The following is a 55,078-nucleotide window of genomic DNA, read 5'->3' as shown; positions in this document are numbered from 1 at the left end:
TCGACGGCAGCCACGTGTCACGGGGGAGCGGGGAGCCGGCCGCGGGGTCCGCCGCCGACCACGCCCGGTCGGTCAGGGAGCGCAATAGCCGGCCCAGGCCCTCCCGCTCGGTCGCGACCGGCCCGCCGGGCACGCGGTGCGCCGCGGCGTGCCGGCGCGCGTCCTGGTCGCCCGCCTCCTGGGCGGCGCGGTGCAGCGCGTGCCAGGGCTGGTCCGACGGCGGCCGGGCCTGCCCGTCGGCCAGGTTGAGGTACCAGTCCGCGCCCAGGTGCATCCGGTGCGGGAACGCGACGGTCGCGCGCAGGGCCGGGACACGGGACGCGATCCGGTGCCCGCTCGCGTGGCCCAGCACGTCGAGCGCCTCCAGTGCGCGGCACGCACCGTTCCACCAGTACGCGTACCCCTCGTCGACCGCGCCGTCGTCGGGCAGCACCGCGACGTAGCGGTCGAGGCCCTCGACCACGAGTCGGACGACGTCCGCACGCTCGGAGTCGTCCGCCAGCAGCCCGAGGGCGGCGACCAGGACGTTGCCGTGGATCCACGGGTTCCAGTTGTGGACGTCGCCGTCGAGCCCGAGCCAGTGCCAGTCGCGACGGCGGACGAACGGCTCGAGCACCCGGACCCTGGCCTCGTGGCGCACGCGCCGGCGCAGGCCGGGGTAGCGGTCGTCGAGCCGGGCCCCGAGCAGGTGGTCCACCCACGCGAGCTGGGCGACGACCTCCCCGGCGCCGAGGTCGACGAACGGGTCGGTCACGGTCGGCACCACGGACCCGTGCCGGCGGCGGGTGTCGTCGTGGGCGGCCCAGCACCAGGTGCTCTGCTCGCACAGGAGCGTCACGCCGTCGGCGACGTCGTCGAGCCACGCCGGGTCGAGGGTGGAGGCCGCCGCCACCGCGGCCCGGGTGAGCCGCTGCTGCCGCGCGGCGACCGTGCCCTCGTACTCGAGGCGGTCGCCGTCACGGAAGAACCGCGCGAAGGCGTGGGCGGTGGGCTGCGGCCACGGCGTCCCGCGCTCGGCCCCGGCCCGCGCCAGCAGCTCGTGCCGGGTGGGGATGTCAGCGGTCCCGGCTGCGAGGTCCCAGACCGAGCGGTCCTCGGCGGTCGGCACGGGCAGCCCACCCGTGAGCGGCGCCGACGCCGGGTCGTGCCCGGCCGCCGTCACGGCCGCGTGCCAGGCGCGGGTGAGCGGACCGTCGAACGCAGGGGAAGTCGTCATGTCTCCTCGTCGAGCCGGATCCGCCTGTCGTGATCGATATTGATCGTAACAGTTCGGTTAGCCTCTTGACATCGGTCGGTGGCGCGAGTTGACTCCACGACAGCCACGAACGATCACGGCAATCGCAATGCTGCGGACGGATTCGATCACTGTCGCTCAGTCCGCGAGTGGGTCGTTCGGCACGACGTCGACGGGGAAGGCAGGAGCGGCCCCCGACGGGCTCACCGAGGTGCCCGCGACGGACACAGCACAGCTCAGACACCGATCCGGTCCGCCGGACCGACCCGGGCCCGACGGCGGGCCCCAGTCCTACAAGGAGCAGAACATGAAGCGCTCGATCGTCGGTGGCCTGAGCGTCGCCGCACTCGTCTCGCTGACCCTGACGGCCTGCGGCGGCGACGACACCGGGACGGACCCGGCCGCCGGTGGCGGCGGGGGCTCGGACGAGCCGGTCACGATCTCGTTGGCGGGGTGGAGCCTGTCCACGACGCCGGAGTTCCAGGTGCTCGCCGACGCGTTCCACGAGCAGAACCCGGACGTCACGGTGGAGGTCAACGAGTACGACGCCACCAACTACGACACGCAGATGATCGCGGACCTCGCCGCGGGGTCGGCGCCGGACATGTACGTGCTCAAGAACCTGCTGAACTTCTTCACCTACCAGGACGGCGGCCAGCTCATGGACGTCTCCGACGTCGCCGGCTCGCTGGACGAGAACACCAACGGCCTGGACGCCTACGAGGTGGACGGCACGACCTACGCCGTCCCGTACCGGCAGGACTCCTGGTACGTCTACTACAACAAGGACCTGTTCACGGCGGCCGGCGTCGAGGAGCCCGGCGAGTGCTGGACCTGGGACGAGTACGCGCAGAAGGCCAAGGACCTGACGACAGCGCTCGCGGCCACGGGGTCGGACGCCAAGGGCACCTACCAGCACACCTGGCAGTCGACCGTGCAGGGCTTCGCCAACGCCCAGAGCCCGGACGCCGACATCCTGGGCGGCGAGTACGACTACCTCGCGCCGTACTACGAGCGCTCGCTGGACCTGCAGGACAGCGGCGCCCAGATCGACTACGGCACCGTGAGCACGAACAGCCTCACCTACCAGTCGCAGTTCGGGACCCAGAAGGCCGCCATGATGCCGATGGGCAGCTGGTACGTGGCCACCCTGCTCGCCCAGCAGGAGAGCGGCGACGCGGACACCTTCGCCTGGGGGATCGCCCCGGCGCCGCAGCTCGAGTGCACCGGGGACGACCCGGTCACCTTCGGCGACCCGACCGGCATCGGCATCAACCCGGCGATCGACGAGGACGAGCAGGCCGCGGCCAAGGAGTTCCTGTCGTTCATCGGCAGCGAGGAGGCGGCGCAGGCGCTGGCCTCGATCGGCATCACCCCGGCCTACTCCAGCGACGCCGTCACCGAGGCGTACTTCGGCATCGAGGGCGTGCCCACCGACGAGCTGTCGAAGTACGCGTTCGGGACGCACGACACCCGTCCGGAGAACCCGGTCTCGGAGCACACCGCCGCCGTCCAGGGAGCCCTGGGCGATGCGCACTCGGCGATCATGTCCGGCAGCTCGAGCGTCGAGGACGGGCTGGCCGCCGCGGAGTCCGAGGCGACGAGCGAGCTCGGCTGACCATCCACGGTCACCGACCGGCGCGGGGTCCGGCGTGCGACGCATCGCCCGCCGGACCCCACCCACGACTGGAGACACGCATGGCCACCACGCTCGAGGCCAGACGCCCGGGTAGCCGCCTCAAGCGGCGCAACACCCTCCTGGGGCTGTCCTTCATCCTGCCCAACTTCCTGGGGTTCGCGACGCTGACGCTGGTCCCGGTGATCGTGCTGTTCTACCTGTCGTTCACCGACTGGAACGCGTTCGGGTCGGCGGGCTGGGTCGGCGTCGAGAACTTCCGCGAGATGCTCGGCGACGCCCGGTTCTGGACGTCGCTGCGCAACACGCTGTACTACTCGGCGCTGCACATCCCGCTGACGTTCGCGGTGTCGCTCGGCCTCGCGCTGCTGCTCAACCGCAAGCTGCGCGGCGTCGCGTTCTTCCGGACGGCGGCGTTCTTCCCCTACGTGACGTCGATCGTCGCGATCGCGTTCGTGTGGAACGCGCTCTACAGCCCCGACGTCGGCCCGATCAACCACCTGCTGAGGACCATCGGGATCGACGACCCGCCCGGCTGGACGACGTCGGCGGACTGGTCGATGCCGGCCGTCGTCCTGGTCAGCGTGTGGCGCGACATGGGCTACTACATGCTGCTGTTCCTGGCCGGTCTGCAGACCATCCCGACGGAGCTGTACGAGGCCGCCCGGATGGACGCCGCCAACGCCTGGCAGCGGTTCTGGAACGTCACCCTGCCGTGCCTGCGTCCCACGACGTTCTTCGTCACCGTGATGCTCACGATCGGCAGCTTCAAGGTCTTCGACATCATCCTCGTGATGACCAACGGTGGCCCGGGGACCTCGACGCTCGTGCTGTCCCAGTACATCTACGACCAGGGCTTCGTCGAGAACGACTTCGGGTACGCCTCGAGCGTGTCCGTGGTGCTGTTCCTGATCTGCATCTCGGTCACCGTCGTGCAGTTCGTCGTGAACAAGAGAAGGGCTCTGTAGTGACCACCACGTCCGCCAACGCCCAGGCCGTCACGCGGGGCAAGGCGCTGGGCGGTGCGAGCGGCGGGCCGGTGCGCGAGCGACGCGCACCCCGGCGGCCGGTGAGCACCGTCGGGCGGGTCCTCGGGTACCTCGTGCTCGTGGTCGCCGCCGCCGCCGTGCTGCTGCCCTTCTTCTGGATGGTGACGTCGTCGCTGAAGACGAACAACGCCGTCTTCACGATCCCGATCCAGTGGCTGCCCGAGGACGCCCGGTGGCAGAACTACCTCGAGATCTGGCGCAAGTCCGACATGGGCACGTGGATCAAGAACACGATGCTGCTGTCCGCGGTGATCACCGCGCTGCAGCTGTTCACCGGGAGCTTCGCGGCGTACGGATTCTCCAAGGTGCGCTTCCCGGGCCGCGACGTGCTGTTCCTGGTCTACGTCGGGACCATCGCCGTGCCGTGGCAGGCGTACATGATCCCGCAGTTCATCCTCATGTCGAAGCTGGGGCTGTCCAACACGCTGTGGGCGATCGTCGCCCTGCAGGCGTTCAGCGCGTTCGGCGTGTTCCTCATGAAGCAGTTCTACGAGACCATCCCCGGCGAGCTCAGCGAGGCCGCCCGGGTCGACGGGCTCACCGAGTACGGCATCTACCGGCGGATCATGCTGCCGCTGTCGGTCCCGGCGCTCGCCAGCCTGGCCCTGCTCACCTTCGTGTTCGTCTGGAACGACTACCTCGGCCCGCTCATCTACCTGCGCAGCCCCGAGCTGTGGACGATCCAGATCGGCCTGAAGAGCTTCATCGGCCAGTACAACGCCGAGTACGCGCTGATCATGACGGGGTCGGTGCTGTCCGTGCTGCCGATCGCGATCATCTTCCTGCTCGGGCAGCGGTACTTCATCCAGGGCATCGCCACGAGCGGGATGAAGGGGTGAGCGTTGTGCGCGTCAGCCACGAGACGTACGACGGGGTGTTCGGCACCGCCTACGTGATCCTCATGACGAACCTGCTGCTCGCCGTCGCGTGCCTGCCGGTCGTGGTCCTGGTGGTCACGACGGACCCGGCGACCACCTGGCCGCTGCTCGCGCTGCTGGCTCCGGGGTGCGCGCCGGCGCTCGTCGGTGCCTTCACGGTGTTCGCGGCCTTCTCCTCGGACGGCACGACGAGCGTCGTGCGCACCTTCGCCCGGGCGTGGCGCGGCCGGTTGCGGGCGTCCCTGGCGGTCGGGGCACTGGCGACGGCTGCCGTCGTCGTCCTCGGGGTGGACGTGCGCGCGGTGTGGGGCAGCCGCCTCGGGGCCGTGGCCATCCCCGTCTTCGTCGTGCTCGCGGCGCTCGCCGCGGCCACCGCCACGCTCGCCCTGGTCGGCCTGGTCGAGCGCACCGACCTGCGGCTGCGCGACCTGCTGCGGGCGGCGCTGTACCTGGCCGTGCGCCGGTGGTACCTGTCCGGGGCGTCGCTGGTCGTGCTCGGGCTGCTGGTCACGATGGTCGGCAGCCGTCCGGCGCTCGGTCTCGGGCTCGCCGCGGCACCGCTGCTCTACGTGGTCTGGGCCAACAGCCGGTTCGCCCTGCGGCCGGTGCTGGCCGTCGGGACCGGCGAGCCCGTCGCCGCCTGACCCCGCGACCTCTGTCTCCGCCCGTCCGACACCGACCCACGCCCGGCGGCCCGACCGCCGGCCGCCCGGCGCGTGCCCACCCGACCCGGTGTGCACACGCTCCCACCCTGAGAGGAACGGCTGCCGTGACCCACGACGTCGTCGCGCCCGCGGGCGACGGGATCGCCCTGCGCGAGGACTTCGCGCCGTGGTCCTTCGCCCAGCTCGCCACACCGGCGGCCCGCCAGGACATGGCCGCGCACCTCGACGAGCTGCGCGCCCGCGGCCACGCCGTCGGGGACGGGTGCGTCGTCTCCCGGCTGGCCGCCGTCCACCCCGACACGCTGACGCTCGGCGACCGGAGCACCGTCGCGGCCCACGCGCACCTGACCGGGGACCTGCGGATCGGTGCCGACTGCTCGGTCAACGTCGGGACGGCGGTGCGGGGGCGCGTCACGATCGGCGATGGCGTCCGCATCGGCAGCCACAGCAGCCTGCTGGGCTTCGACCACGGGTTCGCCGACACCGCGACGCCCATCCGTGAGCAGCCGCTCACCTCCGTCGGGGTCACCGTGGGCGACGACGTCTGGATCGGCAGCCACGTCGTCGTGCTCGACGGCGTCCACGTGGGGGACCACGCCGTCGTCGGTGCGGGCGCGGTCGTGACCCGCGACGTGCCCGCGTGGGCGGTCGCGGTCGGCAACCCGGCCCGGGTCATGCGGGACCGGCGCAGGACCGCTGCCGCGCCCAGCGAGGACCAGGCGATCGCCGGCCGGCTGCGCGACCTCGGCGCCCGGGCCCGCGCCGACGTCGTCGGGCTGCTCGCCCGCGGCCTGGACGAGCGCACCGGACGGTGGGTCGACCGGCCCGGGGAGCCGGCGACCGTCCGGGCGCACTGCGACGCCGTCGAGATCGCCGACCTGCTCACCGGGCAGCCGCCCGCCCCGTGGTCACGGGCGGAGCATGTCGCCGCACTCGGTGCGCTGCAGTCCCGCACCGACGGGATGGTCCCCGAGCTGGCGGGCCGCACCGAGGCAGCTCCCACGGTCGAGCCCACGGTCGAGCCCGGCCCGTTCGCGGACGACGCGTCGTCGTACCACGTGCTCGCGGTCGGCTACGCCCTGGACCTGCTCGGCGCGCCGTGGCCGGTCCCGTTGGCCCCGGTCGCCGACCTCACCCCCGACGCCGTCGTGCGGACCCTGGCGTCGCTCGACCTGGACCGCGACGCGTGGGGTGCCGGGCACCGGGTCGACGCGATCGGCACCGCGCTGACCTGGGAGCTGCGGGCCGGCCGCCCCGTGCCGCGCGGCGCCGTCGAGGCCCTGCTCGGCTGGCTGCTCGTGCACCGCGACCCGGCCACCGGGCTGTGGGGCCGGCCCGGCGCGGACGGCCTGCGGCTGCCGGTGAACGGGTTCTACCGGACGGTCCGCGGCACGTTCGCGCAGTGGGGAGTGGCGCTGCCCGACCACCGGGTCGTGGTGGACGCGCTGCTGCGGCACTCAGCCGACCCGCGCGTCTACGGACCGGGCCGGGCGTCGGCGTGCGACGTGCTGGACCTGGTGCACCCCCTGTGGTGGCTCACGCAGCACGACCGCGGGTACCGGTGGCCCGAGATCCAGGCGGTCGCCCGCGACCACGCCGTCCGCATCGTCGACCGCTGGGCGGACGGCGGCGGCTTCGCCTTCACGACGTCCGCGCTGCCCGGCCCCGACCACCCGGACGGCGTCGGCCTGCAGGGCACCGAGATGTGGCTCGCGACCCTCTGGTACGCGGCCGACCTGCTCGACCTGTCCGGCGAGCTCGGCTTCCGGCCACGCGGGGTGCACCGTCCCGGGCCGGCGATCGACCCCGTCGCCGCAGCAGCGACCGACCCGACCCTGGGAGGCGCTCGTGGACGCCGCTGACCCGCACGGTGCGACCCGCACCGCCGACCGCACCACCGACCGCACCGCCGACCGCACCACCGACCGCACTACCGACCGCGCTGCCCCCCGCGCCGAGGCGCTGCTGGTGATGGACGCCGCCACCTACGCGCTGCAGTTCGGCGCCGAGCAGCTGCAGCGGCTCGGCGGCCTGGTCCGGCTCGGCGACCCGGTGTGGGTCGACGAGCTCGACTCACCGGCCGCCCGCGACCGCCTCGCCCGCACGGACGTGCTGATCACCTCCTGGGGGGCGCCCGGGCTCACGGTGGAGCGGCTGGACGCGGCTCCGCGCCTGCGGGCCGTGCTGCACTGCGCCGGCAGCGTGCGTGGCCTGGTGGGGGACGAGGTGTGGCGGCGCGGGATCGCCGTCAGCAGCGCCGCCGAGGAGAACGCGGTGCCGGTCGCCGAGTACACGCTGGCCGCGATCATCATGGCCGGCAAGAAGGCGCCGTTCCTGGCCGCCCGAGCCCGCCACGAGCGGGACGGGTGGGCGGCCGGCCTCGTCCGCCGCGACCTGTCGAACCGCGGCCGCACGATCGGCGTCGTCGGGTTCAGCCGGATCGGACGACGCGTGGTGGAGCTGCTGCGGATCCTGGACACCGCCGCGGTGCTGGTCAGCGACCCGTACGCCGACCCGGCCGAGGTCGCGGCGGCCGGTGGGGTGCTGGTGCCGCTGGACGACGTCCTGCGCCGCAGCGACATCCTGTCCCTGCACGCGCCGGCGCTCGCCGAGACCCGGCACATGATCGGCGGCCGCGAGCTCGCGCTGCTGCCGGACGGCGCGACCGTCGTCAACACCGCGCGAGGGTCCCTGGTCGACCACGACGCGCTGCTGCGCGAGTGCGGGTCGGGACGGCTGCACGCGATCCTCGACGTCACCGAGCCCGAGCCGCTGCCGGCCACCTCGCCCCTGCTGGACCTGCCCAACGTCATGATCACCCCCCACATCGCCGGCTCGCTCGGCGCGGAGACCCGGCGCATGAGCGACCACGCGATCGACGAGCTCGAGAACGTCCTGCAGGGGCGGGCGCTGTCCACCCCGGTCACCCCCGACGCGTTCACGGTCAGCGCATGAGCCGGCCCCTGACCGGCGCGCGCACCGGCACCCGCCTGTCCCCGCTGACCGGCTGGGAGCGGGGCGACTGGGCGGCGCTCGCCGACCGGATGCTGGCCGCCGTGCGCCCGTTCGCCTCGCCGGGGCACGCGCTGCTCACGCTGCCCGGGCCGACCGGCGGCTACGGGGCCGCGGTCGACGGCCTGGAGGGCTTCGCCCGGACGTTCCTGCTGGCCGGCTTCCGGCTGGCGGGCGAGGGCGGCGCCGACCCCGGCCACCTCGCGGAGTGGTACGCCGCCGGGCTGAGCGCCGGGACCGACCCCGCGGCGCCGGACCGGTGGGTGCGGCTCGAGGAGCACGCGCAGGCCAAGGTGGAGGCGGCGTCGATCGCGCTGATCCTCGACCTGACCCGGCCGTGGCTGTGGGACGGGCTGGACCCGGTGGTGCAGGAGCGGGTGGTGGACTACCTCGCGGCCGCGGTCGGCGACGACACCTACCCGCGCATCAACTGGGTGTGGTTCCGGCTGGTCGTGCAGACGTTCCTGCGCTCGGTGGGCGGCCCGCACCAGCTCGACGAGATGCGGGCGGACCTGACCACGCACGACTCCTTCGTCCGCGCGGACGGCTGGCTGGCCGACGGCGACGAGCGCTCCTACGACCACTACGCCGGCTGGGCCCTGCACCTGTACCCGGTGCTGTGGTCCCGGATGGCGGGCGCCGCCGACCTCGCCCCCGAGCGTCGCGACGTCGACGTCGCGCGGCTGGACCGGTACCTGCAGGACGCCGTCGAGCTGGTCGGCGCCGACGGGTCGCCGCTGCTGCAGGGGCGCAGCCTCGTCTACCGGTTCGCCGCCGCGGCGCCGTTCTGGGCCGGGGCCATGGCCGGCGTGCCGTCGGTACCGCCCGGCCAGCTGCGCCGCGCGGCGTCCGGCGTCGTGCGGCACTTCGCCGACCGCGGCGCGCCCGACGAGCGCGGGCTGCTCACCCTCGGCTGGCACCACGAGTGGCCCCGGCTGGCGCAGTCCTACTCGGGGACGGGGTCCCCGTACTGGGCGAGCAAGGGGATGCTCGGCCTCGCGCTGCCCGCCGACCACCCGGTGTGGACGGCCGTCGAGGAGCCGCTGCCGCTGGAGACCGGTGACCGGCTCCGGGTGGTCCGGGCCGCCGGTTGGGTCGTCGCCGGGACGCGGGACGACGGCGTCGTGCGCGTCGTCAACCACGGCACCGACCACGCCGTCCCGGGGGCGGCGGGCGGCGACTCGCCGCTGTACGCCCGGCTCGGCTACTCCACCGCGACCTCGCCCCTGCTCGACGACGCCGCCTGGACCGACCCGCTGGACCAGTCGGTGGTCCTCCTGGACGACGCCGGCCGCGCGAGCCACCGCACCGGCATGCAGGTGCTCGACGTCGCCCCGGTCGGCGACCGTACGGACGGCGTCGGTCCCCGCGCCGTCGGCGTCGCCGCGTCGCGGGCGCGCGCGCACTGGCTGGCCGCGGACGAGTCCGGGCGTCGTCACGGCTCCGGTCTGCCCGGGGTGCCCACCGACGCCGGCGTCCTCACCACGGTGTCGGTGGTCCGCGGGGCATGGGAGGTCCGCCTCGTCCACGCCGGGACGGCGGCCGCCGCCGCGCGGTCGCTGCGGATCGGCGGCTGGCCGCTGGCCGGCACCACCGCGCCCGACGAGGACGTGGCCGGGTCCACCGCCGTGGTCCGCACGCCCGACCTGATCTCGGTCGTGACCGGCCGGGCCGGGCTCGACCGCGCGGGCGTCACCCGGTCGACCGACGCCTCACCGCTGGGCGCGGTCGCGGGCACCCCGTGGGTGGCCGGACCGGTGCCGACCGACGCCTGGGCGGTCGCCGTGGTCGGCCTGTCCGGACCGGGCGCCGAGCGGCCGGTGGGGGACCGCGGCGCCGAGCCGCGGGTCGACGTCGCGACGGCCGGCGCGCCCCGGGCGACGGTCGTGTGGGCCGACGGCGCCCACACCGAGGTGCTGCTCCCGGTCGGCGGTGACCGTGCCTGACGCCGCCCTGGTGCTGGTCGGCCGCGGCCGGTACCAGGACCCGTGGCACGACGACGCCGCGACCGCGCACGCGGTGATCGGCGCGCTGGCGGGCACGCTGGACCAGCGCGGCGTGCCGGTGCGGGTGCGGGGCACGTCCCGCGACGCGCTCGGGGGCGCCGGACCGACCGACCTCGCCCTCGTCGTGGTCTGCGCCGGGCGCGGTCGCGCGGACCCGGACTGGGACGGCGACGACACCTCGTGGCGGCCGTTCCACGACACCCTGGCCGGGCTCGTCGCCGCCGGCGTGCCGCTGCTGGCGCTGCACCAGGCGGCCAACACGTTCGCCGACTCCCCGCACTGGGCGCAGCTGCTCGGGGGACGCTGGGTGGTCGGGACGTCGAGGCACCCGCCGATCGGACCGGCGACGTTCCGGGTCGTCGACTCCGGACACCCGGCGACGTCGGGGCTGACCGACGTCGAGGCGTACGACGAGCGCTACTGCGACCTGGAGGTGGCGCCGAGCAGTCGGGTCCTGGCCGCGACCGAGCACGAGGGTCGGCAGCACCCGGTCGCCTGGGTCTCGGCCGGCGGACCGCGGGTCGTCTACGACGGACTGGGGCACGACGTCCGCTCCTACGCGAGCCCGTCGCGGCGAGAGCTGCTGCGCCGCGAGGTGGACTGGCTGCTGGGCGGGTCGGCGGCGTCGTCGACCGTGGGCTGACCCGCGCCGCAGCGTCGGTGCGTCGGCGTCACTGCATCGCGGCGTCACCGGCCCGCCGGAGCAGCCCGTGCGGGTCGTGCAGCACGCGGTGCCCGTCGCGCAGCACCCGACGCGTCCCGGCGTCGAGCGGCACGTCGGCCCACGTCGAGGGTGCCAGCCCCAGCTCGACCACCAGGCCCGACGGCAGCCGGAACCTCCGCTCGAGGAGCGGGCCCCAGGCCTGCGCGCGGACGAGCTCGCTGCCGGGGCGCAGCAGGCCGAACCACGTGAGGTCGTCCGCGAGCCCGGCCGTGCCCGGACCGAGCACCACGACGTCCACGTCGCTGGTGGTCCGCGCGGCGTCGCGGGCGTACGAGCCCACCAGCGCGACGGCGTCCACGTCGGGGCGCGACCGTGCCCACCCGGTCACGTCGGTCAGCAGCCGGTGCACCTCGGCGTGGCGGTCAGCAGAAGGCTCCGGCACGCCCACCATCGTCGCAGTGCGGCCGCGCCCACCGCGCCCCACGGCGACGTGGACCGTGCGGTCAGATCCGGCCACGCACCGGGGTTCGGTCGGCCGGGTCGGCGTCGTCGGGCATGGCCATCTCCACGCGCACGCCCAGCAGGCGGACCTCGCGGTCCTCGAGCCGCTCCGCGAGCGCCGCCGCGGCGGACACGACGTCGCCGCCGTCGCTGCTCGGTGCCGGCAGCGTGCGGCTGCTCACCTTGGTGACGAAGGGCGCGTACCTGACCTTGACGGCGACCCGGACCACCGGACGACCGTCCGCCGCGGCGTCCGCGGCCACCTCACGGGCGAGCTCGGCGACGGCCGCCCGTACCTGCTCGGGCGTCGTGAGGTTCTGCTGGTAGGTCGTCTCCCGGCTGTGGCCGCGGGGGACCCACGGCGTGTCGTCGACCGTGGTCGGCCCCAGGCCGTGGCCGAGGTCGCGGTACCAGACGCCCATCCGCGGGCCGAACTCCGCGACCAGCGCCTCGAGGGACGCGGCGGCCAGCTCGTCGACCGTCCGGATCCCCAGCGCGGCCAGCCGGCGCGAGACCTTCGTGCCCACGCCCCACAGCTCGATGGTCGGACGGTCACCCATCACCTCGAACCACGTCTGCGCGGTGAGCCGGAAGACGCCGGCCGGCTTGCCGAAGCCGGTCGCGATCTTCGCGCGGACCTTGTTGTCGCCGATGCCGACCGAGCAGTGCAGCGCGGTGGCGTCCAGCACCGCGCGCTGCGCGCGGCGCGCCAGCGACTCCGGGTCGGGGGTGCGGGCACCGAGGAAGGCCTCGTCCCACCCGAGCACCTCCACCACGGCCCCCAGGGTCCGCAGCGTGGCCATCACCTCGGCCGACGCGGCCTCGTACGCCGGCGCGTCCACGGGCAGGAACACCGCGTCGGGCGCCTTGCGGGCGGCGATCCGCAGCGGCATGCCGGACCCCACGCCGAGGGCGCGCGCCTCGTACGACGCGGTGGACACCACCCCGCGTTCGGTCGGGTCCCCGCGGCCGCCCACGACGACCGGCCGACCGGCCAGCTCCGGCCGTCGCAGCAGCTCCACCGCGGCGACGAACTGGTCGAGGTCGACGTGGAGCACCCAGTCCGTGCGCGTGCCGTCCATCCGGTGAGTGTGGCCCGGGCGCGCCGGTGGACCAAGGGCTCCGGGTGGTCGCCACCTCGCGTCCGCACGCCGCCATCGGACCCAGCGGCCGGACGACGTCGTGCCGGCAAGCCGTCGTGGCCGGTCGGTGGCAGAGTGGCGGCCGGTCGGTCATGACCCGACGCCCACATCGCAGCACCTCGCATGGAACGGGACCACAGATGGCAGCCGGACTGGCGGCACTCCTGGACGACATCGCGGCGCTGGCCAAGCTCGCCGCCGCCTCGGTCGACGACGTCAGCGCGGCGGCGGGCCGGGCCAGCGCCAAGGCGGCCGGCGTCGTCATCGACGACACGGCCGTGACACCGCGCTACGTCTCGGGCTTCACCGCCGACCGCGAGCTGCCGATCATCCGGCGGATCGCCGTCGGGTCCCTGCGCAACAAGCTGCTGTTCATCCTCCCGGCGCTGCTGCTGCTGAGCCAGCTCCTGCCGTGGCTGCTGACGCCGATCCTCATGGTCGGCGGCACCTACCTCGCGTTCGAGGGCGCCGAGAAGCTGTACGAGGCCGTCACCGGGCACGGCACGCACGGGGCCGAGGACCAGCGGACGGCCGCCCCGGTCGCCGCGCAGGGCGAGGACGTCGAGAAGACGATGGTCAGCGGCGCGATCCGCACCGACTTCATCCTCTCCGCCGAGATCATGGTGATCGCGCTCAACGAGGTCGCGGGCGAGGGGCTGGTGTCGCGCGCGATCATCCTCGCCGTGGTCGCGGTGGGCATCACGGTGCTGGTGTACGGGATCGTCGCGCTGATCGTGAAGATGGACGACATCGGGCTGGGCCTGGCCCGCACGCGCAACGGTGCGGTCGCGTCCACCGGTCGGTTCCTCGTGCAGGCGATGCCCAAGGTGCTCGCCGTGCTGTCGACCGTGGGGATCGTCGCGATGCTCTGGGTGGGCGGCCACATCCTGCTGGTCGGCGCCGACGAGCTCGGCTGGCACGCCCCCTACGAGCTCGTGCACCACGCCGAGGAGGCCGTCCACGACGTGGCCGGGATCGGCGGGTTCCTCGGGTGGCTGGCCAACACGCTGGCCTCCGCGCTCGTCGGCGTCGTGGTGGGCGCCGTCGTCGTCCTGGTCATGCACCTGGTGCCGCGGCGCGCGGGCGCCGGGGCCGGGCACTGATGTCAGACCTCGTCACGGTCGAAGGAGAAGCACGCATGAGTGGTCAGCGGGTCCTGTTCATCGGCGGCAGCGGCATCATCAGCTCCGCGTGCACGCGGCTGGCCGTGGAGCGGGGGCTCGACGTCACGCTGCTGAACCGCGGCACCGGCCGCCGCCCGGTGCCCGAGGGTGCCCGGCAGGTGGTCGCCGACGTCCGGGACCCCGCCTCGGTGCGCGACGCGCTCGGGGACCGCGAGTGGGACGCTGTCGTGGACTGGGTGGCGTTCACCCCCGACCACGTCCGTACCGACCTCGAGCTGTTCGAGGGACGCACCGGGCAGTACGTGTTCATCAGCTCCGCGTCCGCCTACCAGACGCCGGCGGCGCGGCTGCCCATGGTGGAGTCGACACCGCTGCGCAACCCGTACTGGCAGTACAGCCGGGACAAGATCGCCTGCGAGGACGTGCTGGTCGCGGCCTACCGGGACCGCGGCACGCCGGTGACGATCGTGCGTCCCTCGCACACCTACGACCGCACGGTGGTGCCGTTCGACGGCGGCTGGACGGTCGTGGAGCGGATGCGTCGGGGTCAGGAGATCGTCGTGCACGGCGACGGGTCGTCGCTGTGGACGCTGACCCACCACGCCGACTTCGCCCGCGGGTTCGTGCCGCTGCTGGGCAACCCGCTCACGTTCGGCGAGGCGTTCCACATCACCTCGCACGAGGCGCCCACCTGGGACGCCATCGCGCACTCGCTGGCCCGTGCGGCCGGGACCGAGGCGCGCATCGTGCACGTGCCCTCGGACGTCATCGCCGACCTCGACCCGCAGTGGGGCGCCGGCCTGCTCGGCGACAAGGCGAACTCCTCGACGTTCGACACCTCGAAGCTGCGCAGCGTCGTGCCGGACTTCGTCGCGACCATCCCGTTCGAGCAGGGGGCCCGGGAGATCGTCGCCTGGCACGACGAGGACCCCGCGCGCCGCACGGTCGACGCCGGGATCGACCGGCTCATGGACGACCTGGTCGAGCGGTTCCGGGTGGCCGGGCGCTGAGCCGACCGGCCGGCCCCGACCACCGGTCACCGGCCCCTGCCGGGGGCCGGCTGGGCGCTCAGCGCTCGGCGTCCACCACGACGGGGCGTCGCTGCGCCGCGCCGGCGCGACGGCGGGCGTAGACCAGGGTGCCGAGCAGCGCCACCCCGCTGACGACGAGCAACGACGCGGTGAACACGTTGACGAACGGCAGGTCCACGCCGGCCATCCCCAGGATGCCGACCGCCAGCAGGGCCATCGCGGCCAGGATGGCGACCGCGGCCCGGGGCCAGCTGTGCGCCACCTCGTCCATCCCGGTCGACGCCTTGCCCTTGGCGTAGGCGAGCGGGCGCGCGGCCCAGGCGAACTGGGTGGCCAGGATCGCCAGCCCCGCGGCGACGAGCACGAAGCCCGGGCCGGGCAGGACGAGCAGCGCGATGCCCGCCAGAGCGAGGGCGCCGCCCACGATCGCCACCATCACGCGCTTCACGACACAGGCCTCCGGGCTCGGGTAGGGGTCGGCACCGCGGTGCCGACCCCGCCGAGGATACGTCGGGTCCCCGCGCGAGGTCAGTCGGCGGTGGGGAGGGCCAGTGCGCGCACGGTCTCGAGGGTGTCCGCCTCGGCCGCGGTCTTGTCGTCCCGGTAGCGCAGGACCCGGGCGAACCGCAGCGCCAGGCCGCCCGGGTACCGGGTGGACCGCTGCAGCCCGTCGAACGCGATCTCGACCACCTGCTCGGGTCGCAGCCGGACGGTCCAGCCGTCGTCGTCGACCGCGAGCTCGCTGAACCGTTGCGTCTGCCATGCCAGCATCTCGTCGGTCATGCCCTTGAACGTTTTGCCCAGCATCACGAACCCGCCGGCCGGGTCACGGGCGCCGAGGTGGATGTTCGACAGCAGCCCGGTGCGCCGCCCGGAACCGCGCTCCACCGCGAGGACCACGAGGTCCAGCGTGTGCCGCGGCTTGACCTTGACCCAGGCGCCGCCGCGCCGGCCCGCCTCGTACGGGGCGGCGGCGTCCTTGACGATCACGCCCTCCTGGCCGGCGGCGACCCACCCGGCGAACGCGGCCTGCGCCGCGGCGACGTCGTCGGTCACCACGCGCTCCACGGTGTGCCCGGCCGCGACCCGGTCGAGCACCGCGAGCCGCTCGGTCAGCGGCTCGCCCATGAGGTCCCGGCCGTCCACGTGCAGCACGTCGAAGAAGAACGGGCTGAGCTCGGTCGCCTCGGCGAGCTCGGCGTCCCGGGTGGCGCTGCGCGAGGCCGTCTCCTGGAACGGTCGCGGCCGCCCGGCCGGGTCCAGGGCCAGCGCCTCGCCGTCCAGCACGACGCTGCGCACGGGCAGGGAGCGGACGACGGCGACCAGCTCGGGGACCCGTGCGGTGATGTCGTCCAGGCTGCGGGTGAACACCCGCACCCCGTCGCCGTCGCGGTGCACCTGCACCCGGATGCCGTCGAGCTTGGCGTCGACGACGACGGCGCGGCCGGTGAACCCGTCCAGCGCGGCCGGCACGTCCGGCGCCGAGGCCGCGAGCATCGGCCGCACGGGGCGGCCGACGGTCAGCGTGAACGCCGCGAGCGCGGCCAGCGCGTCCTCGGGGTCGGCGGCGGCGAGCGCGGCCGCCGCGACCGGCTCCGAGGCGCCGGCGAGCATCGCGGCCCGGCGGACCGCGTCCGGGGGCACGCCGGCCGCCTCGGCGACGGCGTCGAGCAGCAGCGCGTCCAGGGCGCCCTGGCGCAGCTCGCCGGTGACCAGCCCCCGCAGCAGGTGCTGCTCGGGTGCGGTCGCCGCGGCGAACAGCCGGCCGGCCAGCCCCGACCGTGCGGTGGCCGACCCCGGGCCGGCGAGCGACGCCATCTGCTCGAACAGGGCGTCGACCTCCAGCACGTCGAGCGACGGCTCGGTGGCCGGCTGCGGCAGCGAGCCGAGCGACCGCCAGCCCAGGCCGGTGCGGCGCTGACGCAGCTCGCCGGCGAGGTACCGGGCGACGACGGGGACCTCGTCGGGTCCGGTGCGGCGGAGCAGGTCGACCAGCAGCGCACGCTTGGCCAGCCGTGACCGGGTGGCGGCGAGGGCCGTGGAGGTGGCGGCGACGTCGGCGAGCAGCACGCCGCCATCCTCCCGGGCCGGGGCGGGCGCCGCCCGCCGATGCCTACCAGCGGTAGTCGAGGAACTTGCCGTCCAGCGTGATGACGACGCGGTCGCCGTCCGGGTGCGGGCGGCGGGCGATGTCGACGCGGAAGTTGATGGCGCTCATGATCCCGTCGCCGAACTCCTCGTGGATGAGCTCCTTGAGGGCCGGTCCGTAGACGTGCACCGCCTCGACCAGCCGGTAGACGGTCGGGTCGGCCAGCCGGGCCGGGTCGCTGCCGCGGGAGGGCTGCAGCCGCAGGCTCTCCGCGACGGCGTCGTCCAGGCCGAGCAGGTCGCACACGGCCTGCGCCTGCTCGGCGGTCATCGGGTGCTGGCCGAGCAGGGCCGCGGTCGTCCACACGACCGGCGCCCCGATCGCCTCGGCGATCGCGGCCCAGGTCAGGCCGCGCCGGATCCGGGCCGCGACGACGAGGTCCGCGGCGTCGCCCTTGGCGAGGACGGGGGTGGTGCTGGCGACCCGAGGCGCGACGGCGGTCACCGGGTCACCGCCGCGACCTTGTCGGTGGCCGACGACGGCGCAGCGGCCGACGGCGCGGCGGGCGACGACGCGGCGGCCGGCTCGAGGGCGGCGGCGGGCCCGACGACGTCCGCCGGGGCGGGCGGCAGGCGGCGTCCACGCGTGGGGCCGGTGCGGGCGTGGGTGGCGTACAGGGTCAGGCCCACGAAGGTCAGGCCGCCCACGAGGTTGCCGATCACCGTCGGGATCTCGTTCCAGACCAGGTAGTCGCCGAGCGAGAAGTCGCCGCCGAGCAGCAGCCCGGACGGGAACAGGAACATGTTGACGACCGAGTGCTCGAAGCCCATGTAGAAGAACACGAGGATCGGCATCCACATCCCGATGACCTTGCCCGAGACGGACGTCGACATCATCGCGGCGACCACGCCGGTCGAGACCATCCAGTTGCAGAGCACGCCGCGCAGGAAGAGCGTCAGCATCCCCGCCGCGCCGTGCTCGGCGTAGCCCAGGGTGCGGGCCTCACCGATCGCGCCCAGCCGCTGGCCGATCTCGTCCGGGGGCAGGGAGAAGGCGAACGTGACGATCACCGCCATGAACAGCGCGACCGTGACCGCGCCGGCCAGGTTGCCCAGGAACACCAGGCCCCAGTTGCGCAGCACGCCGCGGACCGTGACCCCCGGGCGCCGGTCGATCAGCGCGAGCGGCACGAGGGTGAACACCCCGGTCAGCAGGTCGAACCCCATGAGGTAGAGCAGGCAGAACCCCACCGGGAACAGCAGCGCACCGATCAGCGGCTGGCCGGTCTGCACGGTCACCGTGACGGCGAACGCGGCGGCCAGCGCGAGGATCGCGCCGGCCATGTAGGCACGGATGACCGTGTCGCGGGTGGCCATGAAGACCTTCGCCTCGCCGGCGTCGATCATCTTGGTCACGAAGTCCGCGGGACTCACATAGGACATGGCGTCACTCCGTCGCTGTCGCGGGTGGACGGGCGGCGGTCCTGCCGGCCCGCCATCAGGCTGGCGCCGGGGTGTTTCGTCGGTGATAACGCGTCGTCTCGCTCGGGGAAAGTCGCCCTCACAGCAGCGGCCGGGCGGCTGTGAGCGGCCGGCTACGCCAGCGCGCGGGCGAGGTCGCGCAGCCAGGCGAGGACCTCGGCCGGACCGTCGAACGACGTGCCCGCGACCGCGGCGACCTCGGGGGCCATGTCCGGCCCGTGCACGACCAGCGCGTGCCCGCCCAGCTCGCCGACGGCGGCGAACGCCGGCAGGTCCCCGCGGTCGTCCCCGGCGTAGGCGACGACCTCCAGGCGCGCGTCGGCCACGATCCGGCGCAGCGCCGTGCCCTTGTCCTGCTGCACCGGGGGGCGCAGCTCGGCGACCATCTTGCCGGGCTCGTGGTGCAGCCCGGTGTCGGCGCAGATCGCGGCGACGGCGGCCGTCACCCGCCCCTCGGCCGCGGCGGGGTCCGTCGCCCGCCGCCAGTGCACCGCCACCGCGAGGCCCTTGTCCTCCAGGTGCAGGCCGGCGACGTCGTCCAAGTCGTTCGCGAGGCGGTCCCGCGCGTCGTGCACCACCGGGCGCCACCGGTCCACCTCGGGCAGGACCTGCGCCGCGCCGTCGACCCAGTGCTCGACGCCGTAGGAGCCGTACAGGTCCACGCCCGGCACCGGCGCCCGGTCGGCGAGGAAGGCCGCGGGGCGGCCGGAGACCAGCGCCACGACGTCGAGCCGCCGCGCGACCTCCTCGAGCACCTCGAGCGTGCCGTCCAGGGGCCGGCTCGCGGCGGGGTCCTCCACGATCGGTGCGAGGACCCCGTCGAAGTCCATGACGAGCCCTGCCCGTCGGCCGGGCTCGGACAGGGAACGGATGACGTCGGCTGCGGCTGTCATGGTCCTGAGTCTGTCAGGGGCGCGGGTCGGGGGCTCGGGTCAGCGGCGCTCGCGGCGGTACAGGGACCGCGACCAGGCCAGGCCGAGGACGGCGACCAGCACGGTCCAGCCGAGGGTGAGCAGGGTCGTCGAGGCGGCCGGCGGCGTGCCCGCGAGCAGGGACCGCGTCGTCTCGATGATCGGGGTCAGCGGCTGGTACTCGGCGAACCACCGCACGCCCGCCGGCATGGTCTCCACCGGCACGAACCCGCTGCCGAGGAAGGGCAGGGCGGTCAGCAGCATCGGCGTGTTCGACGCCGTCTCCACCGACCTCGCGGCCAGCCCCATCGCCACGCAGAGCCAGCTGAACGCGAAGGTGACCAGCGCGAACAGCCCCGCCAGCGCCAGCCAGCCGAGCCCCCCGGCGGACGGCCGGTAGCCGAGTGCGACGGCCAGGCCGAGCACCACCGTCACGGCGATCAGTCCCTGGACCACCGTGCCCAGCACCGGCCCGCCCAGCACGGACGCGGACGAGATCGCCATCGTCCTGAACCGCGCCATGATGCCGCTGGTCGCGTCCATCGCCGCGGTGATCGCGACGCTCTGCGCCGCGCCGATCACGCCGAACAGCAGGATCGCGGGGGTGATGTAGTCCAGGTACGCCGCGCGGCCCGCCGCACCGGGGTCCACACCGGGGGCCACCCCCGCGCCGACCGCCCCGCCGAAGACGAAGACGAAGAGCAGCAGCAGGACGATCGGGATGGCGATCGTGAAGCTGGTCAGCCCGGGGTAGCGCATCGCCCGCAGCAGGTTGCGGCGCAGCATGGTGAGCATGTCGGCCAGCGGCCGGGCGCCGGTGCCGGGCGTGAGCGTGACGCTGGTCATCGGGCCACCTCCGTCGTGTCGGTCGTGTCGGTCGTGGGGCTGGGTGTGGCCGTGGCCGTGGCCCGGCCGTCGGCGGCGGGCTCGGTCAGGCGCAGGAAGACGTCGTCGAGCGAGCCGGTGTCGTGCGCGGCCTTGAGCTCGGCCGGCGTGCCCTCGGCGACGATGCGGCCGCCGTCGAGCACCGCGACGCGGTCGGCGAGCCGGTCGGCCTCGTCCAGGTACTGCGTGGTCAGCACGATGGTGGTGCCGGCCGTCACCAGGGCTCGGACCTCGTCCCACAGCGTTCGCCGACTGCGCGGGTCCAGGCCCGTGGTGGGCTCGTCGAGGAAGACGACGCCGGGGGAGCCGACCAGCGTCATCGCCAGGTCGAGCTTGCGGCGCATCCCGCCGGACCACGTGGACACGGGCTTGCGCGCCGCGTCGGTGAGCGCGAACTGCTCGAGCAGCGCCCGGGTGCGCTCGCGTCCGGCGCGGCGGCCCAGGTGGTGCAGCGACGCCATCAGGCCGAGGTTCTCGGCCCCGGTGAGCAGGTCGTCGACGGCGGACACCTGGCCGGTGACGCCGATGGCGGCGCGCACCGCGTCGGGCCGCGCGACGACGTCGTACCCGGCCACGCGGGCGGTGCCGGCGTCCGGCCGCAGCAGCGTGGACAGGATCCCGATGGTGGTGGTCTTGCCGGCGCCGTTGGCGCCGAGCAGTGCGGTGACCGTGCCGGTGCGGACGGCGAGGTCGACGCCGTCGAGCACGGTCTGGTCGCCGTAGGACTTGCGCAGACCGCGCACGTCGACGGCGAGGTCGGTGGTCATGGCGGTGCTCCTCCTGGGTCTCGGGTGGTGGGGTGCGGGAGGTCAGGGACGGCGGACGATGACGTCGCCGTAGGCGGTGCTCGCGTGGATCTCGGCGGTGCGCTCGTCCGCGACCGGTCCCTCGCTGGGCATCAGCGCGTTGCGGACGGCCCCGTGCTGCGACGCGACGTCGAGCCAGGCGGCGGTGCCCTCGGGCACGCCGACCTCGATGGAGCCGTAGGAGGTGGTGAGGGTCACGGAGCCGAGCTCGACGTTGTTGACGCGGATGCCTGCGTGCGCGGACCTGACCGTGAGGGTTCCCCGCACCTGCTCCACGGCGATCTCGGCGTGCGCGCCGACGATCTCCAGGGTGCCGGTGACGGACCCGACGGTGGTGGTCCCGTTGCTCGCCTTGATCCGGCCGTCACCCGCGACCTCGCTGACGCGCACCGAGCCCGCGCTCGCCCGCACCCCGATCGGACCGGCCACCCGGCCGACCACGACGGAACCGGCCGAGACCCGCAGGTCGACGCGGTCGGCCTCGTGGACGCGGGCGTCCCCGCCGTTCAGCGTGAGGTCGACCGTGCCGAGCCTGCCCTCGGCGTACAGGGACCCCGCCTTGCCGCTGAGGTCCGACCCGGAGGGCACCTCGATGGTGACGATCGCACCACCGGACGCGAAGGGCAGGACGTACTGCTTCCAGGCGGCGGGGTAGATCACCGTGACCGCGTCACCGTCGCGGGCGACGCGCGTCTCCTCCGCGGCGCGCACGGACCCGGACTTCGCCGGGTCGGCCGGCAGCACGGTGACGACGACGTCGTCGCGATCCCCGGCGACGACGTGCAGGTTGCCGAACGGGACGTCCACGACGACGGGGACGGGGGACGGGGCGGGGAACGTGGGCATGAGGTCTCCAGGCGAGGGCGAGGCGCACGACGTCGCGTCGTGCGGTGTGGTCCGGGGGAGCCGGGTGTGCGTGGTGCGTGGGCGAGGCGGGCGTCGGTGCCGGTCAGCGCACCCAGCCGGTGTGACGCCTGGTCGTCCCGGGCTGCTCGCTGCGCGACTGCGGCGCCGGCCCGCACGTCGGGTCGACGGCGGCGGCGACCGCCCGGACGAGCCAGGTGTTGACCGAGACCCCTGAGCGGGCGGCGGCGGTCTCCACCTGGGCCTTGAGGTGGTCGGGCAGCCGGAGCGTCGTGCGTGTGGTGGACCCCTCGGAGTCCACGGACGACCCCGGCATGTCAGCCGGGGACAGGGCAGGCGACAGCGCCGGCGACGGCGCCGGTGCGGCCGGCTCGGCGCCGCCGGCGGGTGCGGCGACGACGAACTCCGGCTCGCCGCCACGCAGCCGGACGTCGACCGAACCGGGGGCGAGCTCCGCCGAGATCTCACCGGCGGCCGCCGAGAGGGCCTCGAGCAGCACGAGCCGCACGGCGGCGTCCAGCGGTGCGGTGAGCCGCCGAGCGAGCTCACGTGCGTCGTCGCCGCCCGCGTCGGCCGCGGTGGCCAGGCGCTGCTGGAGGTCGGTGACGTACGGCTCGAGATCCATGACGCCATAGTGGCACCACCATGGTGTCAATACAAGGCATCAAGTGACGCCATGTGGTGTCGGTCAGACATGGCTGGCCGACATGCCGGTCACAGGTCGTCCTCAGGCTCGGTGGTCACGCTCGTCCCGGCCCTGGGATCGGCTCGGGGCGCACAGGGAGGCGGACATGACCATGAGGAAGAAGATCGCGGCTGCCGGGATCGCCGGGCTGCTCGGCGTCACCGGGGTGGCCGTCGTGGCGCCGACGGCCCTCGCGACGACGACGTCGGAGGACGGTGCCGGCTCCACCGGTGTGGCCGGTCGCCTGGCGCGGATCGCCGAGGCCCTGGCCGGGCTCGTCACCGACGGCACGCTGACCCAGGAGCAGGCCGACGCGGTCGCCACGACGCTGGACGAGTCGGACGCGCTGCGCGGCGGGCACGGGGGGCCGGGCCGGTTCGGCGGTCGCGGGGGCGTCGACCTCTCCGCTGCGGCCCAGTCGCTCGGCATGACCGTCGACGAGCTGCGGGCAGCGCTCGGGGTGTCCGGGACGACGCTCGCCGACGTGGCCCGTCAGCAGGGCGTGGACACGTCCGTGGTGGTCGACGCGCTCGTGGCGGCCGCCACCGAGCGGATCTCCGCGGCGGTCGAGGACGACCGGCTCACGCAGGAGGAGGCCGACGACAAGGTCGCCGCACTGCCCGAGCGGATGGCCGCCCTGGTCGAGGAGGAGCTGCGGGGCGGCGGTGGCCGTGGGCACGGTGGTCGGCCGGAGGGGCTCACCGACGACGGCGCCGTGCCGGACGGCGGCGCCGCATCGGACGACGGTGCCGTGCCGGACGACGGCGCCGCGTCGGACGGTGGTGCCGTGCCGGACGGCGCGGCGGCCTGAGGCCTGGGCCGGGTCGGCCGCGTCCCGGCGGCCGACCCGGCGGGGTCACGCGGCGATCAGGTCGTCCATCTGCCCGACCGCGGCGGTCATGCCCTCGACCATGCCCATGGACGCCAGCTGCGCCATCTGCTCCGCTGTCGCGAACGTCGACCGGATCGTCATCCGCGTGCCGCCGTCGGACTCCTCGAGCAGGACGAGGGCGCGGGTCGTGGGCAGCTCGGGGTCCGGCGTGCCGCTCGCGTCGGCGAAGCCGTCCTCGAACTCCAGCGAGCGGGGCTCGTCGACGGCGAGCACACGCCACCACCCGTGGGCCTCGGTGCCGTCCGGGCCGGTCATGTGGTACCTGGACCCGCCGTCCACGACGAGGTCGTGCGCGGTGAACGTGGCCGGCCAGGTCGGCGGTCCCCACCAGCGCTCGAGCTGGCGCGCGTCGGCCCACAGCTGCCAGGCGCGAGCCGGCGAGGCGGCCAGGTCGGCGACGATGGTGAAGGTCAGGGCATCGGTGTCCTGGTGGGTGCTGACGACCGTCATGGTGCGTCCTGTTCTGTGTCGAGGTGCGGCGGTGTGTCGGGGTGGTGCGGTGCGTCGGGGTGGCGCGGTGGGGCCGGGCGGGCCGGTTCGGCGAGCACGTCCTCGAGACGGGCGATCCGCCCCCTCCAGAGCTGCTCGTAGCGGTCGAGCAGGCGGGTCGCCGCCCGCAGCGTGTCGATGCGGCCACGCACGACCTGCTCGCGGCCGCGGCGCTCCTTGCTGACGAGGCCGGCCCGCTCCAGCGTCGCGACGTGCTTCTGGACCGCCGCGAAGGTCATGTCGTAGTGGGACGCGAGCACGGACACGGAGGCCTCCTCGCGCAGGACCCGGGCGACGATGTCTCGCCGTGTGGGGTCCGAGAGGGCGGCGAAGACCCGGTCAGCGTCGTCGCCGTCCTGACGTACAACCATGTGGTTGTACGTTACGCAGCGATGCCGCGGGTGGCAAGGCCCTGGTCGCGCGCTGGCGGTGGCTACTGGGTCTCGTCGAGCGCCGAGCCGTCGCCGAGCTGGGAGGAGGTGATGACGCTCAGCGTGCCGTCGCTCTCGAGCACGACGGCGGCGACCAGGTCCAGCCCGCCGACCCCCGAGCTGCGGACCGCCTGCCGGATCTCGGAGTGGCTGATGCGCTGGTCGCGCATGACGTCCTCCAGCGGGACGCCGTCGCGCAGGAGGACCGTCGGCTTCGCGGTGATCACCGTGCGCGCGCCCGGCATCCGCGCCGAGACCGACGACACGACGAACTGCAGCACCGCGAGCAGCGCCAGCGCGATGACGCCCTCCGACCACGAGACGTCGGAGCTGAGCAGGATCGTGGCCAGGGTCGAGCCCAGGGCCACGGTGACGACCAGGTCGAAGGCGTTGAGCTTGGCCAGCGTGCGCTTGCCGGACAGTCGCAGCAGCACCACGAGCGAGACGTAGGCCGCCGCGCCGACGGCCACGATCCGGCCGATGTCACCCCAGGAGTCGAACCACATCCCTCCTGCCTATCAGCCGCGGGCGCGACCCGCCGGTCGAACGTGCCGTCCGGCAACGCTCGCAGGCGCTCGCGCCGGTCGCGGCTCGTCGCCGGTGGCCGCAGCGGTTCAGCCGGCGTTCAGCGGCCGGATCGCGGTGCCGGTGCGGCCCGGCCGGGCAGCGGGCGCTCGAGGAAGTAGGCGCCGAGCGCTCCGGCGAGCGTGGCGAAGACCGCGACCGAGTAGGTGGCCAGCAGGACGTCGAGCAGCCGCGCGACGGCGTCGGGCGACCCGAACGGCTCACCGGTGACCGTGGCGAGCGCGGCGGCGTGCAGGGCGTCGCCGTACGACTCGTAGACACCGGTGAGGTACAGCAGCTGGCTCGCGGCGAGGACCACCACGCCGGTCACCATCGCGAGCCAGCCGATGCGCCCGCTGAGCAGGCGGCCGGCCGACCGGGACCCGCGCACCGCGCTGGAGAGGACCCCGCCGAGGCGCGCGACCCGGGTCAGTCGCAGCACGCCGGCCGCGCGCACCACCCGCAGGAACGGCACGGCGAGGAACACGACCTGCCACCAGTTGCGCCGCCAGAACCTCTTCTGGTCCTGAGCGATGTAGGCCCGCAGTGCCAGCTCGGCGACGAACACCGCCCACAGCACCCAGCCGACGACCGAGAGCACACCGGCCAGGCCGGGGCCGGCCAGGTTCTGGCCGAGCACCACGAACAGGAACACCAGTCCCAGCACGCCCATCGGGCGGTCCAGACGTCTCGCGACCTCCTGGGCCTGCTCGAGACCCCGCCGGCGGTCGTCGTCGTCGGGTGTCTCCGGGGCCATGCGTCCTCCAGATCGGGTCGGCCGGACGTCGGCAGGCCGGGCGGGCCGGGCCCACGCTAGGTCGTCACGACACGCCCGGCGACCGCGCCCACCACCCCGCCGGCCCCTGGTGGCGCGTCCGCCGCCTCTCGTACGATGGCAACGAAGCGATAACAGACGACGCGGGTCTTTGCACTGCAGGTGCGCCCTGTGCTGGTCTGGGCCTCGGCCCGGGCGCCGCGGCAGCACCGTGGGTGGCCTCGCACGACCGATCTGGGAGCAACCCATGAGCAGCACCTTCAACGCCCTCGTCCGGTTCGACATCCAGGCGCGTGACGTTGCTGTGAGCGTCGGTGGACGCGTGGACGTCGAGGCCGTGGACGAGCTGTGCGAGGTCATCGAGCGGTCGGTCGACATCACCGGCCGGCACGCGTGCGTCGACCTCAGCGGCGCCGAGGTCGAGGACGGCACCCTGCTGCTGATCAGCGACCGGTGCCGGGGGATCGCCGACATCACCGCATCGGTGGCCTGATCCGGCGCGCTGCGGACGTCGCGCGCTGCGGCACGAACGCGTACTATCGACGTGCATCGATAAGGTGCGCCGTCGGTGGAGAGGGTGGAGATGACGTCGGTCCGTGAGCTGCCCGTGCTGGCCCAGCCCGAGGTGGAGGCCTGCTGCTCACCGCTTCGCGCCCTGCCGCTGCCGGAGACGGACGCGGCCGAGCTCGCACGGCGGTTCGCCGCGCTCGCCGACCCGGTCCGGCTGCGCCTGCTCAGTCTGCTCGCGACCAGTGCCGACGGCGCCGTGTGCGCCTGCGACCTGGTCGAGCCGGTCGGCAAGAGCCAGCCCACCGTCAGTCACCACCTGCGGATCCTGCGCGAGGCCGGGCTGGTGACCAGCGAGAAGCGCGGGACCAACGTCTGGTACGCGGCCGTGCCGGCCGCCCTGGAGGATCTGCGCGTCGCGCTCGGCACCGGCGGCTGAGCGCCCCCGACGCCCGTCGGGTCGCCGCCCCGCCCGCGTCGTCGCCCTGCTCCGTCGATCTGCGCGTCGTCACCCAGTCCCGTCGTCACCCAGTCCCGTCGTCAGCCCGTCCCGTCGTCGACCCCTCCTCGAGGAGTGCCATGAGCGGCAAGCCCAGCGTCCTGTTCGTCTGCGTCAAGAACGGCGGCAAGTCCGCGATGGCCGGGGGTCTGATGACCCGGCGCGTCGGCGACGCCGTCGACGTGCGCTCCGCGGGAACCCGGCCGGGGTCGGTGGTCAACGAGCTGTCGGCCCAGAGCCTGCTCGAGGTCGGCGTGGACATCCGTGACCACCGCCCCCGCGCGCTCACCCCCGAGATGGTCGCCGCGGCCGACGTCGTCGTCGTGCTCGGCCGGGAGGCGACGGTGGACCCCGTGCCGGGGACGCGGATCGAGGTCTGGGACACCGACGAGCCGTCCGAGCGCGGGATCGACGGGATCGAGCGGATGCGACTCGTCCGTGACGACATCGACGCGCGGGTCGACCGGCTCGCCACGGAGCTCACCCGGTCGTAGGCCCCGGGGACTTCGGTCCTACGCAGCCCGCCGCGGCGTGCCGGACGCTGGTCCGGTCGGCTGGTCGCCGGGACCGGGCGGCAGGAGGGTGGCGACGATGCGCGTGCTGCTGGCAGTGGCGTCGCGGCACGGGGCGACGCGGGAGATCGCCGACCGGATCGCCACGGAGCTCGCCGGTGAGGGACACGTCGTGGACGTCGTCGACCCGGTGGACGTCGACGACCTCGGCCCCTATGACGCGGTGGTGCTCGGGTCCGCCGTCTACACCGGGCACTGGCTCCCCGAGGCGCGCGTCTTCGCGCGCCGGTTCGGGTCCGAGCTGGCCGGGCGACCGCTGTGGTTGTTCTCGTCGGGGCTCGCCACCGCGCCGTCGGCCGCGACGAGCGCACCGGCGCAGCTGCGTGAGCTGCTCGCGCGAAGCGGCGCACGCGGACACGAGTCGTTCGCGGGCCGGCTGGACCTCGCGGCGCTGAGCCGTGCCGAGCGCGCGATCATCGCCGCCGCACGCGCCCCCGAGGGCGACCAGCGCGACATGGGTGCTGTCGCGTCGTGGGCCCGCCGGGTGGGCGCGGAGCTGGCCGCCGACGACGCCGACGTCGCCGACGACGCCGACGCTGCCGACCTCGCCGCGCCGCGTCCGGGGCTCGGGTCGTCCCCGGTCACCCCGCTCGCGCGACCTGCGCCGCTGCCCACCGGGTGACCCGGTCGAGCACCCGTGGGTCCACCGGGCGCCGCACGTCGGTGCGGTAGCGGCTCAGCGAGGCGGGGCCGTCCTGCGTGCGCAGGATGTGGCTGACGTCCGGCACGACCTCGGTCTCGACCGGCCCCTGCACGGTCGCCCGGATGGTCCGCAGGTCGGCCGGGTCGACCTGCAGGTCCTTGCTCCCGGTCACGGCGAGGACCGGCACGGTGATCCGGGCCAGGTCGGCGCGCGGGTCGTAGGCGAGGAACTCCCGTGACCACCGCGCGTTGATGCGGGCTCCGTCGATCCGCGCGATGTCGGTCGTGGTGGCCTTGATCTTCGCGTGGTTCCGCGCGACCTTGGCCACCAGGTCGGTCCGGAGCAGCCTCAGCACGGCCCGGACCGGCGCGGGCAGCGTCGGGGCGATCTGCGCCGCCTGCCACAGCAGCAGCTCCTCGCCCGGGGTCGCGGACGCGCTCAGCAGCACGATCCCGGTGGGCGGGGTGCCGCGGGCGGCCAGGGCACCGGCGATCAGCGCGCCCTCGCTGTGCCCGACGACGAGGGCCGTGGACGGGTCGACGCCCGGCGCCGCGGTCAGGGTCGCCAGTGCCTGGGCGGCGTCGGCGATGTTGTCCTCGAGCCCCGCGGCGCGCCACTCCCCGCTGCTCGCGCCGACGCCGCGCTTGTCGTAGCGGAAGGTGGCGAACCCCCGGGCGTCCAGCGCGTGCGCGAGCTGGCGACCGATGTCCAGCGGCATCCGCTTGTGGTTGGAGTCCCGGTCGACCGGGCCGGACCCCGGCACGAGCAGGGCGGCCGGGGCGGGACGGCCGCCCGACGGCAGCGTGAGCGTGCCGACCAGCGTGTGGTCGCCGGAGCGGAAGGTGAGCGTGGTCTCGTGCATGCTGGTAGCGTTCTCAGGATTGAGACTGATGTCAAGAGTGATAACGGTCGTGGGTCCCCCGGCCGACCGGAGAGGTGGACGTGCCGATGAGAGCGACCGATGTGCTGCTGCACCCGGTCAGGCTGCGGATCGCGCAGGCGTTCCTCGGCGGGCGCACGCTCACGACCGGGGACCTGCGCGTGGAGCTGCCGGACGTCGCGGCGGCCACCCTCTACCGCCAGGTCACCGCGCTCGTGGACGGCGGCGTCCTGGAGGTGGCCGAGGAGAGGCGGGTGCGCGGCGCGGTCGAGCGCACGTACCGGCTGCGGGCCGGCGCGGCCTCCGTCGATGCGGACGAGGCCGCGACCATGACGGTCGAGGAGCACCGGCGGGCGTTCCTCACGTTCGTCGCCGGGCTGCTCGGTGGCTTCGACCGGTACCTCGACGGCGAGGGCGAGGAGCCGCCCGACCTCGGCCGGGACGGCGTCGGGTACCGGCAGCGCGCCCTGTACCTGACCGACGACGAGCTGCGCGAGCTGCTCGCGGACCTGACGGCCGTCCTCGCGCCGAGGATCGCGCACGCGCCCGGCGAGGGCCGCACCCGGCGGCTCTTCAGCACGGTGCTCGTACCCGCCGAGCCGCGCGGGGCCGGTCGCGCCGGGGTCGACGGGCGAGCGACCGACGGCCCGGCGACCGACGGCCCGGCGACCGACCGGCCTCGTTAGTCCGGGTGGACGGTCCGGATCCGGCCGTCGGCGTCGTGCTCGAGCTCGACCACCTTGACGGTGCGCAGGTGGGTGCGACCCCCGGACCGCGACGAGTCGTGGAAGAACAGGTACCAGCGGCCCTCGTGCTCGACGATCGAGTGCTGCGTGGTCCACCCGCTGACGGGCGTGAGCACCTGGCCGACGTAGGTGAACGGCCCGTACGGGCTGTCGCTCGTGCCGTAGCAGATGAGGTGGGTGTCACCGGTCGACCAGGACAGGTGGTACCGCCCGCCGTGCCGGTGCACCCACGGTCCCTCGAAGAAGCGGCGGTCGTGGTCGCCGGCCCGCAACGGGATGCCGTCCTCGTCGACGATGAGCACCTCGCGGCTGCTCTCGGCGAGGTGGCGCATGTCCGGGTCCAGCCGGGCGACCCGGGGACCGAGCGCGGGCTCGTCGTCGGCCGGCTCGCGGTGCGCCGGGTCGGGGACGTTGTCGCGGTAGGTCTGCAGCTGCCCACCCCAGATGCCGCCGAAGTACAGGTAGTGCGCGCCGTCGTCGTCGGCCAGGACGGCCGGGTCGATGGAGTAGGCGCCGGGGATGGGCTCGGGCTCCGGGATGAACGGGCCCTCGGGACGGTCGCCGACCGCGACGCCGATCCGGAACACGCCGTCGGCCGTCTTGGCCGGGAAGTACAGGTAGTACCGGCCGCCGGACCGCGCCGCGTCCGGCGCCCACATCTGACGCTCGGCCCACGGCACGTCCGCCACGTGCAGCGCCACCCCGTGGTCGGTCACGGCCGAGCCCGGCCGGTCCATCGACAGGACGTGGTAGTCCTCCATGGCGAAGTGCTCGCCGTCGTCGCCCTCGGGGACGTCGGCGTCGACGTCGTGCGACGGGTACACGTAGAGCCGGCCCTCGAACACGTGCGCCGAGGGGTCCGCGACGTAGATCTGTGTCACCAGTGGCAGCGGCACCGCCATGGTCCCGGATGTGTCGCTGACGTCTGCTGTCATGGTGCTGCACCTCTGCTCGCGGGATGAGCCTCCACGGTACCGAGCGGTGCTGACACGGCCGGACGGGTGACGACGCGCGCCCCCGCGTCCGGTTTCTCCGCACCCGTCCACCCACCGTTCGTGTGAGTCCGCGACCGGGCGGCCTCGCGGGCTCACGCGGCGTCGTCGTGGCGCCGATACCGGGGGGAGGAACAGCCACGGAGGGCGGCACGTCATGGATCGACGTCGATGGGTCGGGATGAGCTCGGTGACCGCGCTCGCGGTCGGCCTCGGGGTGGGCGCGGTGGGCGGCGGCGCGGACGCCGTGGCGGTCGCGGACTCGTTCAGCGAGGGGGACGGGCTCCACCGGTACGTCGTCACGCTCGGGGTGGACGACGCCGGCGGCACGGAGGTCACTCCGGGCGCCGTCCCGGGGGCGTCCCCGAAGGCGTCCCCGGGTGCGTCCGCCGGGGGAGCGGTGGGCGCCGGCCCGGTGCGGATCGACCTCGAGCTGTTGCGCCGGGCGCAGGCGGATCTCGGTCCGGGCGGCACCACGACCCAGGACGGCTCGACGGCGCGCTACGTGACCGCCGCCGGCTCGCGCGTGATCAGCGCGGCGACCGCCGACGTCGTCGTGCCCACCGAGGTGCCGGCGGACCCGGCGTCCGAGCGGGACGACGCCGCGCTCGCTGCCCTGGACGCGCTGCCCGAGGTCGTCACCGCGCAGTACGTCAGCGACGGCACCGTCGTGGTCTCGACCGAGCTCGACGCACGAGCCGTGGCCGCGTTGCCGGGCGTCGCGACGGTCGCTCCGTCACCCACGGGCACGGTCCTCGCGGCCCCGCCGTCGGACCCGTTCTGGTCCCGCTACGGCTGGAACCTGGACAACACAGGGACGAACTCCCTCAGCGCAGGCGTGACCGGCGCGGACGTCGACGCCCCGGAGGGCTGGCGGTCGACCCAGGGGCAGGGCGCGATCGTCGCCATCGTCGACACCGGGTTCGACTCCGACCACCCCGACCTGGCCGGGTCGCTGTGGAACAACCCGGCCGAGACGTGCGGCGGCGCCGACACAGACAGCAACGGCAAGGCCGGTGACTGCCACGGCTGGAACTTCGTGACCGACAGCGCCGACATCGACAACGGCGCCGGAGGCACCCATGGCACGTCGGTCGCCGGGGTGGCCGGTGCGCGCGCGGGCAACGGGCAGGGCAGCGCCGGCGTCGCCCCCCAGGTGCGGCTCATGCCGCTGGTCGTGGGCACCGGCAGCTCGATCGACATGACGCTCGCCGCCGAGGCCATCCGCTACGCCGCCGACCACGGCGCGGACGTGGTCAACGCGTCGTTCGGGGGACCGGGGGTCGCCGCGTCGTTCGGCGCGGCCGTCGACTACGCGACCTCGAAGGGCACGCTCGTCGTCGCCGCCGCCGGGAACGACAGCAGCGACCGCGACGTGACGCCGACCTACCCCGCCAGCCTGCCGAACGACGGCATCCTCACGGTCGGGTCCACCACCGCGACCGACGCCGTCGCCGCGCACAGCGCGTACGGCAGGCTCACGGTCGACCTCTTCGCGCCCGGCGAGCAGGTCTTCACGACCTGGAACGACGGCGGCTACCGCCTGGTCAGCGGCACCTCCGTCGCCGCCCCGCACGTGGCAGCCGCCGCGGCGCTCTACCGCAGCGTGCACCCCGAGCTGAGCGTCGCCGACCTGAAGGCGCGCATCCTGGCCGACTCGGTCAAGAAGACCCAACTCGCCGCGCGGTCCGTCTCGGGCGGCCGGCTCAGCGTGGGCCGGGTGACCGGGACGTTCGCCGGTGAGGGCACCGCGTACTCCTTCGCCGGCATGGTCGCGCCACCCGGCGCGCAGTCGCCGCAGGTGACGATCACGTCGGCCGCCGGAGCCGGCTCGTACCAGGCGGTGCTCGGCCTGGCCATGCGCGTCGACGGTGAGATCTGGGCCGTCGCCGACGAGGACGTCACCCTGGACGGTCGCACCTACACGACCGACGACGCCGGTCAGGTCGTCGTCGACCTCGGGGAGCGGCCCTACGCCGGGACGCTCACGCTCGCGCCGCAGCTCACCCTCGGCGCGGGCGACTTCGGCCTGACCGTGCAGCTGCGCCACGACGGCCGCGCGCTGACGCGTCCCTTCGCGGCGCCGCTGCGGGTCACGGCGACCCCGGAGGCTGACGGGCCCGGCACCGGGCCCGCCCCGGAGCCGACGCCGTCACCCACGCCCGCTCCCGGTGGCATCCCCGGGCCCGGTGGTGCTGCTCCGACACCCGGTGGCGCTGCTCCGACACCCGGTGGCGCTGCACCGGCACCCGGTGGCGGTACCCCGGCGCCCGGTGGGGGTACGCCCGCGCCGGACGCAGGCGCCCCGGTCCCGGGTACGCCGCCCGTCCCGGTCCCCGGCGCCACTCCGGCGCCCGGCGCGTCGCCCGCTCCGGCTCCGGGTCCGGGCCGTGCGCCTGCGCCGGTGCCTGCACCGGCACCCGTGCCTGCGCCGGGTGAGGGGTCGCCGGCCCCCGGTACCGCGCCGACTCCGAGCCGTCCGGCTCCGGCGCCGGGCACGTCACCCCGACCGGTCCCCGGGACCGGCGGTCCCGGCGGGTCCGACACGCCGGGTGGCACGCCGACGCCGGCGGAGCCGGACGTCAGGACCTACCCCGAGGTGGGCGCGTTCGGGGTGACCCGGATCAGCCCGGTCCACGTCAGCACCGCCGGCGGCGCGCTGGTGACCGTCCGCGGCACCGCACTGACGGCGGGTCTCAGCGTCCGGATCGGCGCCAGCCTCACGGCCGACGTCGTCTCGTCGGGACCGGGCGGTGTCGTGTTCGTGGCACCGGTCGCCGTCGCGGGCACCCATGACGTGACCCTGTACCGCAACGGCGCGACGAGCGTGCTCGCCGACGCGCTGGTCTACTCGGCCGACCCCGAGGCCGGCCCCGACCGCGGAACCGACCCGGACCCCGGCGCCGGTGCGACGCCGTCGCCCGCGCCGGAGGATCCGGCGCCCAGCCCGGGGGTGCCCACCCCCGGGTCGCCGGGACCCACGCCCGGATCGCCGGCGCCGACCGTCCCGGCCCCGACGCCCGGTCGCACGCCTGCACCCGGACCCGGGACGACGCCCACCGCACCGGGCGCCACCCGGGAGGGGCCCAACGGTGAGCGGCTCGTCCGCAACGACGCGCTCGCCTCCCTCGCGGGGCTGTGGTCGCTGAGCTGCTCCGGCACCTGCGACGGCATGCAGGTCTGAGGCGCCGTCCGGGACGGTGCCGGGCCCCACGCTGCCGCCCGCGGCGGTGCCGCACGTGGCGGTGCTGCATGCGGCGGTGCCGCGCGTGGCGGTGCCGCGCGTGGCGGTGCCGCGCGTGACGCCGCCCCGGGTCCAGGTCCTCGGGGGCAGGGGCGTCGGGTCCCGGCGCCTATGCCCCCAGGATCGGCCCCGCGGCCCCGGTGACCCGCACCGTCGTCGAGCCGGCGTCGAGGTCGACGAGCAGACGGCTCGGTCGCCCCATGTCGGCGCCCTGCAGGACCGTCACCCGGCCCGGGACGTCGACCAGCGACAGGTCCCTCAGGTAGCCACCGAACGCGGCGGCGGCCGCCCCGGTCGCCGGGTCCTCGACCACGCCGCCCGGTGGGAACGGGTCCCGGGCGTGGAAGGTGGTCGGCGTCTGCGCCCAGAACGCGTGGACGGTGGTCCAGCCGGCGTCGGCCATCACGGCACCGAGCGCTGCCAGGTCGTAGTCGAGGGCGGCCAGGGTGGCGCGGGACCGGATCGGCACCAGCAGGTGGTCGTTGCCGGCGTACGCCACGTGGGGCGGGTACTGCGGGTCGAGGTCGCCGCGGTCCCACCACAGGGCGTGCAGCGCGGCGTCGAGGACGTCGTCGGGGGCGGGACGGGTCCGGGTGGGGACGGAGGTCAACGTCGCGACCATCCCGCCGGCCTCGTTCGCGGTCCGCACCGCGACGAGGCCCGCGCGGGTGTCGAGCACGACGTCGCCCGGGGCCGACCGTTCGGCGAGCGCCACCGCCGCCGCGATCGTCGCGTGGCCGCAGAAGGCGACCTCGGCGCGCGGGCTGAAGTAGCGGACGGTCAGGTGATCCGGGCCGGTGGCGCCGATGACGAAGGCGGTCTCGGAGTAGCCGACCTCGGCCGCGATGGCCAGCATGCCGGCGTCGTCCAGATGACCGGCGTCGAGCACGACGCCGGCGGGGTTGCCACCGCGCCCGGCGTCGGTGAACGCCGCGTACCTCAGCACCTCGGTCACGGCAGTGCCGCCGCGGTGGTGGGCGCGGACCGGGGCGGCAGCATGGACGCGCCCATGACCGCCCCCGGGTCCAGACGGGTCAGGACCGCGGCGGTGATGTCCGCGAGCTGCTCGACCTGCTCACGGGTGAGTGCGTCCAGGACGTGGTGCCGGACCGTCTCGACATGGCCGGGGGCGGCCGCGACGAGCGTCTCCCAACCCGTGGCGGTCAGGACGATGTTCGAGACCCGGCGGTCGCCCGGGGCTGCGGTCCGCTCCACGAGCGCCCGACCCTCCATCCGGCTGACCACGTGGGACAGGCGGGGCAGCGTCGCGTGCGTCCGTCCGGCCAGGTCGGTCATCCGCAGCGTGCGGCTGGGGGCGGACGAGAGCGTCGCGAGGACGAAGTACTCGTAGTGGGTCAGGCCCGAGTCGCGCCGAAGCTGCGAGTCCAGCACGCCGGGCAGCAGCTCCACCACGGCGACCAGGCGGATCCAGGCCGCGAGCTCGTCGTCGTCCAGCCAGCGCGTCACCATCGCCTCAGGCTATCGCTCTGTTGCCGGTGCAACCTTCATCCGGTCGGGTGGGTGCGGGTGCGGCCCCGCTGACGCGCAGGGCGCCGGCGCGTTCGCCGCAGTGGTGGCATGTCGTCCTCCTCGCTGCCCCCGCAGGGTCCGCCGGGTCCCCGTGGCGTGACGCCCGCGCTCGCGGACGTCTGGCCACGCTCGACGACCAGGCGCGTGGCGGGCTGCACGCGCTGCTCGCCCCATCGGCGGAGCGTCGAGCATAGGCCCGGATCGTGGGCAAGCCGCTCATCTGTGGGCGTTGTCGCGGCGCGTCAGGAGTGCCGGCCGGTCGCGTTCTGGGTCGATCTGGGTGCCGTGGGTGTCGTGGAATGTCCAGTGCTTCCCGTGGCGGTGGATCTGTATTGCGCGGCGGTGGATGAGGCTGTGGTGGTAGGTGCACAGGAGTATTCCGTTGTCGACCTTGGTGGCGCCGTGGTCGCGGGCCCAGTGCTGGACGTGGTGGGCTTCGCACACCGGTGGTGGTGCGGTGCAGGTGGGGTATTGGCAGTGCTTGTCGCGGGCGGTGATCGCGGCGCGTAGGTGTCGGGTGAAGGTGCGTTCGGCGCGTCCGACGTCCAGGACCTCGGCGTGGGGTCCGAAGATGATGCGGTTGATCTGGCTGTCGCACGCGATCCGGTCCAGCAGCGCGCGGGGGACGGGGGTGCGGTCCTCGTACTGCGGCCCACCGGCCACGGCGTGACCGGTCAGCATCGTCGCGGTCACCGCCGGCGGGGTGCTGCCGATTGAAACAGGACCGCCCGTGCGGTTCGCCGTCTCCTCGAGCCGCGTGCCCTGCCCGGGGCAGGCGGAGGCGAGTCGTGCCAGCGCGGCCTCGGCGCGGGCGCGGAAGGTCGGCTCGTCGACCAGGACCGTGACCCGGGGCCGTACCGCCCGTCCGGTCCCGACCAGGCCGTGGTCGAGGGTGATCGTGGCCAGGTCCGCCAGGGCGTGGGCGCGGCGTTGGGTCGGGGTGCGGTCGTCGTCGACCGCCGGCACCGGCGTGACCGCCGCGAGGGCGGCCTTCAACGTCTGGCCGTGCTCGATCGTCAGCTGCCCCTCCAGGTGGTACCCGTCGCCCATGCGTGAGAGCTCGAGGTGTTCGCGGTCGCCGGACTCGACGTAGCCGCGGTCGTCGGCGTCGGGGTCGGCGTAGGCGGCCCACTGCCGGGCCAGCACCCGCGTCTCATCCACCGACAACCGCTGGGCCTGGTCGACCAGGAACGCCTCGTTGCACTCGTGCGCCGGGTCCGCCAGCACCTGGCGGCGCTGCGCCGTGGTGGGCGTCAACGTGGCCAGCAGCTGCGCATGCTCGACCGTGATCGCCCCGGTCGCGGCGGCGTCGGCGGTGGCGGGCAGGTGGTCGCGCAGGGTGCGGCCCAGGCGGACCTGCGCCCGGGCGGTCTGCACCGACACCTGGTGCTCGTGGGACACCCACACCGGGAACGACCGGGCACCACTGAGCGCCCACAGCCCGTCGGTGTCGATCACCGGCAGCAGCCGCACCCGGGCCACCACCGCCCGGCTGGCCACCACCGCGAGGCGGCGCGCGACCACCGCCGCCACCCGCCCGTCGACCACCGCCACGTCCAGACCGGCCAGCACGTCGACCGCGGCCTCCATCGCCGACAACGCCGCAGCCACCTGGGGAGAAAGGCACGAAAGGTCGCCCGACGCGGCGTCCCCGGACGGCGCCGGAACAGGATTGTCGACACTCATCGCCCGCCCCTTTCCGCCCGGTCCGGCCATGCCTCGCTGAATGCGCTACGGAAAGTCTACGAGGAGCCACTGACACTCCGGGTGCGCGCCAAGAATGCCGTGGACGGGCGTGCGAAACAGCGACCTGTGGGCAGGTTCGGCGCGATGATCGCGCGCCGAAGTGGGCTGTGGGCGACGGTTCGCGTGGGCAGTGCAAACCTATCGACCGCTGCGGCGAGACATCCGCATCGCTCGCTCTGGTCGATTCTGAAGAGGAGTTCGCGCCAGGCTGCCGAACGAGGACCGGGGTCGACGCATCATTGCTGGTCGGGCGTGGTGGTCCTCCTCCCGCCCGGGGCCACGGCGCCACACGGCATCGAGGCGGGTGTGGTCGCCGACGGGTGCCGTCGGAGCTCAGTGCAGTCACGCCGGGGGCGGCTCGGGGTGCGACGGCAGCCCGTCCCGTCGTCCGCCCCGGCGGGGCCACCGCGACCACGCCGCCGAGCGTGCGGTCGCCGCTTGCGGGGCCGCGAGCGGCTCCCGACGCCCGCACTCCCGACCGGCCCGCGCTCCGCGGACGGCTCCGCACCGCCCCGCCGGAACCCCGGCGGCCCGGACCGCCCTCCTCCGTCGCGGGGCGAGGTCGGCCCGGACCCCTCTCGGCCGTCGCCAGGAGAGGTCGGCCCCGACCCGACCTCGCCTCACCGGGCGGAGCCCCGACCCGCCTACCCCGCCCGCTGCGGCGTCAGGTCCCGCGCCTCGTTCTGCGCCGTGACCGCGATCTCGATCGCCTTGAACGCATGGGCCTGCGTCATCGCGTTCTCGGTGCGCTCGAGGCAGTCCAGGACCAGCTGGCCGAAGTATGGGTACCCGACCTTGCCCGCCACCTGGAAGTGGGTCTCCTGCTCGCCGTTGGCCAGGAACAGGTGTGCCGGACCGTCCTGGGTGCCGAGGTTCATGTACTTGCGCTGCTCGATGAATCCCTCGGTCCCGAGGATGAACGTCCGACCGTCGCCCCAGCTCTGCAGGCCGTCAGGGGTGAACCAGTCGCAGCGGAAGTACCCCGTCGCGCCCGTGTCGGTCACCAGGTTCGCGTCGCCGAAGTCGTCCAGGCCGGGGTGGTCGGGATGGGCGTAGTTGGCGACCTGGCTGTTGACGACCTCGGCGTCGGTCGCACCCGCGTAGTGCAGGATCTGGTCGACGTTGTGGCTGCCGATGTCGCACAGGATGCCGCCGTACTTGTCCTTCTCCCAGAACCACGCCGGGCGGGTGGACGGCCGCAGGCGGTGCGGCCCGAAGCCGACCACCTGCAGCACCCGGCCGATCGCCCCCTGCTGGATGAGCTGGTCGGCGAACACGGCGGTCTCGACGTGGATCCGCTCGGAGTAGTAGACGGCGTACTTCTTGCCGGTGCGCTCGACGGCGTCCCGGGCGGTGGCGAGCTGGCCGAGCGTCGTGAGCGGGGCCTTGTCGGTGAAGTAGTCCTTGCCGGCCTCCATGACCCGCACACCCAGGTCGCACCGCTCGCTGGTGACGGCCGCGCCGGCGACGAGCCGCACCTCGTCGTCGTCCAGGACCTCGGACTCGGCCCGGGCCACCCGCACGTCCGGGAAGCGCTCGCGGAACTGCTCGACCTTCTCCGGGTCCGGGTCGTACACCCACCGCAGCGTGGCGCCGGCACCGATGAGTCCCTCGCACATGCCGAAGATGTGGCCGTGGTCCAGGCCGATCGCCGCGAACACGAAGTCGCCGTCGCCGACGACGGGGTCGGGCATGGGGGCGGGGGCGTAGGTGCCGCCGTCGGACGCGGTCATCGGGTCTCCTCCTGCTGATCGGTCGTGGTGCCGGACACGCTGATGAATCCGCCGAGGTCGTCCACGGACGCCGTCTTGGCGAAGAAGCGAGGTGCGCGCTCGACGAGGGTGCCGGGCAGCGAGTACGGGTCGTCGGCGGCCAGCGGCAGGTCGACGGTGCGGCGCTCGATCCCGGCCTGGTAGATCGCCGTGATGAGCTCGATGGTGCGCCGCCCGTCGTGACCGTCGATGGCCGGACGACGCCCGGACTCCAGCGCCGTCAGGACGTCGTCGACCTGGCCCTGGTGCCCCAGGTGGGCCAGCGGCTCGCCGGAGTCGAGCACGTCCCGCAGCCGTCGGGCCAGGTCGGCGTCACCTCCCGGCGTGGGGAAGCCATTGGGCTGCGAGACCTCGGCGACGACGTCGCCCGTCAGGCTCACGCTCGCGTCGCGTCCCTGCACGACCATCCGCTGCGGCTCGCCGTGGTGCACCACCGAGCTGGTCAGCGTGGCGAGTGCGCGCTGATAGGCGAGGACCGCGACGGACAGGTCCTCGACCTCGGCGTTCTCGTGCGCCGCGTTCGTCAGGACCGCCGTCACCGACTCCGGCGCGCCCAGCAGCCAGAGCAGCAGGTCGACGTGGTGCACCGCGTGGTTGAGGGTCGGGCCGCCGCCCTCCTGGTCCCACGTCCCGCGCCACGACAGGTCGTAGTAGCTCAGGCCCCGCCACCACGCGGAGTCCACCGCCACGTGCGTGACCGGCCCGGCCAGGCCCGAGTCGACGGCCGCCTTGAGCCGCACGACGTCGTCGCGGAACCGGTTCTGCGCCACGGAGGAGAAGATCGCCCCGCTGCGGGCCTCCGCCGCGAGGATGGCGTCGCACGCCGCGAGCGACGGCGCCATGGGCTTCTCGCACAGCACGTTCACCCCGGCGTCCAGGAAGTCGATGCTGAGCGCCTCGTGCGTGGACGGCGGCGTGCAGATGCTCACCAGGTCGACGTCGCCGCGCGCCATCACCTCCGCGTGCGAGGCGTACACCGTCGCGTCGTCCACGCCCAGCTCGCGCTTGCGCGCGTCGGCTCGTTCGGGGACGACGTCGCAGAGCGCGACGATGCTGCAGCGTTCACCGAACGCTCCGTAGGCGCGGATGTGGGACGGGGAGATGTTTCCCGTCCCGACGACGGCGACCTTGATCATGATCCTCCTGGCGTGTGCGGCGTTGCAGACGTGCGGGCGTCGAACAAGACGTGCGGGACGTGCGGGATGTACAGGACGGTGGACGGACCTGCGTCGGCCGCGCCGGCGTCGAGCGCGTCGACGGCGACCGGCCGACCTCGCCCGCCCGCCGCGGGGGTGGCCCCGGTCGTCACGGGACCAGTCTCCCCCGGTCACGGACATGCTGCCCGCTCCGCGGGCGTAGCGGGGTGTCGGCGTCAGACGTCGGCCGGCCCAGCCTCGGCCGGGCGCGGCCTGTTCTCGGGATGGAAGCGCACCCCGAGGACCGCGACGTCGTCGCGCCGCAGGGGACCGGCGAGGTCCGTCACCAGCAGGTCGATCAGCCGGCTCAGCGGGTGCCCGCCGTGGCGGCTCAGGTTCGCCAGCAGCGAGTCCAGCCCGATCGTGAGGTCCCGATCGCGGCGCTCGACGAGCCCGTCGGTGTAGAGCAGCAGGGTCGCGCCGGGGCCCACGACGTGCTCGTGGTCGTCGCGGGCGACGTCCGGCTGCACTCCCAGCAGCGGGCCGTTGTCGCCGCCGAGCAGCTCGGCGCCGCCGTCCGCCCCGAGCACCACCGGGGGCAGGTGGCCGGCGCTGGACCAGCGCACGCGCCGCAGACCTGCGGCCGCCTCCGCCGGGGTCTGCTCCACCGTCATCAGCAGGCAGCTGGCGATCACGTCGACCCGCAGGCCAGCCATCGCGCGGTCCAGGCGGGACAGGATCGCGGCCGGCGATCCGCTGTGCTCCCACGCCAGGGTGCGCAGGATGGTCCGGATCTGGCCCATGGCCGCGGCGGCGTCGATGTCGTGCCCGGTCACGTCCCCGATGACCAGCGCGGTCGTCCCGGTCGGCAGCAGCAGGGCGTCGTACCAGTCGCCGCCCACCTTCTCGTCGCGCGCCGCGGGCACGTACCGGGCGCGCAGCTCCAGGTGGTCGGGCTCGGGCAGGGGGGTGAGCAGCGCCTCCTGCAGCACCAGGGCCGCGTGCCGGCGCTCGGCGTACAGCCGCGCGTTGTCCAGCGCCATGCCGGCGCGGGCCGCGACCTCCCGGGCGAGGTCGAGCTCGTCGTCCGTCCAGGGCGCGGTGCCGACGTCGCGGTACAGGCTGAGCAGACCGGCGACCCGTCCGCGCGCGGTCAGCGGGATGGTCACCATGGACGCCGACTGCAGCCGGCGCAGCAGGTCGGCGACGTCCGGGTCGTCGACGATGGTTCCCGCGATGAGCTCGACCGACGCCGGGTCGCCCGAGCCCATCGTGACCATCTCGCCCGTGCCGATCGACTGCCGTGCCGGCGCCTGCGGGGTCAGGGCGGGGATGCGGGCGTCCGCGTAGGCCTCGGCGAGGGGCTGCCGCCCGGGGTCGTGGTGCGCGACGGCCATGTCGTGCAGCCCGTGCTCGTCGACGAGGCTGACGATGCTCCAGTGCCCGAGCCGGGGGACGACGAGGCGAGCGAGCCGGCGCACCCCCTCGTCGGCGTCCAGGGTCGCCGTCAGCGCCTCGGTGACCTCGGTGAGCAGGCCGACGTCGGTGCGGTGTCCGGACCCGATCGCCGCGGGCGACGGCGGCCGCTTGAGCGCCGTGACGTCGTGGAAGACGACGTCCAGCCCGCTCGCGACCGCGCGGACGTCGAGCTCGTACCACCGGTCGTGCGGCGGGTAGTACTGGACGAACGTGGCCGGCTCCCCGGTGGCCAGGGACCGGCGGTAGACCTGCTCGAGCTCGGTGCCGCGGGTCGCCGGGAACAGCTCCCACTGGGTGCGGCCCAGCATCTGGCCACGCGCCAGGCCGAGCATGCGCTCCGCCTGGTGATTGGCGTGCAGCATCCGCAGCTCGGCGTCGAAGCTGACGGCGGCCACCGGGACACGGTCGAGCAGACGGTCCGCGTGGTCCTCACCCGCCGGCTCGCCGGTCCCGTCGCCGGTCCCGTCCCCGACGGGTGCGGCCGGGCCGATGCTCGACACGGGACCCCCCTCTGCGACGACACGGGCTACGACGGCACGGGGCGGTCGTCCCCGACTCGGGGAGCATAGGGCGCGAGGCCCCCGGCCGCGGTCCGCGCACACGACCCCGCCGGGGTCCTACGGTGGGGTCGACCGACGGGCACGGTCACCGTCGCGTGTGCCGCCCGCCCGTCCCCGACCGCCTCCGGAGGCCCCGCGATGACGCCCGGTGACCCGCCGTACCTGGCCGCGCAGCGCGCGGACCTGCTCCGCTTCGCCCAGGCAGCGCGCACCCCGCAGGGGTTCGGCCGACTCGACGAGCTCGGGGTCGTCGACCCCGCCCACCCCGTCGAGCTGTGGGTCACCTGCCGCATGACCCACGTGTTCGCGCTCGGCCTGCTCGCCGGCGAGCCGCCCGCGCCCGGGGGGCCGGACGCGGCGGCGCTGCGGGACCTCGCCGAGCACGGCGTCGCCTCGTTGCTCGGCCCGATGCGGGACGCCCGGCACGGCGGCTGGTTCGCCGCCGTCGGACCGCAGGGACCGGTGGACGACACCAAGCAGGCGTACGGCCACGCCTTCGTCGTGCTGGCCGCGGCCTCGGCGGTCGTCGCCGGCATCCCGCGGGCCGAGGAGCTGCTCGCCGAGGCGCTCGCGGTCCAGGGCGCGCGGTTCTGGGACGACGGCGCGGGGCTCGTCGTCGAGGAGTGGGACCGCGCGTGGACCCGGCTCGACGGCTACCGGGGTGTCAACGCGAACATGCACACCGTCGAGGCGTACCTCGCCGCCGGGGACGTCACCGGCGAGTCGACGTGGCACCGGCGCGCCGGCCGGATCGCGGGGACGGTCGCCGGCTGGGCCCGCGGCAACCACTGGCGCATCCCGGAGCACTTCGACGCCGACTGGACGCCGATGCTCGAGCACCACCGCGACCGCCCCGCCGACCCCTTCCGGCCGTACGGCGCGACCGTCGGTCACGGCCTGGAGTGGGCGCGGCTGCTCGTCGCGGTCGACGCCACCCTCCCGGAGCCGCCGCCGGACCTGGTCGACGCCGCCGTCCACCTGGCCGATCGCGCGGTCGCCGACGGGTGGGCGGCCGACGGGGCCGACGGGTTCGTCTACACCACCGACTGGTCGGGCCGACCGGTGGTCCGGGCGCGGATGCACTGGGTGCTCGCGGAGGCGGTGAGCACCGCCGACGTGCTGCACCGGGCGACCGGCGAGCGCCGCTGGGCCGACGCCGCCGCGCGGTGGTGGGCGTACGCGGACCGGTACCTGGTGGACCACGAGCACGGGTCGTGGCACCACGAGCTCGACGCGTCCAACGAGCCGTCGGACGGGACCTGGTCCGGCAAGCCGGACGTCTACCACGCCTACCAGGCGGCGCTGCTGCCCGAGCTCCCCGTCACGCCGTCGTTCGCCACCGCGCTGGCCCGACGCTGATCCACGCTGCCGGCCCGCGCGGACCGAGCGCCTCGTCGCCGTCCCGGTCGCGACGGGTCGCACCGGGCGGGGCGGGGCGGGTCACGCGGAGATGGCGAAGTCCTCCCGGGTGGAGCCGGCGATCGGCGCGTCGTCGAGCAGAGCGACGAGCAGGGCGTCGGTGTCACCGTCCTCGACCAGGTACAGGCCGCGGGCGCCGCAGCAGCACAGCAGCTCCGGGCCGCCGTCGTCGAAGTAGGTGCAGGTGTGGATGCGTGTGGTGGCCATGGACCCGACGGTAATCGCGGCCACCGACACGCCCCGGCAGAGCGGCCCGGCGTGTCCCGCACCGGTGCGCCGGGGGCGGCGCGGGCCGGTGCCGCCGGGTGGCCGGGTGGCCGGCGGAATATTCGTGGGACCGGTGGGCTTGAACCCCTCAGACTGCTGGTGTGCCCGTCGATGGGCAGGGTGTCGCGGTGAGAGCCGCGGCGCACAGCAGTTCCCCGGTCTGCGTGGTGGTGCCAGCATCCCGCCGCGAATGGATCGGCTCGGTCGGGTCACGCACCTCTGGTGAGGGGTGGACGGGCACGGACCGGGTGGCACGTCACCGACAGTCCCCAAGCAGGCCGGGGGCGGTTCAAGCCGCGCGAGACAAGGACAAGCGGGCGCGGTGGGTGGTGGCGCAGACGATGCTGGAGACGTGGCGACGGCCCGGTGACCTCATGGCGAGGTCACCGGGCCGTCGCGCATCACGCGGGAATGCCCGAGCCGCACCGCCGTGTTGGCCGTCGTCGTGACCTCTCGACTCTTCAGCCCCCTCACCCTGCGCGGCACGACCTTCGCCAACCGTGTGTGGCTCGCGCCGATGTGCCAGTACTCCGCCGCGGACGGCGTCCCGGACGACTGGCACCTGGTCCACCTGGCCTCGCGGGCCGCCGGCGGGTTCGGGCTGGTGATCGCGGAGGCCACCGCCGTCGTGCCCGAGGGCCGGATCACCCCGCAGGACACCGGGCTGTGGAACGACACCCAGGTCGTTGCCTGGCGACGCGTCACCGACTCCGTCCACGCCAATGGCTCGTCGGCCGGGATCCAGCTCGCGCACGCGGGTCGCAAGGCGTCGACCTTCCGCCCGTGGTCGCCGATCCAGGGCTCGGTCCCGACGGCCGACGGCGGCTGGCCCACCGTCGCGCCGTCGGCCACCGCGTTCCCGGGGTACGACGCCCCCGTCGCGATGACCGCCGAGCAGGTCCGCCAGGTGCCGCGCGACTTCGCCGCGGCAGCCCGGCGTGCCCGGGAGGCCGGCTTCGACGTGGTGGAGGTGCATGCCGCGCACGGGTACCTGCTGCACCAGTTCCTGTCCCCGCTGTCCAACGAGCGCACCGACGAGTACGGCGGGTCGCTGGAGAACCGCGCGCGCCTGCTGGTGGAGACCGTGGACGCGGTCCGCGGCACCTGGCCCGAGGACCGGCCGCTGCTGGTCCGGGTCTCCGCCACCGACTGGGTCGAGGGCGGCCTCACGGTCGAGGAGGTCACGCAGGTCGCCAAGGACCTCGCCGGGCACGGGGTCGACCTGGTCGACGTGTCCACCGGCGGCAACGCGCACGCGAGCATCCCGGTCGGCCCCGGGTACCAGGTGCCCGCCGCCCGGGCCGTCCGCGAGGGCTCGGGGCTGCCCGTCGCCGCCGTCGGGCTGATCGAGTCGCCCCAGCAGGCCGAGAGCATCCTCGTGGACGGCGCCGCCGACGTCGTCCTGCTCGGGCGGGCGGCGCTGCGCGAGCCGTACTGGCCGCTGCGGGCGGCGCACGAGCTCCGCGTCCCGGCAGCCGACGCGGGCTGGCCCGTCCAGTACGAGCGCGGCTCCTGGGGGTGAGGCGCTCGCGGTGAGGCGGCCGGCGGTGGACCATCGGCGTCGACGGCCGGTGCGGCGGTGGGGGACCACCCGCCGGGCGGTCTACTCGGTGCTGCCCGTCGGGTAGTCCCCGTAGGAGAACTCGTTGATCGCGTCGCCGGGGACGGCCGCGGCCGGGCGGACCGTGACGGCGCGGATCTGCTCGACGGGCGCCTTGGCCCGGCGGTCGGCGGTGAGCAGGCCGTTGCGCTCCTGCTGGGTGTCGGTGAGCTGCGTCCAGCAGAAGCCGACCACCGCGGGGCTGTCCAGCAGTGCGGTGACCAGGTCGGTGTAGCCGCGCACGAGCGCCTCGGGGTCGGACACGCCGCCGTAGCCGCGCCACCCCGTGGTTTCGCCGACATCGAGCGAGATGCCGCCGAACTCGCTGATCAGGACGGGGCGGTCCTCGCGGGCGGCGCCGGGCAGCAGGACCACCCGGTACCCCGGCTGAGTGCGCGCCAGGGTGTGCTCGAGCGCCTCCCAGGAGCCGTACCGCTGGCGCAGGACGGCGCCGCGGGAGGTGTAGTCGTGCACGGTGACGATGTCGGTGACCGGATGCTCCCAGCCGTCGTTGCCGATGACCAGCCGGTCCGGGTCGTAGGCCTTGGTGAGGTGGTACAGCGAACGGACCAGGTCCTGCTGCGCGGGTGACCGCTCGAGCGCCGGCACGCCCCAGCTCTCGTTGACCGGCACCCAGGCGATGACGCACGGGTGGGAGGCGTCGCGCTCGAGGATCTCGAGCCACTCGCGCGACAGCCGGCTGATCGTCATGGGCGAGAACTCGTACGCGGCCGGCATCTCCGCCCACACCAGGACACCGAGCCGGTCGCACCACGCCAGGAACCGCGGGTCCTCGACCTTCTGGTGCAGCCGGACGCCGTTGAAGCCGAGGTCCTTGACCAGCTGCACCTCGCGGCGCAGCGCGTCGGCGTCGGGCGCGGCCAGGTGCGACTCGGGCCAGAAGCCCTGCGCGAGCACCAGCCGCAGGAAGTAGGGCCGGCCGTTGAGCAGCAGCCGGTCACGCGACGCGGAGATGCTGCGCACCGCGGTGTAGCTTCCCACCCGGTCGACCACCTCGTCGCCGTCCACCAGGGTCAGCTCGGCGTCGATGAGGTTCGGGCTCTCGGGGGACCACAGCAGGTCCGAGTGGCCCAGGCTCATGTCGTTCTCGGCCAGGACGATGCGGCGCTGGATCTCGCTGTGGTCGACGGCGTAGAGGTCGTCGGCCAGGACCCGGTCGTGCTGGCGCAGCACCACGCGCAGGCGCAGGTCGGGACGGCCGTCGTCGTGCACCCGGACGGTGAGGTCGATGCTTCGTCGGTCGGCGTCGGACCTCCAGCGCAGGGACCGGATCCGGGTCTCCGGGACGTGCTCGAGCCAGACCGGCTGCCAGATCCCGGACGTGCGGTCGTACCAGATGGCGTGCGCCTGCGGCTGCCAGTCCTGCTTGCCGCGCGGCTGACGCAGGTCGGTGGGGCTGTCCTCGGAGCGCACGACGACCGTCTGGCTCCCCGACGGGTCCAGGGCCGCGGTGATGTCGGCGGTGAAGGGCGTGTGGCCGCCCTCGTGGAAGGCCACGGCCTGGCCGTTGACCCACACGTGCGCCCGGTAGTCGACCGCCCCGAAGTTCAGCAGCACCCGGTACCCCGGGCGGGCGGACACCGTGAAGGGCCGCCGGTACCAGACGACGGGGTGGAAGCCGGTGTCACCGACGCCGCTCGCGGGGGACTCGAACGGGAACGGCACCTGGATCACGCGGTCGAACACCGCGGACCCATCCCGGTGCCACTGCTCACGGGTGCCCACCGACCGGTCGTCGAAGGCGAACTCCCACGGCCCGCTGAGGTCCTCCCAGCCTGGACGGGTCAGCTGGGGCCGGGGGTGGTTCGGGTCCATCCCCGAGCCCGGCCGGTCCGCCCCGGCGCCGGGCACGGCCGGGTCGTCCGGGTGGGCCTCGCTCCGCGCAGGTGCCATGACGCCAGCATGGGGCAGGGGTCGGGTGGGCGGCACGTGGGACCGCGTTGCTATGGTCCGCCGGGTCGGCTGCGCACCGCCGCCAGCCGCGCCCGGAAGGGGAGCGCCGATGTCGGCCGTCGACCGCGAGCACGTGCCCGTCCATCCCGGCTACCTCGCCGACCCGTTCGTGCTGCGCACGGGCGACGGGTACGCGGCGTACGGGACCTTCCCACCGGACGCTCCGGACCGTAGCCCGGACGACGTCCGGGAGCTGCGGGTGCTGACGTCGCCGGACCTCGAGCACTGGACCGACCACGGCGGCGCGCTCGAGCCGCTGCCGGTCGAGTCGGGGACGGACTACTGGGCGCCCGAGGTGGCCGAGGTGGACGGCCGGTTCTGGATGTACTACTCGGTCGGGCACGGCGTCCACGACCACCACCTGCGCGTCGCGGCGGCGGACGTCGCCACCGGTCCGTTCGTCGACTGCGGGGTGGACCTCACGCCCGACGCGCGGTTCGCGATCGACCCGCATCCCTTCCGCGACGACGACGGCAGCTGGTACCTGTACCACGCCCATGACGTCCTGGAGGGGGACCGGGTGGGCACGATGCTCGCCGTCGACCGGCTGGTGTCGCCGACGCAGGTGGCGGGCGAGGCCAGGACGATCCTGCGGCCCGACGACGACTGGCAGATCTTCCTGCGGCAGCGCGAGATGTACGGACAGGTGTACGACTGGCACACCCTGGAGGGCCCGTTCGTCCGGCGGCGCGGGGACCGCCTCTACTGCTTCTTCTCCGGCGGCAACTGGCAGAACGAGACCTACGGGGTGTCCTGGGCCGAGGCGGACCACCCGCTGGGTCCGTGGCGGTTGCCGGCCGTCCCACGCCGGGTGCTGCACACCGTCGAGGGGTGGGCGCTGGGCCCCGGCCACAACAGCGTGGTCACCGACCCGAGCGGTGCGGACGTGATCGTCTACCACGCCTGGGACCACGAGCGGTTGCGCCGTCGCATGTACGTCTCGCCGCTGCTGTGGGACGACGACGGACCGCACGTGCCCGGGTTCTGAGCCGCCGTCGGCCACCCGGTCGCCGACGGAACCAGTCACGCTCGCTTGGTAGACAGACTGTCTAGTCAGCCGTACTGTCTACTGCGTGAGCGAGACGTCCCCCTGGCCCGGCGACTGGCTCCGCGGCGTGCTCGAGGTGTGCGTCCTGCGGGTGCTCGCGGACGGCCCCACCTACGGCTATGCGATCGCGACCCGGCTCGGCGAGGCCGGGCTCGGCGCGCTCAAGGGCGGCACCCTCTACCCCCTGCTGACCCGCTTCGAGACCGCGGGCCTGGTCGCGGTCGAGTGGCGTGCCGGGGAGGGCGGTCCCGGCCGCAAGTACTACGCGCTGACCGACGACGGCCGGCGCGCCTGGCAGCAGGGGGCCGCCCGGTGGGTCGCCTTCGCCCGTCTGACGTCCGACCTGGTCACGTCCGCGCCGGCGCCCGCACCGGCGCGGAAGCACGACGGCGAGGACGGCCCGTCCTCGTCCGAGCCGCACGACGCCACGGGACCGCAGCCGGTCCGGGACGGAGCACGACGATGACGCACCACGCTCCCGCGCGCACGAGCCGCTCGGCGCGCCGCCGGCCCGGCTCGATGGCGCCCGTGACCGCCGCGCTCGCCCCCGGGGTCGACCCCGGCTGGGCGGACGACTTCATCCTCGAGCTGCGCATGCTCGACGTTCCCGGTCGGGCGATCGGGGACGCGCTGGTGGAGGTCGGCTCGCACTGCGCGGACAGCGGCGAGGGCGTGCGGGAGGCGTTCGGGGACCCTGTCGCCTACGCCCGCACCCTGGCTCTGCCCCCCGTCCCGGTCACCCGCGAGGACCTCGGACCCGTCCTGCCGTGGGTGCTGCCGGGGACCGGACTGCTCCTGGTGTCGGGCTCGGCATCCACGGTGCGGACGGGGGAGCCGCTGGAGCTCACCTCCGGCCTGGTGGCCGCCGCCGTCCTGCTGCTCGTGGGCGTCGCGGCCGCCCTGCGGTGGTTCACCCCGGTCGTGCGGTTCGTCGTGCAACGGCCGGTGCTCGCCTGGGCAGCCGCCATGGCCCACCTGGGGGTGCTCGTGGTGCTGTTCCTGGTCCTCCGCGACGTCCTGGTGACCGTGCCGGGCGCGCTCGCCCTGACCGCCGGCGGCGTCCTGGTGGTGGCCGGCACGGTGTGGCAGCTGGTGCTGCTGCACGGCGACGTCGGCGCCGACGACCCGGTGTCGGCCACGGTCCACCGCACGGCCGCAGCCACGGCGACGGGCACCGACGGGCGCGGTGCGCCGGGTCCTCACGCGGGCGGTGCGCGGTGGGGGCTCACGGCGTTGCGGTACGGCGGTGCGCTGCTGGTGCCGGCCGCCGCACTGGTCCTCGTCGCGATCGAGCTGCTGCTCCGCTGAGTCGCACGCCGCCCGGCCGGGCAGCATGGGGTTATGACCACCACCACCGTGCCCGCCACCCCGCCCGTCGAGCCCCGCATCGCCCTGGTCACCGGGGCGGGGCGCGGCATCGGCCGTGACCTCGCGCTCGGCCTCGCCGCCGCCGGCTACGCCGTCGGGCTGGTCGCCCGCAGCCGGGGTCCGCTGGACGAGGTGGCGGGGCGCTGCGCGGACGCCGGCGTGCGCACCGCCGTCGTGACCGGCGACCTCGCCGTGCCCGACGACGCCCGCCGCGCCGTCGACCAGGTCGAGGACGCGCTCGGAGCCCCGAGCCTGCTCGTCAACAACGCCGGGGTGATCGAGCAGCGCGAGGTGCCCTTCGGTGAGGACGACCCCGAGGACGTCTGGCGCGTGATCGAGACCAACGTCCGCAACCCGCTGCTGGTCACCCACGCGGCCCTGCCGGGCATGCTCGCGCGCGGCGGGGGGCGGGTCGTCAACGTCAACAGCGGCTCGGCCCACCGGCTGGCGCCCGCCTACACCGGCTACGGCATCAGCAAGGGCGCACTGGCCCGGTTCACCGCGCTGCTGGACCACCAGTACCGGGCTGCAGGGCTGCGGGTGCTGGACCTCGCGCCGGGCACCGTCGCGACCGACATGACGGCGTCGATGCCCGTGCACGACGACCGCACCGACTGGACGGCACCGGCCGACGTCGTGGCCCTGCTGCTGGCCTTCGCCGAGGGTCGGCTGGACGAGCTGTCCGGGCGGTTCGTGCGGGCCGGGACGGACACGGTCGAGTCGCTGCTGGCCGCCGCCGACGACGTCGTCGCGTCGGACGGGCGAGTGCTGCGGCTCGCGCCCTACGGACCGGGTGACCCGGTCGCCTGAGCCGTGCCGCGCGGCCGTGCACCGGCGTAGCGTCGGTGCATGGCCGGCAGCACGGGCGCGATCGTCGAGGTCCGTGGGCTGCGGGTGGTCCGCGGTGGCGCCGAGGTGCTGCCCGGCATGGACCTGTCGGTGCCCGCCGGCGCGGTGGTGGGCCTGCTCGGGCCCAGCGGGAGCGGCAAGACGACGCTGCTCCGCGCCGTCGTCGGGCTCCAGGTGGTGACGGCCGGGACCGTGCGCGTCCTCGGTCGCCCGGCCGGGGACGCGGAGCTGCGCCGCCGGATCGGGTACATGGCGCAGAGCCCGAGCGTCTACCCCGACCTGACCGTCCGGGAGAACCTGGGGTACTTCGCGGCCCTGCTCGGGGTGGGTGCCGAGGAGGTCGAGCGGGTCCTCGCCGCCGTCGACCTCACCCGGCTGGGCGGCCGCCGGGTCGGCGTCCTGTCCGGAGGGGAGCGGTCCCGGGTGTCGCTCGCGGTGGCGTTGCTGGGAAGCCCGGACCTGCTCGTCCTGGACGAGCCGACCGTGGGCCTGGACCCCGTGCTCCGGCGCGACCTCTGGGGGTTGTTCGCCAGGCTCGCCGGTGCCGGGTCGACCCTGCTCGTGTCCAGCCACGTGATGGAGGAGGCCGAGCGCTGCGACCGGCTGCTGCTGCTGCGCGAGGGCCGGCTGCTCGCGGACGCCACGCTGCCCGACCTGCTCGCCCGGACCGGTGCGCCCGACGCGGAACGCGCCTTCCTGACGCTGGTGGAGGGTGGTGCACGATGAGCCCGCGTCTGACCCTCGTGACGGCCGGGCGGGTCCTGCGCCAGGTGCGTCACGACCGGCGCACGATCGCGCTGCTCGTGCTGCTGCCGTGCCTGCTGCTGGGCCTGATCGCCTGGATGTTCGACGGCACGGGGGTGCTGGACTCCTTCGGGCCCGTGCTGCTGGGCCTGTTCCCCATGCTGGTGATGTTCCTGATCACCAGCGTGACGATGCTGCGCGAGCGGCAGAGCGGCACGCTCGAGCGGCTCATGACGACCCCGGTCGGCCGCGGCGACCTCGTCGGGGGCTACGCGCTCGCCTTCGGGGTGCTCGCCGCGCTCCAGGCGGTCGTCCTCGTCGCGTTCGCGGTCGGGGTGTGCGGGATGGACGTCACCGGCCCGCTCGCCGCCGTCCTGCTCGTCGCCGTGCTCGACGCCGTCCTGGGCACCGCCCTGGGCCTGGCCGCGTCCGCGCTCGCGCACACCGAGTTCCAGGCGGTGCAGCTCATGCCGGCGGTGCTGCTGCCGCAGATCATCGTGTGCGGGGCGGTCATGCCGCGCGACCAGCTGCCCGGCGTGCTCGAGGCGCTCTCGGTCGTGCTGCCGCTGACCTACGCGGTCGAGGCGATGCAGAGCCTCGCACGGGAGAGCGCGCTGGGGACCGTCTGGCGCGACGTGGCGGTCATCGCCGGGTTCATCGCGGCGGCCGTGGTGGTGGGCGCGACGACGCTGCGGCGCCGGACGGCCTGACGGGCCCGGGTGACCGGACGCCCGCCGCTCGGGCGCCGCGGCCGCCTACGCTGTCGAGGTGCCCCTCGTCGCCCTGTCCTCCCTGAGGTCCTCGTCCCGCCGGTCCTCGTCCCGCTCCGTCCTCGTGCTCCTCGCGGCGCTGCTCACCCTCGCGGGTCTGGCCGGACCCGCCGCGGCGCACGACGCGCTGACCGGCTCGACACCCGCCGATGGTGAGTCGGTGGCGACGCCGCCGGCCAGCGTGGACCTCGTCTTCACCGACGTGCCGCTCGCGATCGGCACCCAGATCGAGGTCACCGGCCCCGACGGCCAGGTCGTCAGCGAGGGCGACCCGCAGGTCGTCGACACCACGGTGAGCCAGCCGCTGGCCGCGGACCTGCCCGCCGGGGAGTACAGCGTCGCGTGGCGGGTCACCTCGGGCGACGGGCACCCGATCTCCGGCGCGCTGACGTTCACGGCCGCCGGCGGTACGGCCCCGGCCGAGCCGGCTCCGACGGTGACGACCACGCCGGCGCCCGCTGCGAGCCCCGAGCCCGGGCCGTCGCCGTCCGAGGCGGTCGCCGAGGACGCGCCGGCCGACGTCCTGCCGGACGCGGACGCCGACGCGGGGCCCGAGGCGTCGTCGGGCGGTGTCGCGCCCTGGGTCATCGGCGTCGCGATCGCCCTGGTGATCGGGGCGGTCGCTGCCTGGGCGGTGCGTCGCCGCCCGGACGCTGCCGACCGGCGCTGACCGGCACGCCGGTGCGCCGACGGCGGCGTCGTCAGAGGTAGCGCAGCGGGTCGAACTCGGCGAGCGGGATGATCCGCAGGCGAGGCAGCTGCACGTTGAACGCCTTGACGTCGCCCTCGAGGTCGAAGAGCGTCAGGCCCCGGTCCGTGAGCTGGGTCAGCCCGCTGCTGGTGAACTCGCGGAACGCCAGCAGCCCGACGCGGCGGTCGGCGTCGTCGAGCAGCCGGGCGACGTCGGCCGCGAAGTCGCCGTCGTGGCTCGCGAGCAGCACGTCGCCGGTCCGGTCGGCGAGCGCCGCGAGCGTGCGCTGGATGCCGATGTCGACGACCTTCTCGTACGACTCGCCGGACAGCGGGATGGGCTGGAAGCCGATCGCGGTGAGGGCCTGGACGAAGGACATCGGCATGGTGCCCGACGACGCGTTGAGGAAGAACAGGCCCTTGACCGGCTGGCTCCACGTCCGCTGGGCGAAGTCGAGGATGCGCTCCCAGCGCGGGCGCTGCTCCGGCGTCGGGCGCCCCTGGAGGATCGCCGACCCCAGCGTCGCGTCGATGTTCTCGCCGTCGACCAGGACGTACGTGGTGCGCGGGCTCACGGCTTCGGCGGTCACGCCCGCCAGCCTAGGGCCCCGGTCGCCGGGAGGTCCCCGGTGGCGGTCCCGACCCGGGTCGGGACGGGGACGCCGTCAGTCCAGGCAGAACTCGTTGCCCTCGGGGTCGGCCATCACGATGTGGCCGGCGCCGAGCGGCAGGTCGGGCTCGTGCCGCTGCAAGCGGGTCGCGCCCAGGGCGACCAGGCGCGCCGCCTCCTCCTCCAGCCTCGCCATCCGCTCCTCGCCCTCCAGGCCGGGGGCTGCCCGCAGGTCCAGGTGCAGACGGTTCTTGGTCTGCTTGCCCTCCGGCACCCGCTGGAAGTACACGCGCGGTCCGGCGCCGTCGGGATCGACGACGGCGGACGCGTCGTTGCGCCGCTCGGCCGGCACGCCGAACGCCTCCAGGGCCTGCTCCCAGGACGCGAACCCCGGGGGAGGGGGCTGCACCACGTAGCCCAGGGTCTGCGCCCAGAAGGGCGCGAGGGCTCCGGGGTCGGCGCAGTCGACGGTGATCTGGACGGTCCGGGCCATGTCAGCTGTCCTCCGGGAGAGCGGGGCGGTGGGTGTGCAGGAAGAGGTCCCGCAGCAGGCAGAGCTCGGCGAGGTGGTGGATGAGCTCGCGGTGGATGTGCAGCACGAGCGCGGCCAGCGGAGCGTCGGCCCACGGGCCCTCGCTCGGCCCGCACGGGCGCGCCAGGCCGGCGTCGCCGAGGGACTCCACCCCCGCCAGCCAGGTCGCGTACTCGGCGTCGAGCTGGGCCAACGCGGCGGTCGCGGTGGCCGCGTACGTGAAGGACTCGTACTCGACCGGCGCACGACCGAAGTGCGCGGCGTTGCGCGTGCCCAGCACGCCGACGATCACGTGCCCCAGTCGCCAGGCGATCGTCGTGAACGGTGCCGGGTCCGGCTCGGGCACCGCGAAGTCGATCGTCATCGCACCCGCGCCGGCCGCGACCGGTGCGCTCCCGGTGCCGCGTGGCCGCACGTTCCAGGCGCCCGGCGCCGGCTCCCAGAAGTACTCCTCGTCGGTGAGGCCGTCGAGGCGCGGACGGACCGCGTGGGTCCAGTGCCAGTCGATCTGGTCCCGCAGCAGGGGACCGAGGGCGAGGTCGGTGATCGGGGTCATGGTGCCAGCGTGCTGCCGATACCGGACAGCTGTGTTCCGGCATGCGCGGTTCCGCCGGATCGGTGCTCACACTGGGCGCATGGACGTGGTCGGGTGGGTCGCCGCCGGTGTCCTGGCGGTGGTCGCGATCGATCGGCTCGTGGCTCGGGGGGTGCTCGACCGGCGCGGGCGGCGACCGCGCGGTGGTCGCCGCGCTCGGGGCGCCGGCGGCGCTGCTGCCGCCGGTGCGTTGGCAGACCTCATCGAGGTGTTCCAGCCCAGCAGGGCACACGTCGTGGAGGAGCGCGAGCGTCGGCGCGACGAGCGCAGGCACCCGGGCGACGGCGCACCGCCGGTCGACCTGGACGCGGGCGTCGCCGACCTGCGCCCGCCCGGCTGACCGGTGCCCCCCCGGGCGTGGCGAGCGGCGGCGCTAGCCTGCAGTGGTGCAGCGCGCGGCGGACCGGTACGTCGAGGTGGAGCTGGTCGAGGGTGACCTCGACGACGCCACCGGGTCCGGCGGCGCCGCCCCGCCACCGCCACCGCTGCGGT

57 protein-coding genes (2 of these 57 only partly in view) are annotated in these 55,078 nt (G+C 74.6%); 28 read left to right on the top strand and 29 right to left on the bottom strand.

Annotated features, from left to right (window positions below; genetic code table 11):
• A protein-coding gene (locus Q0840_RS02385; protein WP_298455795.1) for a heparinase II/III family protein crosses the window boundary here: on the bottom strand, positions 1-1,216 show its 5' portion. It extends 710 nt beyond the left edge of the window; the window shows 1,216 of its 1,926 coding nt (coding positions 1-1,216); it begins with the start codon at positions 1,214-1,216; the stop codon falls past the left edge of the window.
• Between the two features lie 325 nt (positions 1,217-1,541).
• Here Q0840_RS02385 and Q0840_RS02380 point away from each other — a divergent pair, with 325 nt between their 5' ends.
• The 8 genes from Q0840_RS02380 (at position 1,542) to Q0840_RS02345 (ending at position 11,123) form a co-directional block, all read left to right on the top strand.
• Positions 1,542-2,852, top strand: coding sequence for an ABC transporter substrate-binding protein (locus Q0840_RS02380; RefSeq protein WP_298455793.1), 1,311 nt, complete (start codon positions 1,542-1,544; stop codon positions 2,850-2,852).
• An 80-nt stretch (positions 2,853-2,932) separates the two neighbouring features.
• Entirely contained in the window at positions 2,933-3,838 is a 906-nt protein-coding gene (locus Q0840_RS02375; protein WP_298455790.1) for a carbohydrate ABC transporter permease, read from the top strand.
• Positions 3,838-4,758 (top strand): carbohydrate ABC transporter permease, encoded by a 921-nt coding sequence (locus Q0840_RS02370; RefSeq protein ID WP_367183058.1) that lies wholly within the window; start codon positions 3,838-3,840, stop codon positions 4,756-4,758. Before Q0840_RS02375 ends, Q0840_RS02370 begins: the two co-directional genes overlap by 1 nt.
• Positions 4,755-5,441: a ferredoxin-NADPH reductase gene (locus Q0840_RS02365; RefSeq protein ID WP_298455788.1), complete on the top strand. Its 687-nt coding sequence runs from the start codon at positions 4,755-4,757 to the stop codon at positions 5,439-5,441. The genes Q0840_RS02370 and Q0840_RS02365 overlap by 4 nt, the downstream gene beginning before the upstream one ends.
• 125 nt (positions 5,442-5,566) lie before the next feature.
• A complete protein-coding gene (locus Q0840_RS02360; protein ID WP_298455785.1) occupies positions 5,567-7,324 on the top strand; it encodes a DapH/DapD/GlmU-related protein in 1,758 nt (585 codons plus the stop codon).
• Positions 7,311-8,417, top strand: a complete 1,107-nt coding sequence (locus Q0840_RS02355) for a hydroxyacid dehydrogenase (protein ID WP_298455782.1) — start codon at positions 7,311-7,313, stop codon at positions 8,415-8,417. Before Q0840_RS02360 ends, Q0840_RS02355 begins: the two co-directional genes overlap by 14 nt.
• On the top strand, positions 8,414-10,420 hold the full coding sequence (locus Q0840_RS02350; protein WP_298455779.1) for a DUF2264 domain-containing protein: 2,007 nt from the start codon (positions 8,414-8,416) through the stop codon (positions 10,418-10,420). Before Q0840_RS02355 ends, Q0840_RS02350 begins: the two co-directional genes overlap by 4 nt.
• Positions 10,413-11,123 (top strand): ThuA domain-containing protein, encoded by a 711-nt coding sequence (locus tag Q0840_RS02345; protein ID WP_298455776.1) that lies wholly within the window; start codon positions 10,413-10,415, stop codon positions 11,121-11,123. The genes Q0840_RS02350 and Q0840_RS02345 overlap by 8 nt, the downstream gene beginning before the upstream one ends.
• A 28-nt stretch (positions 11,124-11,151) precedes the next feature.
• Here the strand turns inward: Q0840_RS02345 and Q0840_RS02340 are convergent, their stop codons facing one another.
• Positions 11,152-11,586, bottom strand: a complete 435-nt coding sequence (locus Q0840_RS02340; protein WP_298455773.1) for a nucleotidyltransferase domain-containing protein — start codon at positions 11,584-11,586, stop codon at positions 11,152-11,154.
• 61 nt (positions 11,587-11,647) lie between these two features.
• The gene (locus tag Q0840_RS02335) at positions 11,648-12,727 is read right to left on the bottom strand and encodes a DNA polymerase IV (RefSeq protein WP_298455770.1); all 1,080 of its coding nucleotides are present in this window, start codon (positions 12,725-12,727) and stop codon (positions 11,648-11,650) included.
• Between the two features lie 200 nt (positions 12,728-12,927).
• On the opposite strand from Q0840_RS02335, the gene Q0840_RS02330 reads away from it, so the two are divergent.
• Positions 12,928-13,890, top strand: coding sequence for a DUF808 domain-containing protein (locus Q0840_RS02330; protein ID WP_298455767.1), 963 nt, complete (start codon positions 12,928-12,930; stop codon positions 13,888-13,890).
• 35 nt (positions 13,891-13,925) lie between these two features.
• Complete coding sequence (locus tag Q0840_RS02325; RefSeq protein WP_298455764.1) at positions 13,926-14,921, top strand: SDR family oxidoreductase; 996 nt, start codon at positions 13,926-13,928, stop codon at positions 14,919-14,921.
• A gap of 58 nt (positions 14,922-14,979) precedes the next feature.
• Here Q0840_RS02325 and Q0840_RS02320 read toward each other — a convergent pair whose 3' ends face one another.
• The 9 genes from Q0840_RS02320 to Q0840_RS02280 form a co-directional block, all read right to left on the bottom strand.
• Positions 14,980-15,390, bottom strand: coding sequence for a PGPGW domain-containing protein (locus Q0840_RS02320; protein ID WP_298455762.1), 411 nt, complete (start codon positions 15,388-15,390; stop codon positions 14,980-14,982).
• An 80-nt stretch (positions 15,391-15,470) separates the two neighbouring features.
• A complete protein-coding gene (locus tag Q0840_RS02315) occupies positions 15,471-17,012 on the bottom strand; it encodes an ATP-dependent DNA ligase (RefSeq protein WP_298455760.1) in 1,542 nt (513 codons plus the stop codon).
• Positions 17,013-17,055: 43 nt separating this feature from the next.
• Entirely contained in the window at positions 17,056-17,535 is a 480-nt protein-coding gene (gene cynS / locus Q0840_RS02310; RefSeq protein WP_298455758.1) for a cyanase, read from the bottom strand.
• Positions 17,532-18,473 (bottom strand): formate/nitrite transporter family protein, encoded by a 942-nt coding sequence (locus Q0840_RS02305; protein ID WP_298455755.1) that lies wholly within the window; start codon positions 18,471-18,473, stop codon positions 17,532-17,534. Before Q0840_RS02305 ends, cynS begins: the two co-directional genes overlap by 4 nt.
• Positions 18,474-18,625: 152 nt before the next feature.
• Positions 18,626-19,405, bottom strand: coding sequence for a trehalose-phosphatase (otsB, locus tag Q0840_RS02300; RefSeq protein ID WP_298455753.1), 780 nt, complete (start codon positions 19,403-19,405; stop codon positions 18,626-18,628).
• A gap of 39 nt (positions 19,406-19,444) precedes the next feature.
• Positions 19,445-20,269, bottom strand: coding sequence for an ABC transporter permease (locus tag Q0840_RS02295; protein ID WP_298455750.1), 825 nt, complete (start codon positions 20,267-20,269; stop codon positions 19,445-19,447).
• Positions 20,266-21,075, bottom strand: a complete 810-nt coding sequence (locus tag Q0840_RS02290; protein WP_298455746.1) for an ABC transporter ATP-binding protein — start codon at positions 21,073-21,075, stop codon at positions 20,266-20,268. Before Q0840_RS02290 ends, Q0840_RS02295 begins: the two co-directional genes overlap by 4 nt.
• A 42-nt stretch (positions 21,076-21,117) precedes the next feature.
• Positions 21,118-21,960 (bottom strand): DUF4097 family beta strand repeat-containing protein, encoded by an 843-nt coding sequence (locus Q0840_RS02285; protein ID WP_298455744.1) that lies wholly within the window; start codon positions 21,958-21,960, stop codon positions 21,118-21,120.
• A gap of 103 nt (positions 21,961-22,063) precedes the next feature.
• Positions 22,064-22,603, bottom strand: coding sequence for a histidine kinase (locus Q0840_RS02280; protein WP_298455741.1), 540 nt, complete (start codon positions 22,601-22,603; stop codon positions 22,064-22,066).
• 166 nt (positions 22,604-22,769) lie between these two features.
• On the opposite strand from Q0840_RS02280, the gene Q0840_RS02275 reads away from it, so the two are divergent.
• A complete protein-coding gene (locus tag Q0840_RS02275) occupies positions 22,770-23,474 on the top strand; it encodes a hypothetical protein (RefSeq protein ID WP_298455738.1) in 705 nt (234 codons plus the stop codon).
• A 45-nt stretch (positions 23,475-23,519) separates the two neighbouring features.
• Here Q0840_RS02275 and Q0840_RS02270 read toward each other — a convergent pair whose 3' ends face one another.
• The 4 genes from Q0840_RS02270 to Q0840_RS02255 all read right to left on the bottom strand — a co-directional run bounded on the left by Q0840_RS02270 (position 23,520) and on the right by Q0840_RS02255 (position 25,796).
• Positions 23,520-24,005 (bottom strand): SRPBCC domain-containing protein, encoded by a 486-nt coding sequence (locus Q0840_RS02270; RefSeq protein ID WP_298455735.1) that lies wholly within the window; start codon positions 24,003-24,005, stop codon positions 23,520-23,522.
• A complete protein-coding gene (locus Q0840_RS02265) occupies positions 24,002-24,415 on the bottom strand; it encodes a metalloregulator ArsR/SmtB family transcription factor (RefSeq protein WP_298455733.1) in 414 nt (137 codons plus the stop codon). The genes Q0840_RS02270 and Q0840_RS02265 overlap by 4 nt, the downstream gene beginning before the upstream one ends.
• Positions 24,416-24,477: 62 nt before the next feature.
• Entirely contained in the window at positions 24,478-24,981 is a 504-nt protein-coding gene (locus tag Q0840_RS02260; protein ID WP_298455730.1) for a DUF421 domain-containing protein, read from the bottom strand.
• A 119-nt stretch (positions 24,982-25,100) separates the two neighbouring features.
• Complete coding sequence (locus Q0840_RS02255; protein ID WP_298455726.1) at positions 25,101-25,796, bottom strand: hypothetical protein; 696 nt, start codon at positions 25,794-25,796, stop codon at positions 25,101-25,103.
• A 265-nt stretch (positions 25,797-26,061) separates the two neighbouring features.
• Between Q0840_RS02255 and Q0840_RS02250 the strand changes: the two genes are divergently transcribed.
• From Q0840_RS02250 to Q0840_RS02235, 4 genes are all read left to right on the top strand, one after another.
• A complete protein-coding gene (locus tag Q0840_RS02250; protein ID WP_298455724.1) occupies positions 26,062-26,307 on the top strand; it encodes a hypothetical protein in 246 nt (81 codons plus the stop codon).
• A gap of 75 nt (positions 26,308-26,382) precedes the next feature.
• On the top strand, positions 26,383-26,760 hold the full coding sequence (locus Q0840_RS02245; RefSeq protein WP_298455722.1) for a metalloregulator ArsR/SmtB family transcription factor: 378 nt from the start codon (positions 26,383-26,385) through the stop codon (positions 26,758-26,760).
• Positions 26,761-26,900: 140 nt separating this feature from the next.
• On the top strand, positions 26,901-27,314 hold the full coding sequence (locus Q0840_RS02240; RefSeq protein ID WP_298455719.1) for a low molecular weight phosphatase family protein: 414 nt from the start codon (positions 26,901-26,903) through the stop codon (positions 27,312-27,314).
• A 97-nt stretch (positions 27,315-27,411) separates the two neighbouring features.
• Complete coding sequence (locus Q0840_RS02235; RefSeq protein ID WP_298455716.1) at positions 27,412-28,014, top strand: flavodoxin domain-containing protein; 603 nt, start codon at positions 27,412-27,414, stop codon at positions 28,012-28,014.
• On the opposite strand, the gene Q0840_RS02230 is transcribed toward Q0840_RS02235, so the two are convergent.
• Positions 27,974-28,897 (bottom strand): S9 family peptidase, encoded by a 924-nt coding sequence (locus tag Q0840_RS02230; RefSeq protein ID WP_298455713.1) that lies wholly within the window; start codon positions 28,895-28,897, stop codon positions 27,974-27,976. The genes Q0840_RS02235 and Q0840_RS02230 overlap by 41 nt on opposite strands.
• A gap of 86 nt (positions 28,898-28,983) precedes the next feature.
• Between Q0840_RS02230 and Q0840_RS02225 the strand changes: the two genes are divergently transcribed.
• Positions 28,984-29,601, top strand: coding sequence for a helix-turn-helix domain-containing protein (locus Q0840_RS02225; protein ID WP_298455711.1), 618 nt, complete (start codon positions 28,984-28,986; stop codon positions 29,599-29,601).
• On the opposite strand, the gene Q0840_RS02220 is transcribed toward Q0840_RS02225, so the two are convergent.
• Positions 29,598-30,596, bottom strand: coding sequence for a glycoside hydrolase family 43 protein (locus tag Q0840_RS02220; RefSeq protein WP_298455708.1), 999 nt, complete (start codon positions 30,594-30,596; stop codon positions 29,598-29,600). The genes Q0840_RS02225 and Q0840_RS02220 overlap by 4 nt on opposite strands.
• Before the next feature lie 214 nt (positions 30,597-30,810).
• Between Q0840_RS02220 and Q0840_RS02215 the strand changes: the two genes are divergently transcribed.
• Positions 30,811-33,837 carry a S8 family peptidase gene (locus Q0840_RS02215; RefSeq protein ID WP_298455705.1) on the top strand — a complete coding sequence of 1,009 codons (3,027 nt, stop codon included), beginning with the start codon at positions 30,811-30,813 and terminating at the stop codon, positions 33,835-33,837.
• A gap of 169 nt (positions 33,838-34,006) precedes the next feature.
• On the opposite strand, the gene Q0840_RS02210 is transcribed toward Q0840_RS02215, so the two are convergent.
• The 6 genes from Q0840_RS02210 to Q0840_RS02185 form a co-directional block, all read right to left on the bottom strand.
• Entirely contained in the window at positions 34,007-34,852 is an 846-nt protein-coding gene (locus tag Q0840_RS02210) for a PhzF family phenazine biosynthesis protein (protein ID WP_298455702.1), read from the bottom strand.
• Entirely contained in the window at positions 34,849-35,367 is a 519-nt protein-coding gene (locus tag Q0840_RS02205; protein WP_298455699.1) for a MarR family winged helix-turn-helix transcriptional regulator, read from the bottom strand. The genes Q0840_RS02210 and Q0840_RS02205 overlap by 4 nt, the downstream gene beginning before the upstream one ends.
• A 276-nt stretch (positions 35,368-35,643) precedes the next feature.
• Entirely contained in the window at positions 35,644-37,113 is a 1,470-nt protein-coding gene (locus Q0840_RS02200; RefSeq protein ID WP_298455697.1) for an HNH endonuclease signature motif containing protein, read from the bottom strand.
• Between the two features lie 704 nt (positions 37,114-37,817).
• Positions 37,818-38,906: a Gfo/Idh/MocA family protein gene (locus tag Q0840_RS02195; RefSeq protein ID WP_298455694.1), complete on the bottom strand. Its 1,089-nt coding sequence runs from the start codon at positions 38,904-38,906 to the stop codon at positions 37,818-37,820.
• The gene (locus tag Q0840_RS02190) at positions 38,903-40,081 is read right to left on the bottom strand and encodes a Gfo/Idh/MocA family protein (protein WP_298455692.1); all 1,179 of its coding nucleotides are present in this window, start codon (positions 40,079-40,081) and stop codon (positions 38,903-38,905) included. The genes Q0840_RS02195 and Q0840_RS02190 overlap by 4 nt, the downstream gene beginning before the upstream one ends.
• 236 nt (positions 40,082-40,317) lie before the next feature.
• Positions 40,318-42,060, bottom strand: coding sequence for a SpoIIE family protein phosphatase (locus Q0840_RS02185; protein WP_298455689.1), 1,743 nt, complete (start codon positions 42,058-42,060; stop codon positions 40,318-40,320).
• 198 nt (positions 42,061-42,258) lie between these two features.
• On the opposite strand from Q0840_RS02185, the gene Q0840_RS02180 reads away from it, so the two are divergent.
• Positions 42,259-43,479, top strand: coding sequence for an AGE family epimerase/isomerase (locus Q0840_RS02180; RefSeq protein ID WP_298455687.1), 1,221 nt, complete (start codon positions 42,259-42,261; stop codon positions 43,477-43,479).
• An 81-nt stretch (positions 43,480-43,560) separates the two neighbouring features.
• Here the strand turns inward: Q0840_RS02180 and Q0840_RS02175 are convergent, their stop codons facing one another.
• Positions 43,561-43,746 (bottom strand): hypothetical protein, encoded by a 186-nt coding sequence (locus Q0840_RS02175; RefSeq protein ID WP_298455684.1) that lies wholly within the window; start codon positions 43,744-43,746, stop codon positions 43,561-43,563.
• A 505-nt stretch (positions 43,747-44,251) separates the two neighbouring features.
• On the opposite strand from Q0840_RS02175, the gene Q0840_RS02170 reads away from it, so the two are divergent.
• Entirely contained in the window at positions 44,252-45,328 is a 1,077-nt protein-coding gene (locus Q0840_RS02170; RefSeq protein WP_298455681.1) for an NADH:flavin oxidoreductase/NADH oxidase, read from the top strand.
• A gap of 81 nt (positions 45,329-45,409) precedes the next feature.
• On the opposite strand, the gene Q0840_RS02165 is transcribed toward Q0840_RS02170, so the two are convergent.
• Positions 45,410-47,320, bottom strand: coding sequence for a glycoside hydrolase family 2 protein (locus Q0840_RS02165; RefSeq protein ID WP_298455678.1), 1,911 nt, complete (start codon positions 47,318-47,320; stop codon positions 45,410-45,412).
• 109 nt (positions 47,321-47,429) lie between these two features.
• On the opposite strand from Q0840_RS02165, the gene Q0840_RS02160 reads away from it, so the two are divergent.
• The 7 genes from Q0840_RS02160 (at position 47,430) to Q0840_RS02130 (ending at position 52,829) form a co-directional block, all read left to right on the top strand.
• The gene (locus Q0840_RS02160; RefSeq protein ID WP_298455665.1) at positions 47,430-48,368 is read left to right on the top strand and encodes a glycoside hydrolase family 43 protein; all 939 of its coding nucleotides are present in this window, start codon (positions 47,430-47,432) and stop codon (positions 48,366-48,368) included.
• A gap of 85 nt (positions 48,369-48,453) precedes the next feature.
• Positions 48,454-48,894 carry a PadR family transcriptional regulator gene (locus Q0840_RS19025; RefSeq protein WP_367183057.1) on the top strand — a complete coding sequence of 147 codons (441 nt, stop codon included), beginning with the start codon at positions 48,454-48,456 and terminating at the stop codon, positions 48,892-48,894.
• A complete protein-coding gene (locus Q0840_RS02150; protein ID WP_298455662.1) occupies positions 48,891-49,736 on the top strand; it encodes a hypothetical protein in 846 nt (281 codons plus the stop codon). Before Q0840_RS19025 ends, Q0840_RS02150 begins: the two co-directional genes overlap by 4 nt.
• A 33-nt stretch (positions 49,737-49,769) precedes the next feature.
• Positions 49,770-50,606, top strand: coding sequence for an SDR family NAD(P)-dependent oxidoreductase (locus Q0840_RS02145; protein ID WP_298455660.1), 837 nt, complete (start codon positions 49,770-49,772; stop codon positions 50,604-50,606).
• Between the two features lie 39 nt (positions 50,607-50,645).
• Positions 50,646-51,371, top strand: coding sequence for an ABC transporter ATP-binding protein (locus Q0840_RS02140; RefSeq protein WP_298455658.1), 726 nt, complete (start codon positions 50,646-50,648; stop codon positions 51,369-51,371).
• The gene (locus Q0840_RS02135) at positions 51,368-52,099 is read left to right on the top strand and encodes an ABC transporter permease (RefSeq protein WP_298455656.1); all 732 of its coding nucleotides are present in this window, start codon (positions 51,368-51,370) and stop codon (positions 52,097-52,099) included. Before Q0840_RS02140 ends, Q0840_RS02135 begins: the two co-directional genes overlap by 4 nt.
• A 58-nt stretch (positions 52,100-52,157) precedes the next feature.
• Positions 52,158-52,829 (top strand): copper resistance protein CopC, encoded by a 672-nt coding sequence (locus tag Q0840_RS02130; protein WP_298455653.1) that lies wholly within the window; start codon positions 52,158-52,160, stop codon positions 52,827-52,829.
• Positions 52,830-52,860: 31 nt separating this feature from the next.
• Here the strand turns inward: Q0840_RS02130 and Q0840_RS02125 are convergent, their stop codons facing one another.
• The 3 genes from Q0840_RS02125 to Q0840_RS02115 form a co-directional block, all read right to left on the bottom strand.
• Positions 52,861-53,448: an NYN domain-containing protein gene (locus Q0840_RS02125; RefSeq protein ID WP_298456561.1), complete on the bottom strand. Its 588-nt coding sequence runs from the start codon at positions 53,446-53,448 to the stop codon at positions 52,861-52,863.
• 66 nt (positions 53,449-53,514) lie between these two features.
• Positions 53,515-53,952, bottom strand: a complete 438-nt coding sequence (locus Q0840_RS02120; RefSeq protein WP_298455651.1) for a VOC family protein — start codon at positions 53,950-53,952, stop codon at positions 53,515-53,517.
• A 1-nt stretch (position 53,953) separates the two neighbouring features.
• Positions 53,954-54,547 carry a DinB family protein gene (locus Q0840_RS02115; RefSeq protein WP_298455648.1) on the bottom strand — a complete coding sequence of 198 codons (594 nt, stop codon included), beginning with the start codon at positions 54,545-54,547 and terminating at the stop codon, positions 53,954-53,956.
• Positions 54,548-54,626: 79 nt separating this feature from the next.
• Between Q0840_RS02115 and Q0840_RS02110 the strand changes: the two genes are divergently transcribed.
• Together Q0840_RS02110 and Q0840_RS02105 are read left to right on the top strand one after the other, a co-directional pair.
• Positions 54,627-54,926 (top strand): DUF6191 domain-containing protein, encoded by a 300-nt coding sequence (locus tag Q0840_RS02110; RefSeq protein ID WP_298455645.1) that lies wholly within the window; start codon positions 54,627-54,629, stop codon positions 54,924-54,926.
• 46 nt (positions 54,927-54,972) lie between these two features.
• Positions 54,973-55,078, top strand: the 5' portion of a protein-coding gene (locus Q0840_RS02105) for a PQQ-binding-like beta-propeller repeat protein (RefSeq protein WP_298455640.1). 1,367 nt of this gene lie beyond the right edge of the window; only the first 106 of its 1,473 coding nucleotides appear in the window; it begins with the start codon at positions 54,973-54,975; the stop codon falls past the right edge of the window.

This window comes from uncultured Cellulomonas sp. (genome assembly GCF_947494015.1).
Classification (GTDB): domain Bacteria; phylum Actinomycetota; class Actinomycetes; order Actinomycetales; family Cellulomonadaceae; genus Pengzhenrongella.
Note: the sequence above shows the minus strand (reverse complement) of the source record. Positions and strands in the feature narration are given on the sequence as shown.

Coding starts and splice junctions, on each gene's coding strand:
- Q0840_RS02175 (WP_298455684.1), bottom strand. CDS start 43,746: ATGGCCACCACACGCATCCACACCTGCACCTACTTCGACGACGGCGGC.
- Q0840_RS02115 (WP_298455648.1), bottom strand. CDS start 54,547: ATGACCCCGATCACCGACCTCGCCCTCGGTCCCCTGCTGCGGGACCAG.
- Q0840_RS02280 (WP_298455741.1), bottom strand. CDS start 22,603: ATGGATCTCGAGCCGTACGTCACCGACCTCCAGCAGCGCCTGGCCACC.
- Q0840_RS02190 (WP_298455692.1), bottom strand. CDS start 40,081: ATGATCAAGGTCGCCGTCGTCGGGACGGGAAACATCTCCCCGTCCCAC.
- Q0840_RS02150 (WP_298455662.1), top strand. CDS start 48,891: ATGACGCACCACGCTCCCGCGCGCACGAGCCGCTCGGCGCGCCGCCGG.
- Q0840_RS02140 (WP_298455658.1), top strand. CDS start 50,646: ATGGCCGGCAGCACGGGCGCGATCGTCGAGGTCCGTGGGCTGCGGGTG.
- Q0840_RS02295 (WP_298455750.1), bottom strand. CDS start 20,269: ATGACCAGCGTCACGCTCACGCCCGGCACCGGCGCCCGGCCGCTGGCC.
- Q0840_RS02160 (WP_298455665.1), top strand. CDS start 47,430: ATGTCGGCCGTCGACCGCGAGCACGTGCCCGTCCATCCCGGCTACCTC.
- Q0840_RS02250 (WP_298455724.1), top strand. CDS start 26,062: ATGAGCAGCACCTTCAACGCCCTCGTCCGGTTCGACATCCAGGCGCGT.
- Q0840_RS02235 (WP_298455716.1), top strand. CDS start 27,412: ATGCGCGTGCTGCTGGCAGTGGCGTCGCGGCACGGGGCGACGCGGGAG.
- Q0840_RS02285 (WP_298455744.1), bottom strand. CDS start 21,960: ATGCCCACGTTCCCCGCCCCGTCCCCCGTCCCCGTCGTCGTGGACGTC.
- Q0840_RS02110 (WP_298455645.1), top strand. CDS start 54,627: ATGGACGTGGTCGGGTGGGTCGCCGCCGGTGTCCTGGCGGTGGTCGCG.
- Q0840_RS02195 (WP_298455694.1), bottom strand. CDS start 38,906: ATGACCGCGTCCGACGGCGGCACCTACGCCCCCGCCCCCATGCCCGAC.
- Q0840_RS02120 (WP_298455651.1), bottom strand. CDS start 53,952: ATGGCCCGGACCGTCCAGATCACCGTCGACTGCGCCGACCCCGGAGCC.
- Q0840_RS02145 (WP_298455660.1), top strand. CDS start 49,770: ATGACCACCACCACCGTGCCCGCCACCCCGCCCGTCGAGCCCCGCATC.
- Q0840_RS02225 (WP_298455711.1), top strand. CDS start 28,984: ATGAGAGCGACCGATGTGCTGCTGCACCCGGTCAGGCTGCGGATCGCG.
- Q0840_RS02290 (WP_298455746.1), bottom strand. CDS start 21,075: ATGACCACCGACCTCGCCGTCGACGTGCGCGGTCTGCGCAAGTCCTAC.
- Q0840_RS02275 (WP_298455738.1), top strand. CDS start 22,770: ATGACCATGAGGAAGAAGATCGCGGCTGCCGGGATCGCCGGGCTGCTC.
- Q0840_RS02265 (WP_298455733.1), bottom strand. CDS start 24,415: ATGGTTGTACGTCAGGACGGCGACGACGCTGACCGGGTCTTCGCCGCC.
- Q0840_RS02330 (WP_298455767.1), top strand. CDS start 12,928: ATGGCAGCCGGACTGGCGGCACTCCTGGACGACATCGCGGCGCTGGCC.
- Q0840_RS02205 (WP_298455699.1), bottom strand. CDS start 35,367: ATGGTGACGCGCTGGCTGGACGACGACGAGCTCGCGGCCTGGATCCGC.
- Q0840_RS02230 (WP_298455713.1), bottom strand. CDS start 28,897: ATGCACGAGACCACGCTCACCTTCCGCTCCGGCGACCACACGCTGGTC.
- Q0840_RS02240 (WP_298455719.1), top strand. CDS start 26,901: ATGAGCGGCAAGCCCAGCGTCCTGTTCGTCTGCGTCAAGAACGGCGGC.
- Q0840_RS02220 (WP_298455708.1), bottom strand. CDS start 30,596: ATGACAGCAGACGTCAGCGACACATCCGGGACCATGGCGGTGCCGCTG.
- Q0840_RS02305 (WP_298455755.1), bottom strand. CDS start 18,473: ATGTCCTATGTGAGTCCCGCGGACTTCGTGACCAAGATGATCGACGCC.
- Q0840_RS02350 (WP_298455779.1), top strand. CDS start 8,414: ATGAGCCGGCCCCTGACCGGCGCGCGCACCGGCACCCGCCTGTCCCCG.
- Q0840_RS02255 (WP_298455726.1), bottom strand. CDS start 25,796: ATGGCCCCGGAGACACCCGACGACGACGACCGCCGGCGGGGTCTCGAG.
- Q0840_RS02165 (WP_298455678.1), bottom strand. CDS start 47,320: ATGGCACCTGCGCGGAGCGAGGCCCACCCGGACGACCCGGCCGTGCCC.
- Q0840_RS02335 (WP_298455770.1), bottom strand. CDS start 12,727: ATGGACGGCACGCGCACGGACTGGGTGCTCCACGTCGACCTCGACCAG.
- otsB (WP_298455753.1), bottom strand. CDS start 19,405: ATGACAGCCGCAGCCGACGTCATCCGTTCCCTGTCCGAGCCCGGCCGA.
- Q0840_RS02180 (WP_298455687.1), top strand. CDS start 42,259: ATGACGCCCGGTGACCCGCCGTACCTGGCCGCGCAGCGCGCGGACCTG.
- Q0840_RS02135 (WP_298455656.1), top strand. CDS start 51,368: ATGAGCCCGCGTCTGACCCTCGTGACGGCCGGGCGGGTCCTGCGCCAG.
- Q0840_RS02200 (WP_298455697.1), bottom strand. CDS start 37,113: ATGAGTGTCGACAATCCTGTTCCGGCGCCGTCCGGGGACGCCGCGTCG.
- Q0840_RS02270 (WP_298455735.1), bottom strand. CDS start 24,005: ATGACGGTCGTCAGCACCCACCAGGACACCGATGCCCTGACCTTCACC.
- Q0840_RS02380 (WP_298455793.1), top strand. CDS start 1,542: ATGAAGCGCTCGATCGTCGGTGGCCTGAGCGTCGCCGCACTCGTCTCG.
- Q0840_RS02375 (WP_298455790.1), top strand. CDS start 2,933: ATGGCCACCACGCTCGAGGCCAGACGCCCGGGTAGCCGCCTCAAGCGG.
- Q0840_RS02215 (WP_298455705.1), top strand. CDS start 30,811: ATGGATCGACGTCGATGGGTCGGGATGAGCTCGGTGACCGCGCTCGCG.
- Q0840_RS02325 (WP_298455764.1), top strand. CDS start 13,926: ATGAGTGGTCAGCGGGTCCTGTTCATCGGCGGCAGCGGCATCATCAGC.
- Q0840_RS02260 (WP_298455730.1), bottom strand. CDS start 24,981: ATGTGGTTCGACTCCTGGGGTGACATCGGCCGGATCGTGGCCGTCGGC.